Raw genomic sequence first — 56,219 nt, forward strand, 5'->3', positions numbered from 1 at the left:
CCCCTCTTTCAATGTGGAGATGGCGATGGCGTGGCAGATGCCGGGGATGGACTCCCCCTGGAAGGATGCGGTGGGGGAGTGGAGGGCGCCGGTGGGACAGAAGAGAATGCGCTTCCACCTGCCCTGTTCCAGCTGGTTGATCAGGTATCCGGTGAGAACGCTGGCACAGCAGCCGCAGCCCGAGCCGCCGCAGTGGACGTCCTGCTTCTTGGGGTCAAAAATCAGCTTGCCGCAGTCCAGGTGGTTGGAGAAGGACATCCCGTCCCGGTGCAGCAGCTCCAGCAATAGCTCACTGCCCAACATGCCAAGGTCTCCAGTGATGATCTGGTCGTAGTCGCTTGGGGTGCGGCCGGTGTCGCGTAGGTGGGTGGTAATGGTGTCCCAGGCGGCGGGAGCCATGGCAGCACCCATGTTGTTGGCGTCCTTAACCCCCTTGTCCACGATTTTGCCCACGGTCACATGGGTGATATAGGGGCCGGGGCCTTTGGTGGAAAGAATGGCAGCGCCGGAGCCTGTCACCGTCCACTGGGCGGTGGGGGTGCGCTGCCCGCCATATTCCAAAGGGGTGCGGTACTGCCGTTCCGCCGAACAGAAGTGGGAGGAGGCCACCACCCCTGCCAGCGAGCCGAAGCCGCCGTCTAGCACCATGGAGGCCAGAGCCAGCCCTTCCCCCATGGTGGAGCAGGCCCCGTATAGACCAAAAAAGGGAATGTTCTGTTCCCGGGCGGCGTAGGAGGAGCCAATGCACTGGTTGAGCAGGTCCCCGGCAAAGAGCCAGTCCAGGTTGGCGGTGGCCAGCCCGGCCTTGTTCAGGGCCTGGGCCAGAGCCCGCTTCTGCATAGCCGACTCTGACTTCTCCCAGGTGGATTCCCCAAAGGTGTCGTCATCGGCGATGTAGTCGAAGGTGGAGGCCAGAGGGCCTTCTCCCTCTTTTTTTCCTACCACATTGGACCGCCCCACAAAGGAAGGCGGATTGCTCAAGGCGACCGTCTGAGCGCCCAATTTTTTGCCACTCATCTCCTGTACCTCCTACCAAAACTTTTTTGTAGTTTGGTCTGCGACGGGGAAAAATATGTTGTCTAGGTGGTAAATTTCTTTTCATTGCGGCTGGTCAAATGAAATAGTTTTTAGTATAATGAGGGGACAATAACGCCGTGAAGAAGGAGAAATTTGCCATGCCTCAATTTGATCCGGAGCAGTATGCCTATCCCTCCCACCGAAATGTGGTCTATGGCCGGCGGGCCATGGCCTGTACCTCGGTGCCGCTGGGTGCCCAGATCGGTCTGGACGTGATGAAGGCGGGGGGAAATGCCGTGGATGCGGCGGTGGCCATGGCAGGAGCCATGCCGCTGCTGGAGCCCACCGGAAACGGCCTGGGCTCAGATTGCTTTGCCCTGGTGTGGATCGAGAAGGAGAAAAAGCTCTACGGCCTCAATGCCAGTGGTACGGCGCCCATGGCGCTCAGCGCCCAAAAGGTGCGGGAGCTTGGCTTTCAGGAGATGCCCAAGTCTGGCTGGCTGCCCACCATGGTGCCCGGAGCCCCGGCGGGCTGGGCGGAACTGAACCGGCGGTTTGGAACTAAGCCTCTGTCGGAACTCTTTGCCCCGGCCATCCATTACGCCCGGGAGGGCTGCCCGGTGGCGGTGAACCTGGCCCCCCAGTGGCGGAAGGACTCCGCCCGGATCGCTGCGGCCCGGGAGAAAAATCCGGCCCCCCATGACTACTGGTGGAAGAGCTTTATGAAGCCGGACGGCACGCCCTATGGGGCAGGGGATCTGTTCTGCTGGGAGGAGTACGCCCAGACCATAGAGGAACTGGCGGAAACCAACTGCGAGAGCTATTACCGCGGCAATCTGATGGAGAAGATCGTGGCATTCAGCCGGGAGACGGGCGGCTACTTTGCCCCGGAGGATTTTCAGAATTATAAGCCCATGTGGGTGGAGCCCATCACGGCGGACTACAAGGGCTACACGGTGTGCGAAATCCCCCCCAACGGCCACGGCATTACGGTGCTGATGGCCCTGAACATTCTCAAGGGCCTGCCTTTGTCGGAGGAGAAGGAGAGCGCGGACACCTACCATAAAATCCTGGAGTCCATTAAGCTGGCCTTTGCCGACACCAAGACATATGTGGCTGATCCCCGCTACATGAAGACCCGGGTGGAGGACATGCTTTCCGAGGAGTATGCCGCCCGGCGGCGGAGCCTGATTACTGACCGGGCTCTGATGCCCCAGGCGGGAGATCCTTCCTGCGGCGGGACCATTTATCTGTGCACCGCTGACCCGGAGGGCAACATGGTCTCCTTTATCCAGAGCAACTACACCACCTTTGGGGCGGGGGTAGCCATTCCGGGCACTGGAATCTCCCTACAGAACCGGGGAGCCAATTTCTCCCTGGACGAGAACAGCGATAATTGTCTGGCCGGAGGGAAACGGTCTTACCACACCATCATCCCCGGCTTTTTGATGAAGGATGGGGAGGCGGTGGGTCCCTTCGGAGTGATGGGCGCCTTCATGCAGCCCCAGGGCCATGTGCTGGTGGTAGTGAACACCGTGGATTACCATATGAATCCCCAGCAGGCGTTGGATGCCCCCCGGATGCAGTGGGTGGGCGGCAAGCACATTCAGCTGGAGCGGGAGGTGCCCGCCCATGTGGCCCGGGAGTTGGCGGAGATGGGCCATGAGGTGGAAATCCTCAATACCAACATCAGCATGGGTCGGGGCCAGATTATCTGGCGGACGGACAACGGCCTGCTGGTGGGGGGCACCGAGCCCCGGTGTGACGGCACAGTGGCCGCCTGGTAACAGATGGGAAAGGAAGCGGACGGTATGTCTCAAGAAGAAAAGAGAAGTCCGGCCCACTGCGTTTGCGTGGACTGCGAAGAGGGATGGCCCTATGAAAAGACCCTTCAAAGGGTCATCCAGACCGCACTGGAGGCAGAGAAAGTGGACGTACCCTGTGTGGTGGAGGTGTGTATCACCGACGACGAGGGCATCCACCAGACCAATCTGGAGATGCGGGGGGTGGACCGCCCCACCGACGTGTTGTCCTTTCCTATGTTTGAGCTTCAGCCGGGGGAGAAGCCCCGGGCGGAGTGGGCTGACCCGGATTCGGACCAGGTTTGGCTGGGAGATATGATGATCTCCCTGGAGCGGGCCCAGGCCCAGGCGGAGGAGTACGGCCACAGCCTGGAACGAGAGCTTTGTTACCTGGCCGTCCACTCGGTGCTCCATCTGTTGGGGTATGACCACTTGGACGAGGGCCCCATGAAGCGGCAGATGCGCCAGCGGGAGGAGGCCATATTGGGCCAGCTGGGCATCACCCGGGATCAGGGGGAGTAGGAGGAAGGACCGTGGGAAAAATCTTTTGGGGACTTCTGTTTTTGTTTTTGGACATTCGCCTGCAGGGGGTGTTGATCACACCGGATTTTGTAGGCTATATTCTGATTTATTTTGGAGTGCGGGAGCTGCGCCAGCTGGAGACAGGAAAAGCGGTGTGTCTACTATGTTTGGCAGGGCTGGCCGTATCGGGAATCAGCTGGCTGACGGTGTGGAGTGCGTCTCAGGAGCTGTACATGGCAGTGGATCTGCTGTCTCTTGGGGTGCAGCTGTGGACAACCTATGAATTGGTGGTTATGGTGGAGGAGCTGGAGCGGCAGCGGGAGGCCATACTTGGTTCAGACTGCCTGTGCCGGCGCTGGAAGGTGATGGCGGTTGGACTGGTGTCCTCTCTCCTCCTATCCCGCCTCCATGAGTGGCTGGCTGTGGCTGCCTTGGTGGTAGGAGTGGCTGCCGCGATCGTCTATGTAACAGCGTTTTACCGCAGCAAACAGCTGTTTAAACAGGCAGAAGGTGTATAAGCTGTGTGCGGTTGGGAATAAACGGGAAATTGCTCAATTCCGAAAAATCGAGAGAAAGTTGAGGATCATAATACGATGTCAGAAATCAAACGATGTGGAATCATTACCATCTGTGGGCGGCCCAATGTGGGCAAGTCTACCCTCACCAACGCCCTGGTGGGAGAGAAGGTGGCCATCGTCACCAACAAGCCTCAGACCACCCGAAACCGGATCTGTGGCATTCGGAACCGGGGGGAGAGCCAATTTGTCTTTGTGGACACCCCGGGGCTGCATAAAGCACGCACGCGCTTGGGCGACTACATGGTCAATGTGGTCAAGGAGAGCGTGGCGGATGTGGACGGTATCATGCTGGTGGTGGAGCCCATCCCTCACATCGGAGCCCCGGAGGAACAGCTGATCGGGCGCATCAAGAGCCTGGGGTGTCCCTCCGTTCTGGTCATCAATAAAGTGGACACCTTGGAGCACAAGGAGGAGCTTCTCCAGGTGATTCAGACCTACGGCCAGGCCCATGACTTCAGCGCTGTGGTGCCTATCTCCGCCAAAACGGGTGAAGGGGTGGAGGAGCTGCTGCATGTGTTGGAGGGCTTTTTGCCGGAAGGCCCCCAGCTTTTCCCGGAGGATATGACTTCCGACCAGCCCGAACGGCAGATGATGGCAGAAATTTTGAGAGAGAAGCTGCTGCTGTGCCTGGATAAGGAAATCCCCCACGGGACAGCGGTGGAAATTACCCGCTTTGCCGAGCGGGAGGACGAGGTAGTGGAGGTGGAAGCTACCATCTACTGTGAAAAAAACAGCCACAAGGGTATTATCATCGGCAAAGGGGGCGCCATGCTGAAAAAGGTGTCCACCCTGGCCCGTCAGGATATGGAGCGGTTTATGGGCACCAAAATTTACCTGCAAACCTGGGTCAAAGTAAAAGAGAACTGGCGGGATAATCCAGCGGCCATCCAGAATTTCGGCTATAAGGGAGAATAATTTACCGGACATAGTTTCGACCAAAGATGCCAGTCTAACAGCAGAGAAGGAGGCTGGCATATGGAAGAATCGGGATTGTGGCGGCTATTTTTTGCCACGGGATTGCCCCAGGTCTATCTGGCCCTGCGTGGGCTGGAGGAGGAACGGGAACAGCTGGCCCAGCAGCCAGCCATGACCGCCTTTGGGGCGGACAGGGAACCAAAGTGCACTGTTTGAGGCCCCGGGCCGAATTTCCGCGGGATAAGCCCAGTTGGGTTTATCCCGCGTATGTTGTACATATGGGAGAGCGATTTTATGCACACCACCACAAAGGCACTGATTCTCCGGGGGGTAGATTATAAAGAGACCGACCGGATTCTCACCCTATTGACCCAGGAGCAGGGAAAGCTGACCGCTTCGGCCCGGGGCTGCCGAAAGCGGGGGAGCCCCCTGGCTGCCGGCTGTCAGCTGCTGTGCTGGTCGGAGCTGGTCCTTTACGACTACCAGGGCCGCTGGTCGGTGAAGGAGGCCTCGATCCTCCGGGAATTTCGGGGTGTGAGTGCCGATGTAGAGAAGCTGGCCCTGGCCTGCTATTTCGCAGAGGTGGCGGAGGTGCTGGCGGTGGAGGGAGAGCCCTGCGGGGAGCTGTTGTCCCTCACCTTGAACAGTCTCCACGCGCTGGACAAACTGAATAAGCCCCTGGCCCTGATCAAGGCGGCCTTTGAGCTCAAAGCCATGTGTCTGGCAGGCTATGAGCCTCTGCTGGACGGCTGTGCCGTTTGCGGGGTGGAACAGCCGGAGAACCCTGGCTTCCATATCCGGGAAGGAGTACTCCACTGTGCCCGCTGCCGGGATGAGGTGGGGGAGGGAATCTCCATGCCTTTGAGCGGGGAAGCCCTGGAGGGGGCGCGGCATATCGTCTATGGGGACCCAAAACGGCTGTTTTCCTTCCGGGCGGAGGGAGAGAGCCTGGAGCAGTTGGGAAATGTGGCGGAGGCCTATCTCCATGCCCAGGTGGAGCGGGGCTTTCACACGCTGGATTTCTATAAGCAGTTTCAGATTGGGAGATAAAGATATAAAAAAGCCCGCTGTGGAGCTCCACAGCGGGCTTTTTTGCAATCGTAAGATTACTGCTGGGCCTCGACCTGGCCAAAGGTGTGGCCGTTGTAGGTCAGGCAATTTTTGCACATCCGGTGAGGCAGCCGGAACGCCCCGCACTTGGGGCAGGTCACGATACCGGGAGTCTCCAGCTTCCAAACGGAGCTGCGCCGCTTATCGCGCCGGGCCTTGGACACTTTTCTCTTAGGAACCGCCATGGGTGACACCTCCTTCGGTTTGCGTGCCGATCAAGGCACTTCGACTACTCACTCAGTTTCTTTATCCAACAGCTGCGCAAGGACTGCCAGTCTTGGATCGACGTCAGGTTTGCACCCGCAGGGACCGTCATTGAGGTTGGCCCCGCACTTGGCACACAGCCCTTTGCAGTCGTCTGAGCAAAGATTTTTGGTATCCATCGCAAGGACAAAGGCTTCCCGCACCACCTGGTCCAAGTCCAGTTCGGTGCCGTCCAGCAAAAGAATCTCGTCGTTTTCCTCGTCCTCCAGCTCCTGAGCCACCAGACTGTTTAGCTCAACCACCTTTTCCCGGGAAAATTCTTTCCCACAGCGGTCACAGGCTAGGTCCAGTAGGGAGCGGGCCGTCCCTTCCAATACCAGAGCGCCGGCGTGGTTGGTCACGCTGCCCTCGGCCAGAACAGGGCGGGATATGGGCTTGCGCCCATAGAACTCCAGATCGGACAGATCCAGCTGCAATTGGAAGGACTTCTGTGCGTCCGGGACGTGAATGATTTCGCGTAAATCCAGGCGCATGACGTTCCTCCCCGGGGATATCCCCTATACTTGCATAATGGTACGGAGAATATTATAAAGAAAAGGGAACAGCTTGTCAAACCTTTTTTTCTCATTGACAAATATAAATTTTTGTGGTGGAATCTTCTCAGTGTCCCACATGTTGTATAAAAAGGAAGGGCGAGCCATGAAGGAATTTACGATTGGGAAAAATGATGCCGGGCAGCGCCTGGACCGCTGGCTGGCTAAGGCTCTGCCCCTGCTGCCGGCCCCCCTGGCCCAGAAGTACATCCGCCTAAAGCGTGTCAAGGTGAACGGAAAGGGCTCCAAGCGGGATATGCGGCTCAACGAAGGGGATGTGTTGCAGCTGTACATCAACGACGAGTTTTTTGATAAACCTACTCCGGAGAACGCTTTCCTCTCCCTATATCAGCCCAAGCTGAATATCCTCTACGAGGACGAACATATTCTGCTGCTGGACAAGCGGCCCGGTCTGGTGGTCCACCCGGACGAAAATGAGCGGGTGAATACTCTGCTCACCCACATCCAGGCCTATCTGTACCAGAAGAAGGAGTGGTCTCCCTACTGGGAAAACTCCTTTGCCCCTGCCCTGTGCAACCGCATTGACCGGAACACGGGAGGGATCGTCATTGCGGCCAAGACAGCGGAAGGGCTGCGGGTTATGAACCAGAAAATCAAGGACCGGGAGCTGAACAAGTATTATTTGTGCGTGGTGAAGGGGAAGCTGCAGCCGCGGGAGGGGGAGTTGAAGGGCTACCTGTTTAAGGATGAGGTAAAAAAGCAGGTCTATGTCCGCTCCCGCCCCGAGCCGGGAGCTAAGACCGCCGTCACCGTTTACAAGACCCTGGCGGTGAAAAACGGCCTGTCCCTGGTGGAATGTGACCTGATCACCGGCCGGACCCACCAGATCCGGGCCCAGTTTGCCGCCGCCGGGCACCCCCTGGTGGGGGACGGAAAGTATGGCAGCGAGCGGGAAAACAGGAGATACGGCCGCCACGGCCAGGCCCTATACTCCTATAAGCTCACCTTCTGCTTTACCACCGATGCCGGGCCACTGGAGGGGCTGAACGGCCGTACCTTTCAGGTGGAGAATGTAGACTTTGTGGAGGAGTATTTCCCCGGCTACCGTTGGAAACGGGATGAGGAGGAGCAGAAATGAGACAACGAAAGCCCTGGTATGTGTGGCTGTCTGTATTTGGCTTTTTATATGTGATGTTTCGTCTGCAGCGGCTGCTGATTCAGGAGGATGAGTCCTGGCGGGAGGGGATGAGGCAGTGTGGTTCCTTCTGGCTGCGTTGTCTCTACCTCTTTGCGGGACAGGTACTGCTGCCGGCCGCTCTGCTCATGGGGGTGTGGCAGCAGATAGGCTGGCCCACAACCCAAACCAGAGACCTGGGCTTGGCAGTGGTCTGGCTGCTGGTTTACCTGGCCGGGGTCATTGCGGCCTGGCGGATGGAGAGCTGGCGGCTGGAAATTGAGGAGTAATAAGACGCGGCCCTTGCCGCGTCTTATTTTTGCCTAAAAATTATTGACAAACAATAATTTAGCTGATACACTGACCTTGGAATTATTGAATTACGATAATTTGGAGGGCGCTATGAGACGAAAGGAATTGGTATTGGTAGCGCTGTGCGCGGTGTTGGGCGGTCTGCTGGCGGTAGTGGGCCAGGGGATAGACGGAGGAACGCAGATGGACCGCTGGTCAGCTCCTATGCTGGCGTTGGGACAGGGCCTGCGGACTCTGGCTCTGGCGGGAGGCTGGGGCAGCGCGGCGGTCTGGGCGGTGACAGCGGTTGTGTGCCTGCTGCCGCTGGGGGTGTTGATCTTCTGGCGGCGGAAACGGAGCGCTTGGCATCTGGAAGATGCGCTGGCTGGCCTGGCGGTTCCGGTACTGTTTAGTCTGCTGTACTATGGGATCAATCCCACCCTACTGCCTGGACCGATGGGTCAGATCTACCCGGTGGCAGCGGTGGGTTGCCTGCTGTCCATGCTGGTGGCGGCCCTGGTGCTGAAGCTGCTGCGGGGCATGGAGGAGTGTCCCTGGGAACGGCTGGCGGGAGCGTGTCGGCCGCTTTTGGTGGGAGGAGCCGCTTTTGTGGCCTTCTCCGGAGTGTACAGCTACCTGGCAGACGCGCTGGCCCAAGGCCAAGAGGTGATGGAGCAAAATACAGCTGACCCGGAGGGAGCCTGGTTCACCGCGGCGGTGCTGGTGGTACTGGCCCTGCTGGAGTTGACCCCCTATCTCATGGGGGCCATGGCCCTGCTGTGGGGGGCGGAGCTGTCCCGTGTTATGGGGGAGGGCTTTGTGGAAGAGACGGTGGTTTTGAGTGAGCGCACCGCGTTGGGGTGTAAGTTCATGGTGCAGGCGTCAGTCCTGATGCTCCTGATCTCCAACCTGACCCAGTTGGCTCTGCTGGGACAGTTGCGGAGCACTCATTTTTCCGTGTACATCCCTCTGTTTCCTCTGCTGCTGGCCGCAGGGCTGTTTTTGTTGTGCCGCCTGGTGCGGCGGGGCCGGGAGCTGCAGGTGGACAGCGACTCCATTATATAATAAGGAAAAGGGGGGAGGAGCGGTGGCCATTCAGGTCCATCTCAGCCAGGTGCTGAAGGAGCGGGGGATGACCTCGAAAGAGCTGTGCGCCAAGGTGGGGATCACCGAGGCCAATCTCTCCATCCTCCGCTCCGGCAAGGCCAGCGGCGTGCGCTTTCATACCATCAACCGAATTTGCTACTACTTAAACTGTGACGTGGGGGATATCCTCCACTTCGACGGAAGACTGGAGGACAGCCATGAAGAAGGAGAAGCGTAACCGGGAAATCTGGGTGCTGACAGGCCTGCTGGTTGTGGTGGGGCTGTTTTGGGCCCTGGATCTCACAGGCGGACGTCTGGTCCGGCCGGAGCGGCAGGGCCAGGAGGACCGTTGGGTGGGCTTCCATGTGGTTTATGAGCCCATGCCCCCCTCCATGGATGAAGTGGAGGCCAACCCGGAGGCCTATCCGGAGGAGGACCGCACCCACTGGGTGGAGTACGGAACCCAGGACCTGGCTGTGGAGGGCTTTGGAACGCTGGCCATCCCCCGGGAGATTCTGATTGGAGAGTATCGGGAGGCGACGGGGGAGTATACCTTCCCCGGCCTAGAGGGGTATAATGCCTTTCTGGCGCTCCGGACCATGGAAGACGGCAGCCAGGTGTGGGGCGGCAGCTACAATCTGGCTGACGCCCGCGTGAAGGTAGGAGGGACGGAGCAGTCTCTCAGCGGTACCATCTATTGCGGTCCCCCGGTAGGTGCCGGGGAGGACTGGGCGGAGAGGGTGCCGGATTACGTCTGGAGGGCCTACAATGTGTTCCAGATGGCAGACGGCACCATCTACCTGGACGGTTCGGGGAACAGCTATGGCGGTGCGATAGGAGGGATGAGCTTTTCCTCCAACGCAACGGAGACCACTACGGTCAACGGCGAGAGCGAGACCACCTCATTAACGGTGGAGGTGAAGGTGGAGAATGTGGCCCGGTTAAAGTCTGTGGCGGTAAAGGTGTTTGATGAGGCCGACCAGGTTATGCAGCAACAGGAGTTTATCCCGGAGGAGGCGGAGGACGCCCATGTGTCCGTGCCGGCGGAGTGCGCCTGGATGCTGGTGGAGGAGCAGTATGAGGACGGTACAGCCAAGCGCACCGTATACAGTCCAAATGACTGGGAATACCAGGAGGAAATTGCCCACACTCTGGTGCTGTTGGACCAGCGCGGGATGGGACAGACCATTTCTCTATTCCTGGCTTTGGAGGGAAAAGCAGCCAATATAATGTAAGAAATGGAAGGCCCCGGGGCAAAATTGTCCCGGGGCTTTGGCATGGTGGAGAATCTTGTAAAAAACAGTGAAAATTTCAGGGAAACCAATTGACAATTGGGGGATGAACGGATATAGTGTATCTCGCTATCCGTGAAAGCCCGGCCCCCCGGACGTCTTTGTATGCCGACGCCGACCCGGGCGAATAAATCGAGGGAGCTGACAAGACAGCAATAAAAAGAAATGGGGGGAGGACATATGTCCAAGGAGTTGATTCGCCTGGCGGACTGTACCATGGCGTTCGACGACGAGGTCGTACTCGACAAGATCAATCTGTATATCAATGATAAGGAATTCCTCACACTGCTCGGACCCAGTGGATGCGGCAAGACCACGACCCTTCGGATTATCGGTGGTTTTCAGACGCCCACCTCTGGGGACGTCTATTTCGACGGTGTGAGGATTAATGCTGTTCCGCCCCATAAGCGGGCCATCAACACTGTGTTCCAGAAATACGCTCTGTTTCCCCACTTAAATGTGTATGAAAACATCGCCTTTGGTCTGCGGATTCCCAAGATAGATGAGAAGGGGAAAAAGATCAAGCTGTCGGAGCAGGAGATCGACCAGCGGGTGATGGAGATGCTCCAGGTGGTAAACCTGAAGGGCTTTGAAAAGCGGCGGGTCACCTCTTTGTCCGGCGGACAGCAGCAGCGGGTGGCCATTGCCCGGGCTCTGGTGAACCGCCCCAAGGTTCTGCTGCTGGACGAGCCCTTGGGCGCGCTGGATTTGAAGCTGCGTAAGGACATGCAAAACGAACTCAAGCGCATCCAGCAGGCCATGGGGATCACCTTCATCTACGTGACCCACGACCAGGAGGAAGCCCTGGCTATGTCGGACACCGTGGTGGTCATGGACTCTGGACGCATTCAGCAGATCGGCACTCCGGAGGACATCTACAACGAGCCGAAAAACGCCTTTGTGGCCGACTTCATCGGCGAGTCCAACATCATCGACGGTATCATGCGGGAGGATGGCGTGGTGGAGATCTTCAACCGCCGCTTCCAGTGCTTGGACAAGGGCTTTGCCAAGGATGAGCCGGTGGATGTGGTCATCCGGCCGGAAGACGTGGACATTGTCCCGGAGGATCAGGGCCAGTTGAAGGGCACGGTCACCAACGTGACCTTCAAAGGAATGCAGTACGATATTATCGTAGATTTTTATGGCTTTAAGTGGCTCATTCAGACCACCGATCTGTCCCCGGTGGGCAGCCACATCGGCATAAAAATTGATCCCGATGGATTCCATGTTATGAAAAAGAGTGAGTACTCCGGGATGTTTGGCGACTATTCCTCTTACTCGGAGGAGTATGAGGAGATCAGCGACGTGGATTACGAGCCCGAGGAGGAAGGGAAGGAGGGCGGAAATGAGGAATAAGCTCTCCTGGTTTGCCGTCCCCTATGTGGTTTGGATGGCTCTATTTACCGTGGCCCCGGTGGTGATGGTAGTTATCTACGCCTTTACCACCAGCACCGGCGGCTTTACTCTGGACAATTTTGCACGTATGGGAGATTTTGCGGTGGTGTTTGCCCGCTCGTTCCAAATGGCACTCATTGCCACCCTGATCTGTCTGCTCATCGGCTACCCCCTCTCCTATTTCATGGCGAAAGAGGGGCCCTCCTTTCAAAAGGTGGCCACGGTGCTCATTATGCTGCCCATGTGGATGAACTTCCTGCTGCGCACCTACGCATGGGTGTCTATTTTGGAGAATAACGGCCTGTTGAACCGGCTGTTTGCGGCGATCGGTATCATCGATTTGGGCAACCTTATAAATGGTGGCCTCAACAGCCTGTGTGCCTGGCTCAACAGCGGCGTGTTGGACTGGCTGAACGGGATGCTGGGAACAGAGTTTGTGCTGAACACCGCCCGGGCTACCGACATGACCTACTTCCGCATGCTCTATACCCAGGGGGCGGTGGTGTTGGGCATGGTCTATAACTATCTGCCCTTCATGGTCCTGCCCATCTACTCGGTGATTGTGAAGCTGGACAACTCCCTGTTGGAGGCGGCCCGAGATTTGGGCGCCAGTTCTTCCCGGGTGTTCCGAAAGGTGATCTTTCCCCTGTCTCTGCCCGGAGTGCTCTCCGGGGTGACCATGGTATTTGTCCCCTCGGTGTCCACCTTCGCCATCTCAAAAATGCTGGGTGGCGGAACGAAGCTGCTGTTGGGTGACCTCATTGAGCTACAGTTCTTGGGTGGAGCTTATAACCCCTACCTGGGCAGCGCCATCTCGCTGGTGATGATGGTCATTGTGGTTGTGTGTATGTATGTGATGAATCGCTTCGGTGAGGGCGAGGAACAGGCGGTGATGCTATGAATCTGGGAAGCCGCCCCGGCGTGCTGGGCCGGGTATTTACCGCCCTGGTGTTCCTCTTTCTGTATCTACCCATTTTCCTGCTCATCATTTTCTCCTTCAATGCGGGGAGCAGCAGTGCAGTGTGGCAGGGTTTTTCCCTGCGCTGGTATGAGGAGCTGTTTCAAGACCGGCTGATTATAAACGGCGTGTATACCACTCTGGTGGTCTCACTCTTGGCCACCGCCATTGCCACTGTGGCTGGTACCTTTGCTGCCATCGGGTTTTATAACATGCGCCGGCGCTGGCGGGAGCCCCTTCTGGTGGTAAACAACATTCCCATGATCAACGCCGACATCGTCACCGGCGTGTCCCTGTGCCTGTTCTTTGTGGCCTCCTTTGGGGCCTGGAACGGGTTTGTCACCTGGATGGAGAATACCTACCGCCTTACCGCCCCACGGCTGGAGCTGGGGTTTGTTACCCTGCTCATTGCCCACGTCAGCTTTAATATCCCCTATGTGGTACTGGCTATCATGCCCAAGCTGCGCCAGATGGATAAAAACCTTATTGATGCGGCTCAGGACCTGGGCTGCACCTGGATGCAGGCCTTCTGGAAAGTGGTAGTGCCTGAGATTAAGCCGGGCATCGTCAACGGAATGCTGATCGCCTTTACCATGAGTGTGGACGACTTTGTCATCTCCTATTTTACGGCCGGACCCAAGACCTCTACCTTGGCCATGGTCATCTACTCCATGACCAAAAAGAGAGTCAATCCCAAGATCAATGCGGTGTCCACCCTCCTGTTTGGGGCGGTACTCCTGCTGCTGATCATCGTCAACGTCCGCCAGGTCCGCCAGGAGAAAGCGGCCAAGCGAAAGTGAGTTTGCAGATCAAATTGTACCCACCGCCTGTAGGCGTGGAGATAAGAAAACACATTGAGATATGGGAGGAATGTTCCTTTGAAGAAGATGATTGCCTTGGCCCTGGCTTGTGCTCTGTCGGCCACTTTGCTGGCGGGCTGCGCTATGGACGATCCCCAGAGTTCGGGAGCCAGCGAAAGCACCAGCGGCGTTGGTTCCGGCAAGCGGGAGGTCAATATCTGTAGCTGGGGCGAGTATATCGACACCAGTCTCATTGCCCAGTTTGAGGAGGAGACCGGCATCAAGGTCAACTACCAGACCACCGACAGCAACGAGACCCTATATAACCTGCTGGAGACCACCGGCTGGAGCGGCTTTGATGTGGTTGTCCCCTCGGACTACATGATTTCCCAGCTCATCGAAGAGGGCCGTCTGGCCGAGCTCAACTATGACAACATTCCCAACTTCGCGAAAATCGACGACCGGTTCAAGAATCTATCCTATGACCCGGAGAACAAGTACACCGTCCCCTACACCTGGGGCACCCTGGGTATCATCTATAACACCCAGCGGGTCACCGAGCCGGTGACCTGGGACCTGATGTTTGACCCCGACCACGCCGGGGATGTGCTGATGATCCGCAACTCCCGGGACGCCTTCGGCATCGCGCTGATGAGCCTGGGCTATTCGGTAAACACCACCAACGAGGAGGAAATCCGCCAGGCCTATGAGCGGGTGGCTCAGGCCAACAAGGATGGGGTCTACCAGGCCTTTGTCATGGATGAGGTGTTCCAGCTCATGGAGAGCGGCAGCGCCGCTGCCTCCACCTACTACGCCGGAGATTACCTGTCCATGCTGGAGGCCAACCCGGATCTGGCCTATGCGGTTCCCGAGAGCGGTTCCAACTGGTTTGTGGACGCCATGTGTGTGTTGAAGGATGCCAAGAACAAGGATGAGGCGGAGGAGTGGATTAACTTCCTGTGCTCCACCGAAGCCTCTCTGGCCAACATGGACTATATCTGGTATGCCTCTCCCAACAAGGAGGCTCTGGAGAAATATCCCGAATATTATGAGGAGACCTATGGCGAGCCGCTGGACGAGGAGCTCTATGAGATCATGGCGGCTCCCCAGGGGGTGCTGGACCGGTGTGAGGCCTACCTAGTTCTCCCTGCTGAGACCCGTACGCTGTACAATGATCTTTGGACTCAACTGGGGGTAGCGGGCTAAACGCCTCGCCCAACAAACGAAAATTAGAAACCGCCTGCTGCAATTTGCGGCAGGCGGTTTTTGTCTATAAAAAATAACACCTCCCAAATCAGCCCTTTGAGGGCGGCGAGGGAGACTATTATCTGGGGTAAAAAACGGCTAAGAATAGGGAAAATGTGTCAGAATTACCCTGGGAGATAGGGGGGATTTTGTTAAACTAACCAAAAAGGGGGCCTAATGATGGGAACGTGGAGGATTAAACTGGCAGTTGGAGCACTTTCTGCACTGACCATGGGTGCTCTTGCGGTGGCTTCTGGGGTGGCCGATCTGGCGGAGGCCTTTCCCCAGGTGCCGGTCACGTTGGTTCAGATGCTGATTACCGCCCCCATTTTGGTTCAGACGCCAGTGACATTGTTTGGCAGCTTGTTTTGCCGATGGGCCTCGAAGAAGCAACTGCTTCTTTTGGCCTGCATCTTTTTTGTGATAGGTGGTCTGACGCCCTTTTTTGTCCATTCCTTCCCAGTTATTCTGGCAATGCGGTGCTTGTATGGGGCAGGCGTGGGTCTGGTTATCCCATTGACGGCCAGCCTGACCGCAGAATATTTCCAGGGGGAGGAACGGGCAGCCGTCATGGGGCTCAACTCCGCGGTAGGTATGCTGGGTGGAGCCTTCTACACCTATGTGGGCGGACAGCTGTCTGTAGTAGGGTGGCAATATTGTTTCCTGGCCTATTTAATCGGCCTACCGGTGTTTGTCCTTACCCTGCTCTTCTTGCCCTCAGGGGGAAAAGCCCCCCGTTCAATTTCCCAGCAACGGGAAAAGGCGGGGAGGCTTCCGGGAAGTGTGTTTGTGGTAGCTGTCACCTCGCTGGTTTATGCTTTACTTTGCTTATACCAACCATATCTCTCTCTTTGTAGCAAATACTGGCATGGGAACGGCTGCACAGTCAGGCCTTTCCTACTCCATTGTCAATATCTGTGGATTTTTCGGTGGCCTATTGTTTGAGGTACTGAGCAAATGGGGCAAGGAGTGGATGCTGGGAATCAGCGTGGCAGTGACCACAGGAGGATTTTTCCTGATCGGAATATCAGAGAATCTGCCCATGCTGTATTTTGGCAGTGTGTGGATTGGCGTGGGCTTGTCCTGGTTTTTGCCTCAGACCCAGTTGATGATTGGAGGAGCGGTGTCCAGAGAGCAGAGCACCTATGCATACGGAGTGAACGGAGCTATTTCTAACGCGGGACAGTTCTTATCCGCCCTGATTTTAGGGGAGCTGGCAGTGGGAATGGGGATCTCAGACGAGAGGGGCATGATCTTGATGGCCAGTTGGGGTTATGTATTGCTCACGATATTCTGTATTGGGCTTACCCTACTGTGGAACAGGCGGCGCAGATAATTATTTATGTTGGTGGAGGGAACGGTATTTGGCAGGAGACATTCCCTCCTGTTCATGGAAGAGTTTGCTGAGTACCTTTCCGGAGGGAAGTCCCACCCTTGCGGCAATCCGCTCAATGGACTCATTACTGGAAATCAAGTGCTGCTTGGCATATTCCATGCGGATGATGCTGACGGTACGGGCAAAGGAACTGCCAAAGAGCTCTTGAAACAGCCGGTTGAGGTGGCGTGGAGTCACGTTGAGTGCCTTGGCGACCATATCAATATTTAAATCCTCGGTGTAGTTGGCATGGATGTATTTGGTGGCGGTCAGGGCGATATTTTTATATCCCAGAGGGGTCCGAATCTGGGAGGAAGCAGGTGCAACCTCCCGCAGGAGATTAGAAAACAGTTCACAATATAAAGCGGAGGTCTGACACAGCCAGCCCAGTTGATGATTTAAAGGCTCGTGGTGAATGCGGTGCAGGAGAGGACGCTGAGACTGATGGCAGTGTCCGCGTCGGTATTTCTCCTTGTCTATGTGGGCCATAGCCTCCATAATCTCCCCATATTCCAGCTCTGCCTCCAAGGGAGCGGGGCCATTTTTCACCACAATGTCAAAAATAATGGTGAAATAGGTGGCTGGTTGGTCCGGGGTATAGATAATTCGGTGGAGGCGGTTTTTCCCCAAAATCACAAAGTCCTGAGGTCCCAGTGTCTCTATCTTTCCCTCACATTCAAATTGGAAGGTTCCCTCCACGCCGTAAAAAATCTCATACAGGGCGTGGCGGTGTAAAAAGACGGGAATGGATTGGTTCATCAGCTCTGTATAAGGGAGTTATGCCGGATGGTACCCAGCGGCATAGATGGAAGGGAGAAAAGCTGGGGGCATTTTTTCCCCAGTCCTCCTTTGCCACTCGAGCCGTGGTCAAGGCGCGCAATGCGGTAAAAATTAACCCGGCGATCGATTTGGGGTTAGCTGCTCCTTTTGGGTGCGGGGTGCAGACAGGAGCAGGTATTGTATTAAACAGCCTACGTCCGGAATTTGGCACATCGATTGGCGTATTCGGCTGTGGAACCGTGGGGATGAGCGCCATTATGGCAGCCCGGATTGCGGGATGCCGCAACATCGTCGCGGTGGGAGGCAATGCGCGCAGCTTGGAGTTGGCCCTGGAGCTGGGGGCGACCCATGCGGTCAACCGCCGGGAGACGGCAGATCTGATCCAGACGCTACGGGACATTACTGGCTGCGGGCTGGATTATGCGGTGGACACCAGTGGGGTGACCGGTATGATCGAAGTGGCACTGGATAGTCTAAATTACATGGGCACACTAGTTATGGCAGGAGCAGGCTCGACGCTGATGCTAGGCAATAATCTGGGGGCCAAAACCGTAAAGGGGGTTAGCGAAGGAAACTCTATTCCTAAGGACTTCATTCCTAAGCTGTTAGGCTATTATCAAGCGGGCAGGTTCCCGGTGGATCGGCTGATTGAGTATTTTGATTTTGAGGACATCAACGCAGCCTTTGCTGCCTCCCACCATGGAAGGGTGATCAAAGCGGTACTGCGTATGCCGGAAAAATAACAGGAAAACAGGGAGGACCGTCAGGTCCTCCCTGTTTTGTTCCAAAGGACAAAATGTGTCAGCGGAACCGGTTGATTGCCTGACAGACCTGACTTCGGTTAGACAAATTTTTTAACACAACACTGGAGTGGGCGTCGCCCCCGTCTAAGAAAACAACCCGCCCCTGGATGATCTGCTGCAGTTTACGGTGAGGCAGATCAAAGGACTTACCGGCAGCCATGCCAAAGGTGCGTCGGTCGGTAACCAGAACACAGGAGTTTTGCGTGGAGTAAAGAGCCTGGGCGGCATATCCCAATGACTTTGAACTTCCCTTCAACATCTCCCGCTACTGCTATTTCAATGAGATCACGGTGACTGGCGTCATGGTAGCGCCCTATGCCTATCCCAGAGCGGTACAGCTGTTGCCCCACTTGAACCTAAAGCCGCTGACTCAGAAGGTCTTTGAGCTGGATGACGGTGTGGAGGCATTTGCAGCCCAGCTGACCGGAAAGTACCCCAAGATTTTGATTCGCTGCAATCCTGACATTGAGTAAAGCATTTTGTCCCGTGTGAATGGGACTTGAAACAAACAAGCGGCCGACCCATCTTTGACAAGAGGGGCGGCCAAATGAAAAAGGAGGCACAACTTAGATGGCAGACAAGCAAGAGGTACAGCGCCTGACCGATTTGGCCTATGAGATGCGCAAAAAGCTCATTAACCTGTGCGGCGTGTATGAGGGATCGGTACACATCGGCGGCGATCTGTCCATGACCGATCTGCTGATCGGCCTGTTCCACCACGGCATGAACGTGGACCCCAACAACATCGCTAACCCCAAGCGGGACCGTTTTATCCTCAGTAAGGGCCACGGGGCGGTGTGTATGTACATCGCCATGGCCATGCGGGGCTTCTTCGACTATGATGAGATCGTCCGTACATATGGTAAGCTGGACAGCGCCTACGGCATGCACCCCTGTAAGGTGCAGCTACCCGGCGTAGAGTGCTCCTCCGGTTCCCTGGGTCAGGGCCTGGCCATGGCGGTTGGCATGGCCATTTCCGCCAAGGTCCACAAGGAGAGCCATCGGGTGTTCTGTATGCTGGGCGACGGCGAGACCTGTGAGGGCTCGGTTTGGGAGGCAGCCATGTCTGCCAGCTCCTATAAGCTGGGCAACCTGGTCGCTGTCATTGACCGCAACAAGCAGATGATGTGCAGCTATACCGAGGAACTGATGAATATGGAGCCCTATGCCGACAAGTGGAAGGCATTTGGCTGGAACGTGGTGGAAATTGACGGCCACGATATGAACGCCATTGTGGACGTCCTGGATAATCTGCCCCCCACGTCCTCCATGAGGCCCACCGCTATCGTTGCCCATACCACCAAGGGCAAGGGCGTGGACTTTATGGAGAAGGTAATCGGCTGGCATGCCGGCAGCCTCAACCAGGAGGACTTCCAGCAGGCGCTGAAGGATCTGGCAAAGAATTACGGTAAGGAGGCATAACGATGGCTGGTTCGTTTAACTTTGGGGAATGGATCTCCGCCCGCAGTGTGATCGGAGATACCCTGCATGAGATCGGCGCGACCAATGAGAAGCTGTTTGTGTGTACGCCTGATGTGGGCATGAATCTGAAGCAATTCCGTCAGTCCTATCCGGAGCGGTACATTGACGTTGGCATCGCGGAGCAGAACTGTGTGGGCGTGGCCGCCGGTCTGGCCCTGGCGGGCAATATCCCGGTGATCATGGGCATGCTGCCCTTCCTGTCCATGCGGGCCTGCGAGCAGGTACGCACCGAGGTGTGCTATCAGAACCTTCCGGTTCGGATTATTGGTACTGGCGGCGGCCTGACCTCCGGCGGCGGTTCCACCCACAACGCCATGGAGGACATCGCCATTGTCAAGTCCATGGTCAATATGACTGTAATCTCCATCTGTGACCCCAACATGATCCGCGATATTCTCCATCTGTCCATGGACTATCCCGGCCCCATGTACATCCGCCTGGCCCAAGGCAAGAAGGACCGGCAGCTGTATGAGCCCGGAACGATCAAGTTCTCCATCGGCGGCAGCGTCACTGCCCGGGACGGCAAGGATGTCACCATTATCGCCCATGGCGAGATGGTGGGCGAGGCCCTAGATGCAGCGGAAGAGCTGGCCAAAGAGGGAATTGACGTTCGAGTGATCGACATGTACACCATCAAGCCTTTCGACGAAGCGGCCGTTCGGAAGGCGGTGGAGGAAACTGGCAACCTGGTGGTCTGGGAGGATCACCTGATGAGCGGCGGTTTGGCCAGTTCCCTGTCTGATTTCTTCGTGGATAACAAAATTCAGCCCAAGTCCTTTAAGCGCTTCGGCATTCCTCAGGTATATGCGGGCTTCGGTAGCGGCGAGGAGCTGCGGAAGAAGTACGGATATCACCAGGATGATGTGATGGCTTACATCCGCAATCTGATGGGCAAGTAAAAAAGCTAGTTTCATCCTTCCTGTCGTACCTGCCGCGGGCGCCGGCTGTCTCCGGCGCCCGCAGAGGTGCTAAGGATATTGATTTAAAGGAGCGAATGATCATACCCTAAATTTAATTTTGAGATGGAAAGGGGATTTTCGATGAGCACCAAACCCGTTACGGTGGATGAGTATACAAAACTGAATGTTCCCCGTAAAATTGGCTATGCCTGCGGCGACTTTGCCTGTAATATGAGCTGGTCTCTGGTCAGTTCTTACCTGGTCCTCTTCCTGACAGATATCGCCCTGATCAATGCAGCTACGGTAAGCTTGCTGATTTTTATTTCAAAGTTCTGGGATGCTATTAACGACCCGGTGGTAGGCTCTCTGGCGGACCACACTAAGAGCAAATGGGGCCGGTATCGTCCCTGGGTCATGTTCTCCTTTGCCCCCATGCTGATCTTTAACGTACTGACCTTTACCACTAATCCGGAGTGGTCGGAGACGGCCCGTACCTGGTGGGGACTAGGCATGTACTTCATTCTGGTGCTGCTGTACACCATGGTTAACGTGACTTACTCTGCTATGCCTGCGACTATGACCCGTGACACCGAAACCCGCAGCTCCCTGTCCAGCTACCGGATGACCGGTGCCTTCCTGGCCATGACTGTGCTGAGCTTTGCCACGTTGCGTATTGTGGAAGCCACTGGCGGTGGTGCGGCTGGCTATGGAAATTACCGACGGGTTAGGCTTTGACTATGTGTTTGAGATGTCCGGATCGCCCAAGGCGGCCGAGACTCCCTTGAAGATTCTGGCCCGGTGCGGCAACGCGGTGTACTTCGCGGTGTTCCCGCCCAAGTTTGAGATGCCCTTGAACCTCCATGAGCTGTACATGAAGGAAGGCCGGATCCAGACGGTCTTTACCAATACGGCCATTATGCCCCGTGCCATTCGCCAGATCAAGCGGATGCAGACCGATAAGATCATTGGGAAGATCATGCCGCTAAGCCAGGCGGTGGAGAGCTTTGAGGTGTTTAAGACCTCCAAGTATCCCAAGATCCTGCTGGACTGCAACAAGCCAGAATAAGCATTCTCTCGACGCACCTGCTTAGCAGGTGCGTCAATTTTTTGCCAGGATTCATATATTATTCATAAAAAGTTTGCTCTTTGGTGAAAAATGCCTGGAAAGATTGTGGTAAAGTATAAGCGGATCGAGGATCTGAGGTTTCCCTCGCAAAAGAAACGGTATATTTACCGTTTGAATGGTTCGCCTTTCTGCCTTCCCAGGAGGACGTACCCTTTGCACCTGACGCAGAAGGCGTCACCACTGCCAGCCACCGGAGGCGCCCCGGGGATGGCAGACCAAAGACAATCCGCTGTAGGCGGTGTAAATATAAATCAAACAAATACGTTTCCTTGTACAACAGAAGAGGACCCTGACCGGCTTACTGGTCAAGGTCCTCTTCTGGTTTTTTGTGATGTTAAGGCTGCCGAAAATTTTCCAAGCGGCTGTCGTTGGTCCAGCCGGGAGTGAGCTGAAGGGAGAGCCCGGGCTCCTCCTCTTTGGGCGGACCATTAAGTGCCAGGCGGTAGTAGTCGTAGTCCAGAATAACCGCCGAGTAGGCCACCCGGTTTTGCACCTCAGCTACCAGAGAGGCCACGGCGTCTAAATCAGGCTCTTGGCCGTCCCATCGGGTAAACTCATCGGTGGTGGAATTGTAGTAACCGTCCCGGCTGATAAAACTGTAGTTGGAAAAGATCACCAGACCTGGTTTAGAGGAGAGAATATCCTCTCCCATCAGCAGACGGGAGTCATACTCCAGACCAAACAGGTTGGACAAGGTGGGCATTACATCCAGGCTGGAGCAATACTTGCTGACGTGGACCGGTTCCTCCATATCGGCGCTCCAGAGAATTAAGGTGTTCTCATAAATTTCAAACACGGGGTCTACTTCGTGGCCCAACAGCTCACTGTATTCCTCATCCGTCAAGCCGTAGGGGTAGTGGTCGGCGGAGAGAACGATAACGGTGTCCTCTAATTTGCCTGCCTGCTCCAGCTGGTCCATCAAGCTCTCTAACGCCAGCTCCAGCTCCATTTGGCAGGCCAGGTAGCATTTGACCGTATCGCTGTAGGGCAGGTCCTTTACCTCGTCCCAGTGCCGGCGGGACATGGCGTTTTCTTCCAGGGTATAATTCAAGTGCCCGCTTACCGTCAGGCAGTAGACCATGAACGGATCTTCATCCACAAACATGGGGACAATCTCTTCCATCATTTCCAGGTCGGAAGGGGGGAAGCTGTCCGCAGATTCCATTTCCAGTCCCTGGCCCAGAGCCACATACTCATAGCCCATATTGGGATGGGAGAGGTTGCGGTCATAGTAATCATAGAGGTAATCGTGAAAGGCCATGGTCCGGTAGCCCTGCTTTTGGAACTGATTGCCAAGGGCAAAGGGCATGTAGTTCTCAGAGGACTGGGAGTAGCTCCAGACTCCGGACTTTGGAATGAGGCTGGTGGTAGTTACGTACTCGCCGTCAGAGGTGGATACGCCCCAGAGAGGGGTATAAAAATGGTCAAACACAAAGCCCTCATGGGAGAGCTGCCACAGGGTAGGAGTGCGCTCGGGGTCCATGGCCAGGGTGGAAAAGCCCTCCGCCACAATCCAGACCAGATTTTTTCCTTCAAAGTAGCCAGTCCACTCATTTTTAGGAGAGGGCTGGCGCTTAGAAAACCACTGGTGTGCCTCTAGAAGGGTTTCATCCTCCTCCTGCTCCATCAAGGAGTCAAAGTCAATGTCCATAATGTGGTAGTCCTCGGAGGAGGGAGGGGACATGACGGGGGTGGAAATACCGGGCCTGGCATCGGCGGGACGGGACCATTTAATGAGACGGCGCTGGGAGGGGTCATCCGGGTCAATTCCAAAAATTACACGGCGGATTTCCAGCTGGGTTTGGGTCAGCATACCGAAATATTGGGCTTCCAACTCAGGGGTAGCCGTCTGAGTGTAGATATAGCGCAGAGAGAGTACACCGCCCCCACAGAGCATGACGATTCCCATGGTAATCAGCTGAACGAAAATGGCCAGGGCGGCCCAATGAAGGCGGAGTCTTGGAGGCAGGGGTTCAGGGAGGAGAAGCCGGTTACTCAGAAGTATAGAGGCGATCACCGGCAGAAGCATCATAAGAACGGGAAACCAGTTGACAACGATTTCTGAAGTGGCCATATCTCCAAAGGCACCGGCCACCATTGCCATTTTGGTCAAAGAGAAAATGGTCAAAAAGGTTTTAAAAAGGTGGTAGTAGATGGCTTGTGCGCCCAACCAAAGGGAGATAAGGGCGGCACATAAGGGGAGAAGAAACCGGCCAAGACGATGGGGAACTCCTCCACACAGCAAACCGAGCAGCGCAGCCACCGGAATGGTGAACAGTGCAGTAAACAGGGCTCCGGTAGGGGAAACAGATTGAAAGCAATAGAGCTTGAGGAAGAGCTCCTCATAATAAATGATGGTAAAGAAAAAAAGGGACGGGACAGCCAGTCGTTTCCAACGTGCCCAGAGGGGGCCGAAGCCCGCAAAACGGGGCTGGGGTCCGCAATCCTTCATAAACGAGCCTCCTAACGAGGAATCCAGGGGTGTATTTCGTGCGCTATTATTGTAACGGATAGAAAGAGTGGTGTCAATGTAGAGGCGGGTAAGAAAACGGCCCATAAAGGGGAAAGGATTGAGAGAAATAGGAAAAATAGATGAAAATAACGGGGAAAGACCGTAGTATTTTGCTATATAGCTGGGATATTTCCCTTGCAAAGGAGAAAAGAATCTGCTATGATAACCCTGATATTAATAGTTTGTTCATAATTCTGCCCCCTGCGGATGGTAACGGTTCCAATTGAAAGCGTGAAACAGAAGGCAGCCAGGTTTCATGTGGGCTGCTTTTTCTTGTGCCTCGGGGAGCAGAAGGAAAGCGAGGAAGCTCCTTTGTCTCAACTGCGGCAGGCGTTGGTGGAGCACTTAAAGAAGGTGTATTCCGCCTATTATGATATTGAGTCCATAGAGGATGATTCCGGTCTACAGGCTTTGTGTGCCTACCATATGCGGGATAGCCAGTATGTATTGGTAAAGCGGGCGGAGCTCTGGGCAGCCGAGAACCATGAATATCTCTATTTGTGGTCGCTGGAGCAATTAAACGGCCCGGCGCTGGAGAAGATCTATGGGCGGGTACTGGAGGATGGAGAGCCTCGCATTAAGCCCCACGCCCAACACATGTATACCTATTTGACGGCGGTTGTTTTGTATGACCGGGCCGATCCTGGAACCCTGGCCCAGCTGAAAAAGCTGAAGAAGCGCAGGGAATATAAGCTATCGCTCCATGGATGGATGGAGTTTCGAATAGCCGCCGTGGATGTATCCACAGGCGAGATCACCGTTAACCGCAGCGGGAAAACGATCCAAAAGGACCTGAAGCGGTTGACGGAGCGAGTCATTGCTCGCGATGATAAAGGAGAGGAGAAAACTCAATGAATGCAATGCTAGTTGTGATCGTTGGCATTATCATTCTGATCGTAGGATATATTTTCTACGGCGGATGGCTTGCCAAGCAGTGGGGTGTGGATGACTCCAAAGTTACCCCCGCCCATGAACTGGAGGACGGCATGGACTACGTTCCCGCCAAGGCTCCTGTTCTGATGGGCCACCACTTTTCCTCCATCGCCGGCGCCGGCCCCATCAACGGTCCCATCCAGGCCGCTGTCTTTGGCTGGGTGCCCGTGGTGCTGTGGGTACTGGTGGGCGGCATCTTCTTTGGTGCAGTCCATGACTACGGTGCTCTGTTCGCCTCCATCCGCCACAAGGGTCAGTCCCTGGGCGAGGTGGTTGCCCTGAACATCGGCGACCGGGCCAAGAAGCTGTTTTTGGTGTTCTCTTACCTGACTCTGGTTCTGGTGGTGGCCGCCTTTGCCTCCATCGTGGCCAGCACCTTCCAGGCCACCTATGTGGACGGAGTTCTGGATGAGGCGGCTTCCGCCACCAATGCCTCCGTGGCCATGATCTCTCTGCTGTTCATCGTCATGGCGATTCTGTTTGGCTTCTTTGTTTACCGCAAGGGCGCTCCCCTGTCCGTGGCCACCATCGTGGGCGTCATCGGCATCGTGATCTGCCTGGCCATCGGTCTGAAGTGGCACCCCATCTATCTGAGCAACACCGCCTGGATGTGGGTCATCGGCCTGTACATCCTCATCGCCTCCGTGGCTCCCGTGTGGATTCTGCTCCAGCCCCGTGACTACCTCAGCTCCTTCCTGCTGTACGCCATGATGATCATCGCTGCGGTGGGCGTCATCGGCGCCGGCCTCACCGGTGCGGACGCCGCCCACATGGATATGCCCGCCTTCACCGGCTGGTATGACACCCTGGCCCCCACCGGCAGCTCCCTGGGCTATGTGTTCCCCGCTCTGTTCGTCACCATCGCCTGCGGTGCCATCTCCGGCTTCCACTCTCTGGTGGGTTCCGGCACTACCGCCAAGCAGCTGGACCACGAGCGTGATGCCAAGCCCATCGCTTACGGCGGCATGCTCATCGAGTGTGCCCTGGCTCTGATCTCTCTGAGCGCCGTGTCCTTCATCTGGACCGAGTATGCCAACAAGGAGATCGTCACTCCCACCCAGGTCTTTGCCACCGGCATCTCCCGCATGGTGGCCTCCATCCCCGGCCTGGAGGGCGCTCAGAGCACCATCGCCTCTCTGCTGGTGCTCACCGTGTCCGTGTTCTGCCTGACCTCTCTGGATACCGCCACCCGTCTGGCCCGGTATATGTTCCAGGAGTTCTGGCTCAAGCCCGGCGAGACCTACAAGGACGCCACCGGCGCCAAGGCCGTGCTGTGCAACCCCGTGGTGGCCACTGCCATCACCGTGGTGCTGGGCGTTGGCCTGGGCATGACCGGCTACTCCAAGATTTGGCCTCTGTTCGGCGCTGCCAACCAGCTGCTGGCCGCTCTGGCTCTGCTGACTGTGTGTGCCTGGCTGGGCAACATCGGCCGCAACAATAAGATGTTCTACATCCCCATGCTCTTCATGCTGATTGTCACTCTGACCTCTCTGGTTCAGACCGTTTCCAGCAAGGTGAGCGTCATTGCCAAGGCTGGCGGTATGCCTCTGGATGCCGCTGGTGCTTTTGACTGGGGCCCCTATGCCCAGGCTATTCTGGGTGCTCTGCTCTTCGTGCTGGCTCTGGTGCTGGCTGTGGAGGGCTGCAAGACCATCTTCGGCGGCAAGAAGCCCGCTGCCAAGTAATCCAATTGATTCTGGCCTCAAACGGGTCCGGCGTTTGCCGGGCCCGTTTTTTATGCAGTTGTAGCGGAGCTAATTTTATGCTATGATGAATTTGGCTACAATAGATGGAAACTGATGCAGCCCGGTGGGAAGCAGAGGAGGAGAATCAGAGTGCATCAATCCTCGCGGCGGTTTGTTCCGGCGCTGTTTTTGATCCTGGAGACAGGGCTTTACCTGGCCTTTCTGGTCTGGGACCTGAGGGTAGGGGGAGCGGGCTCCAATGGTATAAAATATCTTGGAATTTTGTTGTGCCTTGTGTTTGCTTTGTGGGCCGGAGCCCAGCCGGGAGGAGAGCACCTGACTGGCTTAGCCCTCGCCGTTACCGCAGTATCCGATGTATTCTTGCTGTTGCTGGACCGGAATTATCTGTTCGGTGTAGGGCTGTTCTGTTTGGTGCAGCTATGTTATGGTATTCGCATCTTCCACGCCAACGGTGGGAAGAGTTGGTGGGGACTGCGTCTGGGGTTGAGCGGAGTGGCCTTGGTGAGCTTGCGGGTGTTAGGGCTGTTGAACCGCCTTAACGGACTTGCTTTGGTGTATTTTTCTAACTTTCTATGTAATGTTTTGTCCAGCCTGGGCTGTCGGGGCGTGAGAGCCAGGCAGCTGAGCTTTGGACTGAGTTTATTTCTATGCTGTGATCTTTGTGTAGGTATCTTCCAAAATCCCGCACTAGTCCCGTCCGCTTTGGCAGAGTTTGCGAGAATCGGAATGTGGCTGTTTTATTTGCCAGGACAGGTACTCATTGCGCTGTCTGCCCTGCCCGAACCCACTGGAGGTGTGTTTCCATGAGAACAAGTAAGCCCCTGGCGGTGGTGTTGTCTATCCTCACCGCCTTGACCGTGCTGTCAGGAGCCGTGGCAGTGCCCCTGCTGTGCCGCCCCTTCTATTACGCCCATATCCAGGCTCTGGACCTGCCCGGCCTAACCGGATTGACCGTGGAGCAGATCCGTCAGGCCTTTGATCAGGTGATGGACTACTGTCTGGGCCTGCGCCCCGATTTTGCAGCTGGGGTTCTGTGGTTTTCCCAGTCGGGGGCCAGCCACTTTGCCGATGTCCGAACACTCTTTATTTTGGACCTGTGTGTGCTGGGCCTGAGTTTATTGGGGCTGGCGATTCTGTTTGTCTATAGCCGGAAAAAGCAGGTGCGCCCCTGGTGTTTCCGGGGACATGGTCCGGGCTTTTGGGGCGCCTGTGGGCTGGGAACTGTTTTCTTGGTGATCGGTGGCTTGGCGGCTACCGATTTTGACCGGGCCTTTGTGGTGTTTCACGCTCTGTTTTTCCCGGGAAAAACCAACTGGGTCTTTGACTGGCGGGAGGATCCCATCATTTTGCTCCTGCCTCAGGAATTTTTTCGGAACTGCGCCCTGCTGATTTTTGTCCTGCTGCTGGTGTGGTGCGTGATTTTGGTGGCAGCGGATCTGTGGGCCTGCCGGCAGAGAAAAAAGCGGCTGGAGGCCTGTCCGCCCTGCCTGCGCGCTCAGGTGTGAGAATAGGTCCTGTTGGGAGAAAGGAGTATGTGTCATGAAGCGTGGAACAAAAGCGCTCTCCGCCCTGCTTGCCGCCGCCCTGGTATTTGGTTTTGCACCCCCTGCCCGCGCGGCTGGGGAAGTGACCGGCTATGCTCTGTATACGGATATTGTGGCCCAGGTGGACGGGCACTCCATCCCCTCCTATAATGTGGGGGGGCGTACTGCCGTGCTGGTGAAGGATTTGGCCCAATATGGACTTTATGTCTACTGGAATGAGGATGCCCGTACCGCTTATGTCTGGCCGGGTGCTGTGGCCCCTGGCGGACAGCAGGAAATCCGAACAGACTATGAGCCAGCGGCTCCGGAGGGAAAGGTGGGAGACCCAGCCTATCCCATTTATGCTTCTGACACCAAGGTGGTGGTGGCCGGAGAGGAGAAGGAGTCCTTCAACATAGGGGGACATACTCTGGTCTATCTCTCGGATCTGGAGGCCTTTGGCACCCTGACCTGGAACAACGAAAGCAGGTTAGCAGGGCTGACCCTGGAAGACCCAGTGGAGCTAGCCCTGGAGCGGAAGGAGACGGAGTTGAAGGAGGCGGGGCTGTCCTATACCTTTACCCGCTACCCCGGCCCAAAGGGAACTTTGGCCGTTTACAGCCAGGGAGGCACCCCCCACGGCAGCAGCTGTATGATGCTCTATGTCCATGAAACAGGAAAGCAGACCCAGCTGGATGAGCTGTTTCCGGTGTGTGGATTTGGAGCTCAGTATTATTTGACCCCCAGGGACATTCAGTTTGATTCCGCAGGAGAGAGCCTCACCTTCCTCACTCCGGTGAAGGAGGAGGTCAATGGAGAGACGGTGGAGTGGGGCGATACCCGCTGCACATTTAATACCCTAAACGGAACCATGACCTCCATGGTCCCTGTGGGCAAGCCTCTGGAGCAGTGGGAGTTGACCGCTTATATCCCTGATACTGCTACCCAGTCCCAGGACGGCAGCCTGTATGTAGCGGTGACCAAAGGGGAAGGAGAGGCAGCCGCTTCTTTTTCTGAGGCATCTGTTCCTTATGAGAAAATCCGCCTCCAGGTGAGCCAGAGTGGAGTGACAGTGGTCCACGAGACGGGCGGAATTGAGCCAGAGGGGGCAGGAGAGACTGCCTATGACCGGGCGGAGCAGGCGCTCATGGCCTTGGGACTGCCCCGTATTACCCAGGACGGATTTCAAAAGGTAAATACCCAGGAGCAGAAGGAGGCAGCCGGGCACTGGTTTCAGGTCACCAAAAACGGCCAGCCGGTGACCGGTGTGCTGTGGTGGGGCCAGGGGAACGGCCATGTGGATTTGAACTTTGACTTTGATGGGGCCCAGACTCTGACCGACGGCGACCTGCTAGAAATCCGCATGGGGGAGCTGGACGACTGAAAATGGTAAAATACCGTTAGACAAATCCCCACGATAGTGGTAGAATAGAGGCGCTTCCTGTGTGGGGAGCGCCTCTTATTTTGTTTGGAGGCCCCCAAACGGGGTAAACTGAACTATGCCAACGGCTGTTTTGGGCCGGAGCTATATGACGGAGGAGTTCCATGTTAGAATTACAGCATATCAGCTATGACGTGGAGCAGGATGGAGACAACAAGGGGATCCTGCATGACATCAATTTGACCATCAGTGAGCGGTTTGTGGCCATCACCGGCCCAAACGGTGGTGGAAAATCCACTCTGGCCAAGATTATCGCCGGTATTTTGACTCCCACCCAGGGAAGAATTTTGCTGGATGGAGAGGATATCACGGACCTGGGTATCACGGAGCGGGCCCATAAGGGGATCAGCTTTGCCTTTCAGCAGCCGGTCCGCTTCAAGGGGCTGACGGTAAAGGACCTCATTACCCTGGCCAGCGGAAAAAGCATTGGAGTGCCCGAGGCCTGCAATTACCTTTCTGAAGTGGGCCTGTGCGCCAAGGACTATATTGACCGGGAGGTGGACGCCTCCCTGTCCGGCGGTGAGCTCAAGCGCATTGAGATCGCTATGATCATGGCCCGGAGCACAAAGCTGTCCGTCTTTGACGAGCCCGAGGCGGGGATCGACCTGTGGTCCTTCTCCAACCTGATCCAGGTCTTTGAGCACCTGCACGAAAAGATCAACGGCTCCATCCTCATCATCTCCCACCAGGAGCGGATTTTGAACATCGCGGACCGAATTGTAGTTCTGGCGGATGGCCGAGTACAGCAGGACGGAGCCCGTAAGGATATCCTGCCCAGCCTTTTGGGCGGGTCGCCTACGGTGTGCAGCGCTCTGACTGATAAGGTGCGGTAAATTTGAAATAAGGGGCGGATGGGAATCCGACCCATTGCCCAAGGAGGAATACAGCGACCATGGACGCCATACAAAAGAGCCTGCTGGAGCAGGTAGCGGAGCTTCATGAGGTCCCGGAGGGGGCCTATAATATCCGGGCCAACGGCAAGTCCGCTGCTCGGAATACCACAGCGAACATCGATATTGTTAGCAAGACGGACAAGGACGGCATCGACATCATCATTAAGCCGGGCACCAAGAATCAGTCGGTGCATATCCCCGTGGTCCTCAGTGAGAGCGGCCTGACGGAGACGGTATACAACGACTTTTTCATCGGAGAGGACTGTGATGTGACCATCGTGGCCGGCTGCGGCATCCACAATTGCGGGGTACAGGATTCCGAGCACTCGGGCGTCCACACCTTCTATGTGGGGAAAAACGCCAAGGTGCGCTATGTGGAGCGTCACTATGGCGAGGGAGACGGCCAGGGGGAAAATATTATGAACCCTACCACCGTGGTGGAGATGGCCGAGGGAAGCTACATGGAGATGGAGACCACCCAAATTAAGGGGGTGGATTCCACCGTCCGTACCACCCGTGCCAAGCTGGGCCCCGCCTCCACCCTGATTATCAAGGAGAAGGTGATGACCCACGGCAAGCAGCTAGCCAAGTCCGACTTTACGGTGGACCTGGACGGGGAGGACTGCCACACCAATGTGATCTCTCGCAGCGTGGCCCGTGGGGATTCCAAGCAGGTATTTTTGGCCCGGATCAATGGCAATGCCAAGTGCTACGGCCACTCTGAGTGTGATGCTATTATTATGGACAACGGGGTGGTCTCCGCCATTCCGGAGGTCACTGCCAACTGCCTGGACGCCAGCCTGGTCCATGAGGCCGCCATCGGTAAGATCGCCGGGGAGCAGCTGATCAAGCTGATGACCCTGGGCCTGACCGAGAAAGAGGCGGAGGAGCAGATTGTCAACGGCTTTTTGAAGTAACAACCGGGAGGGGGCGTATGGAGATACGCCCCCTTTTTGTCCGAAGGGGCCTGCGGGCCGGAAAGGGGCGGGGAAAAATGAGACGGCTGGCCACCATGGCTCAGATGAAGGAGATGGACCGTATCGCCATCCAGGAGCGGGGGATCCCCTCTCTGGAGCTGATGGAGCGGGCCGCCCAGGCGGTGGCCAAGGTGGCGGCGGATCTGGCAGGAGTTGGAAAGACGACAGGAGAAAAAGCGGGCAAAGTGTCCGGCACAGGGCTTATCTTTGCCTCTTCCAGCGGAACGTTCACCAAAGAGGAAGAGCGGGAGCTGGAGGAGCTGCAAAATATCTTGGAATCCAAACAGACCGCCTCCGCTCCCCGGGTGGGGGTGTTCTGCGGTCCGGGCAACAATGGCGGAGACGGAGTGGCCGCTGCCCGCATCCTGCTGGAACAGGGCTGCCAGGTCCGGGCTTTTTTGGTGGGTGACCGGGCCAAGATGACCCCGGATGAGCGGGCCATGGAGGAAAAGCTCGTTGCCGCGGGGGGAAATCTGGAGCCCTTCGATCCCTCCCATCAGCCCACTATGGTCTGGCTGTCCACCTGTGACTGCCTGGTAGACGCCCTGTTTGGTGTGGGGCTGAAGCGCCCGCTGGAGGGTGATTTTTTGGCGGTGGTGGAGTGGCTCAACCGCCAGCACGCCCCGGTGGTAGCCTGTGATATCCCATCCGGACTGCATGGGGATACCGGTGCGATTCTGGGCCAGGCGGTGCGGGCGGCAGTCACCGTCACCTTCAGCTATCCTAAGCCCGGCCTCTACCTGGGGGAGGGGAGAACCCGGTCCGGCCGGGTAAAGGTGGCCAGGATCGGTATTCCCCATGAGGTGTCAGAGCAGGTGTTTGCCGCCTCCGGTTCTCCGGTAGGGGTGATGGAGCGGGGGATCTATGTACTGCCCGCCCGTCCTCGGGCTGCACACAAAGGGGACTTTGGAAAGCTCTTTCTGCTGTGTGGCAGCCAGGGGTATACAGGAGCCCCCGTGCTGGCTGCCCAGGCGGCGGTGCGCACCGGGGCTGGACTGGTATTTTTAGGGGTGCCCCCGGAGATCTACCCCATTGTGGCGGTAAAGTGTGACGAGGCCATGCCCTTTCCTTTGCCCGACTCCTACGAGGAAATTATAAAGAAGGCCCGCAGCTGTGATGTGGCTCTGATCGGCCCCGGACTAGGGCGGAAGCCAGAGACCGAGCAGCTGGTGCTGCGCCTGCTGGCCGACCTGGAGATCCCTGTGGTGCTGGACGCCGATGGCATAAATGCCTGTGCCGGGCATATAGATAGTCTGGACAAACGTTCCGCACTGACGGTGCTCACCCCCCACGACGGGGAGTTCCAGCGCCTGACGGGCTGTGAGCTGCCCATCCAGGACCGGCTGACGGCAGCCCGGAATTTTGCCCGGGACCATGGCTGTGTCCTGGTACTGAAGGGCCACGCCACGGTCACAGCGGCCCCTGACGGGACGGCCTGGGTGAATGCCACGGGCAATCCTGGAATGGCCAAGGGAGGCTCTGGGGACGTGTTGGCTGGAATGGTCGCTTCGCTGCTGGGGCAAAAGCACCTGCAAACCGGTTATCCAGCGGAGTGGGTGGCCCGGGCGGTGTGCTACCACAGCATGGCGGGGGACCGCTGCGCCCGGGAGCTGGGGGAGTATGCCATGACTCCCTGTGACCTCATTGAGGCCCTGCCCCGCCTGCTGCGGGAACAGGAAGAGAACGGAAAGTGGTAAAATAAGGGAGGACATATCGTGCGCAAGGTACTGCTTTGCGTACCAATGATGACCCTTCTGCTGACGGCCTGCACGGCAGGCCCAGCAAAGGTGAGCCCGGCGGAGGAACTGGCCCTGGCCATTCGGGGAGAGTACCTGGAGTCCACCGCATGGACGGCCCAGGTGGAGATCACGGCGGACTATGGACAGCGGGTTTACCAGTATGAACTTACCGCGTCCAGCGATGGAGACGAGACGGTCCTGACCCTAACTGCCCCGGAGACCGTAGAGGGGATTACCGCCCGATTGACACAGAAAGACGGGGTGTTGGAATACGACGGCCTGTCGGTGGAGACAGGACCGCTGGATGAGGATGGCCTCACTCCGGTGTCCGCTCTCCCGGTGCTGATGGAGACCGCTCGGAGTGGGTATGTGATAGCCTGTTCTTTGGAGGAAGAGACTTTACGGGTGGATTGCGGTGACCCGGAAGGGACGCCGGGAGAGGGGCGGGAGGTATCTTTGTGGTTTGATGCCGGCACCCACGCCCTGGTCCGGGGCGAGATCCGGTCGGACGGTTTTCGGGTGATTGCCTGCGACTATTTGAGCTTTACAAAGGAGTAAGGAGGAGTTCCGGGATGGAGCTGACACATATGAGAACCTGGGCGGAGATCGATTTGGACGCCCTGGAGCACAATTACCACACCCTGCGCGCGATGGCTCCTGCGGGCTGCCGTTTTTTGGGGCTGGTGAAGGCCAATGCCTACGGCCACGGAGGGGTTCCCGTGGGGAAAAAGCTGGAGGAGCTGGGAGCGGATATGCTGGCAGTGGCCTGTGTATCGGAGGCGGAGGAGCTGCGCCAGGGCGGAATTACCCGGCCCATTTTGTGTTTGGGGCAGACGCCTGTGGAACTCGCCCCCCTGCTGGTGGATTTGGATGTGACCCAGACTGTGGAGGACCTGGAGACAGGTAAGGCCCTCTCCCAGGCGGCGCAGGCAGCGGGCAAGACGCTGAAAATCCACGTGAAGCTGGATACGGGCATGAGCCGCCTGGGCTTTTTGTGGCGAGCAGGAGGGGACAACAGCCGCCTGTTGGAGGATATTGCCGCCCTGTGTGCTCTGCCCGGGCTGGAGGCGGAGGGGCTGTTTACCCACTTTGCCGATGCCGACGGCAGTGAAGCCTATACTATGGACCAGCTCACCCGGTTTTTGGACGCAAAAAAGGCTCTGGAGGAGCGGGGGATTGGATTTACAATTTACCATTGCGGGGCAAGCACCGCTGTGTTACACTATCCCTGTACCCATATGAATATGATCCGTCCCGGTATTGCCCTGTATGGCTACTACCCTGCCCCCGAGCTGGCGGGGTTGGATGGCCCTGGACTGGAGCCGGTGATGGAGGTAAAAAGCCGCATTGCGGCCGTACGGAAGGTCCCGGCCGGCACCTGTGTCAGCTATGGCCGGACCGCTGTGCTGAAACGGGATTCCCGTCTGGCGGTGGTGCCCATCGGCTACGGAGACGGCTATCCACGACAGCTGTCCAACCGGGCGTTTATGGAAATCCATGGAACCCTGTGCCCGGTGGTGGGCCGAATCTGTATGGATATGTGCATGGTGGATGTCACCGACCTGCCTGAGGTGAAGGCGGGAGACGTGGCCGTGGTATACAACGGGGCCCTGCTGGAGCAGGACGCGGAGATGGTGGGAACCATTGTGTACGAATTGCTCTGTGATGTGGCCCCGCGAATTCCCCGGGTCTACGTGCAGGGCCAGGGGAAAAAGAAGCTGTGAAACATCCAAAAACGGATGGACAGGCGTTTGCAACGGTTGTCCGCCTCCTGGACCGCCGCTTTTCCTCAGGCATAGAATGGCTTGGAGCGGAGGGCGGGTGTCCTCGGGCACAAGGAGCGGCGGGCACGCCGTGAAATTCAGGTATAATTCCCGCCGCTGCGTGGGAGAATCATAGTACAGCGTTACATATGACCTCAGAAAAGGCCGGTAACGCGTGCTATCCTTCCAGCGGAGTGTGAACGTATGTGGAAAACAGTGTGAAGCGAGGCGACATCTTCTACGCCGATTTAAGTCCGGTGGTAGGCAGTGAGCAGGGGGGCGTCCGGCCAGTGCTCATCGTGCAAAATGACACGGGCAATCGCCACAGTCCCACCGTGATTGCCGCGGCCATCACCTCTCAGACAGAGAAAGCCCGGCTGCCCACCCACATTTCCATTTCCCCCGTCAGCTGTGGGCTGCCCAAGGAGTCGGTAATCCTGTTGGAGCAGGTGCGTACTCTGGATAAGCGGCGGCTGCGGGAAAAAATGGGCCGGCTGGACGATGGGGTGATGCGTCAAGTGGACACCGCCATTGCCGTCAGCTTTGGCCTGCATCCGGAGACCATGGTGTAGAGATGAACGGGAGCTGCCCCCTACGGGCGGCTCTCCTACATAAGAACAAGAGGGCCAGGCCCGCAAGAGACAAAGGAGAATCGCTATGAAGAGACAACCCAAGTGGATCGCTCTGACCACGGCTATTACGATGGCTGTGTTGTGCGGCGGGGCGGCTCTGGCCGCCAGCGGGGATAAGAACGATCCCCTGGTGACGACAAGTTATCTGGAACAGACGGTGATTCCGGATGTGGTCAGCCAGGTGGAGACAAAGATGACTGCCCGTCAGGAGGAACTGTCCAAAGACTTGGCCAATCAGATTGCCCAGTACAAGCAGGATGTGGCTGGCGGTTCAGGCTCTGGCAGCAGCGCGTCCTATACATTGGTCACCCTCACCAGCGGCCAGACCATGGCGCTGGATGTGGGCTGTGAGGTCATGCTGCGAATCGGCACCGCCACAGTAAAAGCGGCCACCAGTCCGGCTTTGGTGGATATTTCCACAGGCGGGACCATTGAAAATGGGGCCTCTCTGACCAAAAACCATCTGTATATGTCCACGATAGCCGATCGGACGATCACTCCCACGGCAGCCACGGTGAAGCTGTTGGTGCGGGGCGGCTATTCAGTGAAATAAGGAAAAAAGCCGGCGGACTGTATCACAGTCCGCCGACTTTTTTTATCGTTTCATTCCAAAGCCCAGTCCAGCGCCGCATAGACCTCCCACAATATGAGTCAGGTGTGACACGTTATCCTGGGTTGTTATTCCATCTATGACCTCGCCACCCAGGTAGAGAATCACTACCAGGATGAGAGTCAGGGGGATGAAGCCCTCCCGCATACCGGCCAGAGAGGAGAGCACGATCAGCATAAATACGATCCCGCTGGCGCCCAGCAGTGCGGTCCCCGGGACGAAAAGAACCTGGACCAGCCCGGAGACCAGAGCGGTGACAAGGATGCACAGCAGCAGACGGCGGGAGCCGTACTTCTCCTCCAAGGGCGGCCCGATGACCAGGAAAAGCATCATGTTTCCCAGGTAGTGGGCATAGCCCGCGTGGCCCAGTACATGGCCCACCAGACGCACATAGGTCAGCGGGTCGGAGAGCGGGCTGCGGTAAACGCTGAACAAATGCCAGGTGGTCCAGCCCCCGGATACCCAGCCCAGGATCAGGGCGCCCAGAGAGGCCAGGGCAAAGGTGAGAACCACCGGGGAATTGTATTGAATACGCAAGGCCGGTTAGTGGTTCAATACCCGGACACGGATGACGCCATCAATGGACCGCAGCTCATCGGCCACCTGGTCAGTGATGCGGGTATTGACATCAACCAGAGTGTAGGCGTAGTCCTTCTTGGACTTGTTGGTCATGTTTTCCACGTTGATACCGTCGTCGGAGAGGGTGGACATGATCTGGGTGAGCATGGCGGGGACATTTTTGTGGATGATACACAGCCGGGCGGTGCCGCTCCAATCCTGAGAGACATTGGGGAGGTTCACGGAGTTTTTAATGTTGCCGTTGACCAGGTAATCCTGAAGCTGACGCACCGCCATAACAGCGCAGTTCTCCTCGCTCTCCGGGGTAGAGGCGCCCAGGTGGGGCAGGGCGATTACGTTTTTCACCGTGGCAATCCGATTGTTGGGGAAGTCGGTGACATACTTGGCAACCCGGCCCGATTCCAAAGCCTCGATCATGTCATCCTCGTTGACCAGGCCGCCCCGGGCCAAATTGAGTACCCGGACCTGTCCCTTCATCTTGGAGATGGCCTCGGCGTTAATAAAGTCCTTGGTGGAGCTGTTGTAGGGAATGTGGATGGTGACATAGTCGGAAACTCGGTAGAGCTCGTTGATATCCTTCACCACATGGACATGGCGGTCCAGACGCAGAGCGGCGTCCACCGAGAGGAAGGGGTCATAGCCGTATACATCCATGCCCAGATCCAGAGCAATGTTGCACACCAGAGCACCGATGGCACCCAGTCCGATGACACCCAGGGTCTTTTTGTAGATTTCCGGGCCCACAAAGGCGGACTTGCCCTTTTCCACTGCCTCGACCACATCCACCTTGGGGGTGTGGGCCTGCTCCTGCACCCAGTCTGCGCCGCCCAGTAGGTCACGGGAGGCAATCAGCATGGCGGCCACAACCAGTTCCTTTACGGCGTTGGCATTGGCTCCAGGGGTATTGAAGACGACGATACCGTGCTCGGAGCAGCGGTCGATGGGGATGTTGTTGGTGCCGGCGCCCGCCCGGGCAATGGCACGCAGGGCGTCGGGGAAGGGGTAGTCGTGCATGGGAGCGGAACGGACCAGAATGCCGTCCTCGTTCTCCAAGTCATCGCCCACCTGAAAACGGCTTTTATCCAAATGATCCAGACCGGTGCTGGAAATCTTATTCATTGTTTTGATACGATACATGTCTAATCCCTCTTTTCCAGAAAAGGGGCAAAGGCGGAAACAACCGGTTCCGCCTTTGGCCTATTTCAGTAATCGTAGCTTAGTTATTTTGGTCGAAGGCCTTAATGAAGTCGCACAGCTTTTCCACGCCTTCCACGGGCATGGCGTTGTAGATGCTGGCCCGCATTCCACCCACCTTGCGGTGGCCCTTCAGATTGACGAAGCCGGCCTGGGTGGCCTCCTGGACGAATTTAGCGTCCAGCTCTTCGCTGCCGGTGCGGAAGGTGACGTTCATTCCCGAGCGGGAGCCCTTCTCGGCGGCGCAGTGGAACAGGCGGGAGTTGTCCAGGGTATCGTAGAGCATGCCGGAGCGCAGCTGCTTCAGCTTCTCCATGCCGGCCAGACCGCCCTGCTCCTCCACCCAGTCCAGAGTCAGGCCCAGCATGTAGATACACCAGCAGGGCGGGGTGTTGTACATGGAGTCTTTCTCGATCATGGTCTTGTAACTCATAATGAGGGGGGTGTAGGGCAGCTCATGGCCGGCCAGCTCCTCCTTGATGATGACCACGGTCAGGCCCGCAGGGGCCATGTTCTTCTGGGCTCCGGCGTAGATGAGGCCAAACTTGGACACATCTACGGGCATGGACAGAATGTCGGAGGACATGTCGCACACCAGAGGGACGCTGCCCGTCTGAGGGACATAGCCCCATTCGGTGCCGTAAATGGTGTTGTTGGCGCAGTAGTAGAAGTAGCTGGCCTCCGGGTCCAGATCCAGCTGATCCTGGGTGGGGATGTAGGTATGATTTTTGTCCTCTGAGGAGGCGGCCACATGGACCTGGCCGTATTTTTGGGCCTCCTTGCAGGCAATGCTGGAGAAATTACCGGTGACGGCGTAGTCCGCTTTTCCGGTTTTTCCGATGAGGTTGAGGGGAATCATGGAAAACTGGCCGGAGGCCCCGGTCTGGAGAAACAGGATCTTGTAGCCCTCGGGCACATTCATGATCCGGCGCAGCTTAGACTGGGTCTCCTCAAAAATTTGGAGAAAGACCTTTGAGCGGTGACTCATCTCCATCACTGACATGCCGGAGCCCCGGTAGTTGGTGATTTCTGACCCGGCGCGCTCCAGTGCAGACAGAGGGAGCATAGACGGGCCGGCGGAGAAGTTGTAAACACGCTGGTCGCTCATTTGGGAGAACCCCTTTCAAAATAAAAATTGCCCCGCTCCGAAGGAAGGGACCGGGGCAATTTTTTATTATAGTGAAGAAAAAAGAGGGTGTCAATGGCCGGAGAGGGAAAAGAAACAGATTTTGCCATTTAAAATCGGTCAAAGAGCCTGAATGGAGAAGGAAAGCTGGAAGGATTGTGTCTGGCCATCCTTGGGGAATAGAAGATCGTCAGCTCGGATGTAGCCCTGCGCTTCCAAATCATAGGTTACCTGCCAGCCATCCACTTCCCAGGTGTAATGGCCGTTTTCAGCCTGGTTCAGCTCCCGGAGCACCTGTGTGGCGGGGGAGGAGGAGAGAAAGGAGCGGTGGCCCAGCAGGGCGTGGAGCAGGTAATTTATTTTTAGAAGGGGAATGGCTGGAATAGAGTCCTCGTCCTGGGTGTTTAGGGAGAAGGATATCCCGGTGACCAGGCCATCCTGGGATTGAATGGAGATGGGGACCGGATCTCCACCGAAAACGTTGAAAACGAAGGCGTTGGGATCGGTCTGGACCCAGGAACCGTCTGCCTGCAGACGGTAGGCGGGGGACTCGGGGGCGGCGTCAAAGAAGGAGAGGTGGTTATAGTTGTCGGCCAGCTGTTGGGGGGTGAGGGGACCGTGGTACCGGGGACCGGCAGCAAAGAGTTCAACCGCCATAGTCAGTCCAATGAAAGCCAGGTAGGTGCCCACCAGCCCGGCCACCCGCAGGGCGTGTCCCTTCTGCTCCCAGAAGGGGACCTTGCCGTTGGTGCCGTCGCTCCAGGCCTCATCCTCCAGGGCCCAGGGCTGCTCCACCCTGTGGCGGCAGCGCAGATAGGACAGGATGTTGGTAATTCCGCCAACCAGGGGCAGACGGAATCCCTCACCCTTGACCATCACGCCGAGAGTGCGCTGGCAGGCGTCGGGCAGGGAAAAGAAGCTGCCGTCCGACCGGGTCAGGCGCAGGCCCATGATCCATTTGCCTGGCGTGGAGCCCAGGAAGTGGAGACACAAGGTCTCCATGGCAAGCTCCAACCCCATGGCGGCAAAGGTATGAAAGCAGTTTTCCAATCCAGTGCGGCTGAGAATATTGGCTCGGAACATGAGGGCAAGGGCGGCGTTCCACAGAAAAAAGCACAGTCCAAAATCCACAGTCCGGGCCCAGAACCGCCGCCAGGGACAGGAAAAGCGCAGGTCGGAGACCTCCTCGGGGGGGCAAATGTCGGGAGAGAGGGGATAGCGGCCAGGGTCCAGCCCCATCCAGTCCACCCGGTCGGCCTGGAGCTGACGGCACAGGCGGATAGCCTGCTCCGTATCGCTCTGGTGCTTCATCAGCTCGGTCAGCCGCCGTTCCAGCAGGTAGTCCAGGGACAGCTCCCCAGTCTGGAGGGCGCGAATCTCCTCCAGGGAGCAGTCCAGCTGCCGCAGCAGCTTGATCTTCTCCAGCACAGCCAGGTCATCCTGGGAATAATCCCGGTAACCGTTATCTCCCCGGCTGGGATGGATCAGCCCCTGTGCCTCGTAAAAGCGGACATTGGCCCGGGGCAGTCCAGTGATGGTTTCAATTTCCTTAATGGTCATAGAGAGGGCCCCTTTCCGGATGGTATCTGGTTTCTTTACAGACATTGTAAGGGGTAAAGTCTCTTTACAGTCAAGAGGAATGGGAAACTTTTGTATTTTTATTATAGATTTCTTACGTCCTTTATGCAAGAAAAACCGCCTGGCAGGGCCAGACGGCAACCAATCGGATATCAATTCAGGATTATCTTAACGCCCACTGAACCATGAGTAGCAGTCCAAAGCCTGGAACACCCAATATGCCCAAAACCAGGGCGTTGACCAGATTGACGCCCAAAGTGACTCCGGTAAAGGAGCCGATCTGGGCGAACAGTGCCAGAGCGGCCAGTCCAACGGAAGAGCGCAGGATCAAACGGATGAGTTGAGCCAGGGGGCGGTGGAGGAGGAGCAGGGCGGCGCACAGGAGCAGGCAGGCCAATCCCCAGGCGGTGTAATCGGGCAGAGGCGTCATGGCGCGCCCTCCAGCTCCTTTACCCGGCGGAGCAGATAGTTGTAGCGGGCCTGTAGGGCGTTGATCTCAAACACGTAGGATTCAATGAGATCGCTGTCATTGGCGCTGTTGAAGCTGCCGTAGGCCTGGTTGATCAGGGTGCGGGTGTGGGCCAGGGAGGACATCAGTTCCCGGCGTTCCGCATCCCTGGGGCCGTCCGGACGCCGGAAAAAGAGGGTGCGGGCCGGTTCCGGCATAGGAATCACTCCTTTCACATGTAGCTTGGATGGTACCATTGTATGGATAGTCTGGACAAATATGCCACAGTTTAAACGGGAAAAAGAAAAATGGACTGCCCGGCTTTCCGGACAGTCCATTCAAGTAAAAAATAATTTGAGACAGAGGTTAGGACACTACCATGGTTTGGCAGAAGGTGCGCAGCACAACTGCCAGTTCGGCCCGGCTGATGCCGTTGCCCGGGCGGAGGGTGCTGTCACTGTAGCCGCTGAGCAGGCCGTTGGCTACCGCCCAACCCAGACCCTCCCGGGCCCAGGAGGAGGCGTTGACGCCGTCGGAAAAACCGATCAGAGATTGGGTACGGCTGGTGTCCAAACCGGCGTAGTTGGCGTACTGATAGAGCACCAGCGCCAGCTGTTCCCGGGTGAGGGGATTGTCTGGCAAGAAGCCGGCTCCGGAACCGCCCATCAGACCCTCCTGGGCACACCAGGCGACAGCCTGATAATACCAAGAGGAGGGGGCCACGTCAGAGAATCCCGGATCCTCTCCCTCTTGGCAGCCGCCCAAACGCCACAGGATCTGGGCCAGTTGAGCACGGGTCACGGTTCCGTTGGGGGAGAAGGTGTCCGCTCCGGTACCGAAGAAAAAGCCCTCTTCCAGGGCATACTCCACTGCATCGTAATACCAGGAACCGAAGGGGACATCGGAGGGAATGATCACAGAATCAAAAATCCGCAGGTAGTAGCTCAGCACATATTCCTCCTGGTCAGAGGAAGAAGGGTAGTGCAACGAGACCAGGTAAAGGACAGATTCCACTCCCGGCAGAGTTCCTCCCGCCTCGGGCAAGGTCTGGCCGCTGCCCTGGGTGTTGCGGGCCTTGAGCACTTCCTGCCCCCGGGCCAGTAGGGTGTCGGGAGAGAGAATGTAGGTCTGGCCGTTGGTCAGGGGATAAGTGGTTCCTTGCCAGGGGGAGAGCTGGCCGTCAGGGGTCATCACATCACATATGGAGTGGGTCTCTCCGTCCAGCATCTCGTAGACCCCGTCTTTGTTCAGATCAGTGAGGTAGTCGACCTCAACCCATACACCGTTGGCCTTTGGTTGAATGAAAAAGGAGGTGTCGCCCGCGACCCGGTTGATGTTGCAGCTGTAGCGAACGGCATCGTCCTTTTGGAAGGCTCCGGAGCTGTCAGTGCGGTAGAGCTCCACATGGAGTTCTATCTCCGGGGCATCAGAGGTCTCCGCGTCGATTAAAAATGAGGCAAAGCTCTCCGCCAGAGGGTCAGCCGCCTGGGCGGGAAGGACCAAAGAAACGGATAGGATGGCGGCCAGAGACAGGCACAGCCATCGGTTTAACTTTCCCATGAAAAGGCTCCTTTCAGTGAAAAATGAAACGATACGGTTGCTATTATACCCAAAAAATTGGGAAATAGCAAGTGCGGGTATAAAATGAGGGAAAATCGAAATGTAAACAAAATGAAAAAATGGTTGACAAATCTATAAGAGGTTTGTATACTGATAACGAAATACGGTTTACGATTACTGGCCACAGTATGGAGAACGCGTGAAAAGAAGAAGGGAGTTTGCCCCCATGGAAGCAAAGACGAAATATCAGGTATATCCTCTGGCGATGACGGCAGTAATGGCCGCAGTGACCTGTGTGCTGGGACCAATGTCAATTTCCGTAGGAGTCATTCCGGTCTCCTTTACCAATTTGGCCATATACCTCTCATTGTATATACTGGGCTGGAAGCGGGGCTCTATTAGCTACCTGGTTTATATGCTGATTGGCATGGTAGGCATGCCGGTATTTTCCGGCTATGCAGGAGGATTTGGAAAGCTGTTTGGACCTACAGGAGGGTATATTTTAGGCTTTTTACCCATGGCCATTATTGCTGGGTGGGTCATTGACCATAGCCGGAAGCCTTTGGTACAGCTGGCGGGGATGATTTTAGGAACCGCAGTATGCTACGCCTTTGGAACGGCTTGGTTCTGCGTCCAGGCGGGTTATACGGTGGGAGCAGCGTTGAGTTTGTGCGTATTTCCCTTTATCCCGGTGGATATAGCGAAAATGGTCATTGCTATGGGGTTGGGGACGGTCCTGCGCAGCCGTTTGGAGAAGGCGGGACTTCTAGCACGGTAAGGGAATAAAGAAAGGAAGGGGCTGTCTGAGAAAGACGGCCCCTTGTTTTGTGAGAGAAGTTATCGTATAATTGGAAAGGCAAAATTTTTTGGAATGATGCAATAAAACCTTCCTTTGGTGCATTACCAAAATGACAGGAGAAATGGACCATGCTGATCCTATTGGGAACCCAGACAATGGAACATGATCGGGCGGAAGAAAACCGGGAACTGGAGCGGATGCTTCTGGAAGTGGCTGCTGGAGAGCTGGAGGCCCTGGCACAGCTGTATGAACGCACTCGAACGGCAGTTTACGGCTTAGCACTCTCTTATGTGAAAAATGCCCACGATGCCCAGGATGTGACCCAGGATACCTTTGTCCGGGTTTGGGACAGCGCGCACCAGTATCGGCCCCAGGGGTCACCGATGGGCTGGCTGCTGACGGTGTGTCGGAATCTGGCGCTGATGAAGCTCAGACAAGGGGCCCGTCACGCAGATCTGGAAGAGGAAGAGTGGAATGCCATCCCGGCCCAGCAGGAGGGGCTGTCCGTGGAGGAACGGGAGCTGCTCCAGACAGCGCTGGGCCAGTTGGAGGAACAGGAGCGGCGGATTGTGATTCTGCATGCAGTCACTGGGCTGAAGCACCGGGAGATTTCCGCTTTGTTGGAGCTTCCACTTGCTACGGTGCTTTCAAAGTACCATAGAGCGCTGAAAAAGATGCGAGTATTTCTGAAAGGAGATGACACCCAATGACCGATCAGGAACTGGAACGACGGTTGGAACAGGCGCTGTCCCGCTGTGCCCCTGATGATCTGGAAGGGGTGCTCTCCCGTTGTCAGGCTAGGGCGGATCATGTGGTTCCCATTGCTGCTTACCGGCGGCCCAAGAGGATCCGAAACTGGATTGCAGCTTGTCTGGCCTTGGTGCTGGTGGGGGGCGGCGGAGGCATGTTTTATCAGCAGGCCTATGCGGTGACCTCTGTGGTGTCTCTGGATGTCAACCCCAGTATTGAACTGAAGGTAAACCGGCAGGAGAAGGTGCTGTCCTGTGCAGCACTAAACGAGGAAGCGGCGGCGATCCTCTCAGAGATGGGAGGAGGAGCGGATCTGAAGGGCACAAAGCTGGATGTGGCGGTAAATGCGATCGTAGGGGCTCTGGTGCGCCATGGATATTTGAGCAGCATCTCATCGGCCATTCTGATTTCCGTGGAGGACAACGATCAAAATCGGGCAGCCAAGTTGCAACAGGAGTTGACAGCCACTGTAGATGCGGTCCTTCAGGATCAGTCTGCTGGCGCGTCTGTGCTCAGTCAAACACTGCCTCAGGACGCCAGCTTAGAAGAGCTGGCGAAGGAGTATAATATTTCCACCGGAAAGGCCTCCTTGGTCAAGCAGGCGATTTCGCTGAATAGTTCTTTGGATTTTGAAGCGCTGGCGCAGTTGTCCGTAGAGGAACTGACCGATCTGGTGGAGACAGGAGCGCCGGGAATGCCCATCGGACTGTCTGCAGCGCAGCAAGCAGCAGAGGAGTACGCCGGTGTTTGGGGAAAAGAATCAGTAAGTGCCGAAGTGGACCCGGAACTGGATGAGCGGATTGCCCATTATGAGGTGGAATTGTACCACCCAACTTTAGGAGAATTTGAGTATATGGTAGACGCCTATACCGGAGAGATACTCATTGGACAAGCGAACATTTTGCAGAGCTCTCTCACAGAAAGCGGAGGAGGGAACACGTCTTCTTCTGGAAACAGTTCGTCAGGAAATCCGTCATCTCCCTCTACTTCGGGAAGCACACAGATAGGATCTGCCGGAGATATTGGCAGCGACAAAGCTAAGGCAGCTGCCTTCCAGCATGCGGGGGTGTCGGCATCTGAGGTCACACAGCTTAAGCTGGAGCGGGACGAGGATGATGGCCGCATTGAGTATGAGATAGAGTTTTGGGTGGGTGGTACGGAGTATGACTGCGTGGTAGATGCAGCCAGCGGATCGATACTCAAAATGGAACGGGAAGACCACGGCATACCGGAGCAAACAGGAGACATCGGCAGTGAAGAAGCAAAGACGGTGGCGCTCAACCATGCGGGAGTTTCGGAATCCGAGACCACAAAAATGAAGGTAGAGCTGGATGAGGATGATGGACGGTTACAGTATGAGGTGGAGTTTAAAGCAGGCGGGATGGAGTATGAATATACCATTGATGCCTCATCAGGAGCCGTGCTGGAGCACGAGTCTGATTGGGACGATTAAGGAATAACAAAAAAGCATCCCGGCGTAAAGCCGGGATGCTTTTTTATCGTCAGGAGTCGCTTTGTGCAGGAGTGGGGAATTGATCGTCCACCAATCGGGAGCTGGACAGGTTGACCTTCCGGTAATATAGCAGGGTCAAAGTGCTGCAAACCAGCCAGCCGGCAGGGTAACCCATAGCGATGGGGAGAACAGAGTTGGAAATAAAGTTGGCCATTACAAACAGGTAACATTGGCGGAACAGAACAAAGGAGAAGAGCATCAGGATCATAGGTGTGCGGCTGTTGCCAGCGCCCCGGAGCGCGGCAGAATAGACCTGGTTGATGCAGCACAACACATAAAATGGAGAAAGGAACCGGAGGAACAGGGTGCCGGACTGGATAACAGCGGGCTTCTGGTTAAAGAAGGACACCAAATAGGGAGCGGTGGGAATAACAATTGACGAGACAGCAATGGTAATAGTAATCGCCATAATACATGCCGTGCGGGTTCCTTTTTTGGCGCGATCTACCTGATTGATTCCCAAGTTTTGCCCCACAAAGGTTGTGGCAGCCAGAGCCAGAGATTGCATAGGTAGAACCATGAGCTGGTCAATTTTTGTATAGGCAGTCCAGCCGGACATGTAGTCGGCACCGAAGAAGTTGATGTAGGACTGAACAAAGACATTAGAAAATGCGGTAACTGCCAGTTGAAGGGCAGCGGGGATTCCTACACGAATGATTTTTCCCAGAATTGTCAATTGGACCTTCAAGTAGCGTAGCTGCAAACGAATCCAATTTTTTTCTTGGGAGAGGGTGAACAAGACCAAAGCGGCGGACATTCCCTGGGAAATAATAGTGGCGTAGGCCACGCCCTCTACGCCCATATGGAAGACCAGTACAAAGACCAAGTCTAAGATAATGTTTAGCACTGCGGAGACAACCAGAAAATAGAAGGGGCGTTTGGAATCACCTACGGCCCGTAAAATTCCGGAGCCCATATTATAAAGCATAAGCCCCATCATGCCTCCAAAGTAGATGGTCAGGTAGGAGGAGGAATCAGGAAATACCTCGGAGGGAGTGTTCATGAAGTGGAGCATAGTGGGGGTGATGGCGATGCCAAAGAGCGATAGCACGACACCCAGGACCAGAGTCATTACAATGGAGGTATGGACTGCGTCACGCACTTTGTCCGGCTGCTTGGCACCGTAATATTGGGAGATGACCACACCAGCACCGCTGGCCAGACCGGTAAAAAAGCCAATCAGGGTGTTGATAATGGGGCTGACCGTGCCCACAGCGGAAAAGGCTTCATTGCTGACATAATTGCCCACAACCCAGGTGTCTACCGTATTATAGAGCTGTTGAAATATATTCCCCGCTAACAGGGGTAGGGCAAACGCGATGAGGTGGTGGACCACATTGCCTTGGGTCATATCCACCTCATGGCCCTTGCCTGATGGGGGGGCAGATGGTTTGTGTTGAAGAATAGGCACGTTGTTTCTCTCTCTTTCCGGGCCACGTTTTCCCCGGAAGGGGAAAAAGAGGGCCGTACAGGAGGATCTGCACGGTCATGTGGTCAAATTTCTTTTATTCATTATAACAATCCAGAAAATAAAAGGCAATAGCATAAGCATGACAAGAAATAAAATTACATTTTGGACAAATGTCCTTAAAAATTGTCAGGCATCCAGGGAATCTGCCGCAAATCCATTGGGGCTGCGGTAGATTTTCTGGATGCCTGATGAAATAGATCATGTCTCCTCGTCAGGATCTGGACGAATATCCTGAGAAATACGGGGTGGTTCTTCAGAAGAGGTGGCCCCTTGCTGTGAGGTGGCAGCGCTGGAGGAGGGGGAATCTGGCTCGTCCTGGGCGGAGGAATCCGCTTGGGAGGTGCTGCTGTCAGAGGAGGAGTTGCCTGAGGATGCAGGAGTATCAGTGATTTGGGAGGAATCAGGGTTAGAAGAGATGGGCTCCTCGGGCTGGACGTTCTGAGCCGCATCGGAGGGGGCCTCGCCCTTCAAAACAGCCTGAACCACCCAACGGGTGGCATGTCCGTTGCCCGTGCAAGTGGACAAGGTGAGGATCCGGTCGTATATGGTGGGAGTGATTCCGGTGTCAATGACCGACTGAGAGAGGCAGTAGTCAATGAAACTCTGTTTGGAGGCATCGCTGGAGAAGCCCAGGCGGTAGGTGTCGCCCTCTACACTGACTTCGTAAGCGGCAAAGATCTCATAGCGGTGGCTGCCGTTGTCATCCGTGATGTACACATAGGGGTGGCTGGCCCAAAAGCTCTGCTTCTCAAAGCTCTTGAGAATGCCGAACATAGAGCTGTTATTCATTCGGTGTCCGTAGATAATGGTGTTAAAATCACTCAAGTCGCTGCTGTTTTGACACTCCATAAAGATGGCACCCACTGAATTGCGGGTTTTGCGCCAGGTGCGATTGAGGTAATATTCATTGTCCTCTCCCTGGACGAGAGGATAAGAAATTTTAGTGTCTGGAATAAGAATCCAACCTAAGATGTCGTCATTTACCTCCCGAAGGGCAGTAAAATCCATGTTTCGGAGGGCATCAGCATAGGGGTCCACGTAGACGGGCTCGGGGGTGCTGGAAGTGTCGGAACCGGAAGAAGAGGAAACGTCCACCTGGGGGAGGGTTGGAGCAGGGAGGGAGGAGAGGTCTGGCAAATCCACAAGGGCCTCGGCCTCTGCGTAGGTCTTATCTCCCTGGTCATATTGGAAAATCTGGTAGCCCACTCTTGCGGCGCATCCCAGGCAGATGACAGCCAGCAGCACCAAAAGAATTTTACGCACGGTCGGGTTCATGGAGGGACCCCTTTCTGATTATTTGTGTCTATTATAGCGGTTGAAGGGAGAAATAACAAGGGCCCGGACCAATGTCCGGGCCCTTGAGAGCGTTGCATTGAGGAGACGATTAGATCGCTTCGTCCTCTTTGCGTTTCTTGCCGGTGAGGGTCAGCCACACCAGGCCGATGCCGGAGACGGCCGCAGCCATGACCCAAACCATCAGGTTATCACCAGTGGCAGGGACGTCAGCCTTGGGCACATCCTCGTCAGGTAGTTCAGACAGAGGTACATCCTCGTCACCCAAATCCGTCACATCGCCGGGATCACTGGGGTCGGTGGGATCAGTGTCGGGCTTGTCGGTGGTAGGAGTTTCCTCGTCGTCCAGATTAGTGAACTCGTAGTACACGGTGAACACATAGGGATCGGAGCGGGTAGTGCCGTCCAGGTTAGCACTGTACTCAGAGTCGCCTACCAGATAGAAGTCATAGCCGTCGTGACGGACAGTATCGTTGGCCGTGAAGGAGTGGGTATTGCTGCCCTTGGTCTTCACAGAACCAGTGACTTCGTCGCTGTAGATCTCGTTGCCGTCTGCGTCGTAACCGGTGTACACGTAGTCGATGCGGTAATAATAGTTATCACCGCTGGGATCGGGATCGGAATCAGGATCGGGGTCAGGTTTTACCTCTTCGGTGCGCTCATACCACATGACCAGCTTGTAAGTGCCGGGGGTCTTGATTTCCAAGGAAATCACGTTACCGCTATTGTCTGCATCAAAGGTAAAGGTGTTGTCATCGTAATCCAGGGTTGCGGGAGGCGTAATGGTAGCGGTGCTGCCCCCGGCAATAGGAGTGGACTGCTGGTAAATAAATTCGCCTTCCACCTTGTCGGCAGAGCCATCAGAGTAGTGGGTGACGTAGTTGACCACTACATAGTAGGAATACTTGTCAGAGTCCTTGTAGGTATTGGTAATGTTGTAATTATCTTCCGCCTTACCGCCGGAAACGGTGAAGTAGTGGTCGCCGTGCTTGACGGTGCCGGTGGCATCCACGCCCCACTCCTTAACCTCATAGCGGATTTCGTGGCCATCGCCCTCATTGGCTAGGGCATACTTGGGCAGATTCTCGAAGGTGTAGCTCCACTTGCCGTTAGAATCGGGGGTCACCTTAATGGGGTTGGTGACACCAGGGATCAAGACGGGAGCGCCGTTTTCAGTGTAGAGATCCACATAGATAGAATCGGGAGTCTTGCCCTCAGCGTTAACCCACAGCTTCTCACCGGAGATGGAGATGTACTCCTGCTCCACGGTGTTGGTGAAGACATAGGAGCTGCCCAGCTTCTGACCATTAGCGGTGTAGTTGGTGCCGCCGATGGTAATGTCCTGATCACCGGTGCCGGCAGAAACAGCGGTGTTGTTGTCGCCCAGCTCCTTTACCTCGTAGGTGTAGGCGTTGCCGTTGGCGTCATACTTGGGCTGCTCAGAGAAGAGACCGGACCAGACGGTTTCATTGCTCATGACAGCAACCATATTCTCACCGGAGATGGTCTCGATCAGAGAGCCGTTCTGGTACAGGCCAAAGGCTACATCGGCGGTAGCGGGACCGATCCAGACCTTGTTGACAGAGTACTGCACTGAGGCAGAACCGCCGTCAGAGGTGCGGGTGTTGGTGATGTCACTGCCGGTGTAGTTGACCTTGTAGGTGTAGTCGCCATAGGTGATGCTGCCATCGTTGACCACGGGAGTATCGCCATCCATCTCCTTCACGGTGTAGGTGATGGTGGTGTTGCCTACTTCGGTCCAGTTAGAATAAACGGGCAGATTCTCAAAGGAGTACAGCCACTTGCCTTCAGCATTGGGGGAAACGGGTTTGGTTGCCACGAGGGTGTCGTTGGCATAGAGACCCACGGTGATGCTGGCGGGCCGGTTGGCGGTGCTGTTGCCGTCGTTCCAGATCTTCTGGCCGGAGACCTTGGTGAACTGCTGGTTGAAGGCGTTGGCAAAGGCAACGGTGTAGTCGCCGGTGGGGTTCTGGTTGGCATCCAGGACAGGGGTTAGGGTTCCGCCGGAGACGTTATAGCCGTTCACAGTAACTTCGGAGACGGTGTAAGCGATCGCGGCTCCCTGGCTGTCGTACTTGGGCAGCGAGTTCTGGGAAGCGGCCCAGCCGTTTTCCTCATTCAGGGTCAAGGGGTAGGTCTTGCCATCGCCGGAGATGGTCACGCTGACGCTTGCGGGCTTGTTAGCCTGAGCGGCAAAACCGGTCCAGGTGATGCCAGTGCTCGTGTTCCAAGTCTTGGAGACATCGATGGCGAAGTACTTTTGAACCAGCTTATTGGTGAGGGTGAAGGCAAAGTCATAGCCGTCCACGGAGGTGGCAGCCACCTCGCCGGTCTGGTAAGCGGTCAGGTCGCCGCTCTCGCTCACGTCGCTGACAGTGTAGGAAATGGCCTTGCCGCTGTCATCGAAGCGGGGCAGAGTGAACTCAGCCACCCAAGCAGCAATTTCACCGTTTTGGTCGGGAGTGCCGTCCAGTGTCACGGTCTCGCCGGCCACGGTCACGTCGATGGAGGCGGGACGAGTCTTGTCGCCGTTGGCGCCGTCCATCCAGACCTTCTCCACCCGGACCTTCACGGTGTCGCTGGAATTATCCAGAGAGTTGGTGACGGTGAGGGTGTTCTGGTCATACTCCACGGAGTACACCACATCCTTGCCGTCCAGCTTCATTTTGCTGCTGTCCACACCCTTCTCGGAGACGGTGTAAATGATCTCCTTGCCGGTAGTGGTGTTGTACTTGGGAACGGGTTCGAGAGTCTGCTTAGTGACGGAGTCGGTCTCATAGAACTCGTTTTTGGCAAAGGGGATCTCATAGCTCTGGCCGTTGCCGGAGAGGATGAGGACGATCTCGTCGGGGCGGGTGTCGGAGGAGTTGCTGTCGTCCTCCCAGACCTTGGTGACCTCAACGTACTCGCATTCGTTGATATCAGAGATGGTATTGGTGAAATTGTTGCCGTCCTGAGTGGGGGTATAGCCGGAGACGGCCTCCTCCTGAACGGTATAGGTCAGTACACTTTTATCCATGGAGTAACCGGCAGCTTTCAGGGCAGCCAGCACACCAGTGGTGTCCCGGGCGTCTTCCACGGCGAACTTGGGCAGGCCGGTCCAGGAGTAACCCCAGCCGTTAGCGCTGGTGACGGTCTTGGAGGCCACCTTAACGGTACCCACCATCAGGTTGACAGTGATGCTGTCAGGACGAGTGCTGTTCTCATCGTCGCCGTCCACCCAGGTCTTCTGGCCGCTCAGGGACTCGGTGTACTGCTGGACGGGGGTGTTGGTGATGGTGTAAGAGTTCTGGTCTGTGGCGACGGTAAAGGTAGTGCCGTCCAGCACAATGGTGCCGGAGGTTACCCACTTGGAACCGTCCTTCTCGGCGATGGTATAGGTAATGGGCTCATCACCGGAGTAGGTGTCCACAGTGACCTTCTGGCTCCAGCCGTTGCTGCTGTTCAGCTTGATCTCCTGCTTGAGGGTATGGTTGGCGAACAGGCCCACAGTCACTTCAGTGCGGTACCGTTCATCCAGTCCACCCCAATCCTTGATGATGGTGAGTTCCTTGGTGTCAGTGATCTGGTTGGTCAGAGTAACGGCAAGGTTGTTGCCGTCAGGAGTGACCGTGCCGCCGCTGGTCAGCTTGTAGCTGGTGCTGGGAACTTCAGAGACAGTATAGGAGATGGGTTTTCCGGTCTCCTGGTCCACAGTGGGCAGGTCCTTGATCGTGGCGGTCCATTCTGTCGCTTTTAAGTCGCCGGTAATGGTATGAGTGTTCTCATAGACAACATCAGTGGTGCCATCATTCAGAGTGATGGTACCCTTAACTACCAGAGCGATGCTGGTGACATTGGCACCCTGAGAGCTGGGCAGCCAGGTCTTGGTGACCTTCAGATCCTTGCTCTGGGGATCCAGCTTGTTGAGGAAAAGGTCGCCGTCAAAAATATATCCATTCTCGTTGTCGGCGGTAATCTTGCCGTCCGGATTGGCAACATTGGCATTCCCCCAAGAGACATTGACGGTGTACTCCTTGTCAGAGACCAGATAGTTATCATCGGCAGTGTCGGTCTCCTTCAGAACATAGGTGTGGCCGGAGGGGACGTTGCTGAGGATGACCATTCCGGTACCGTAGGAAGAGGAAATGCTCCGACTGCTCTGAACGCCGCAGGAGCAGTCAGAGGCGTGGGTCAGCGTGAAGGTAGCGTTGATATTCTTGTCGTGGTCTTCAAAAGCCGCCTTCTCAAAGGACAGGGAGCCGAACAGGGCGTGGACCTGGGGTACATTGAAATAGGCCTCCCGGACCTCAGTGTCCAGTTCCCCTTCGCTGTTATGCAGGGCATAGACCAGCTTGGTCGCTCCGTTGGTCAGGTAGTCAGACCCAACGGAACAGGCGAGAGAATCGAGCTTTACCCGGTAAGTAATGCTGTAAGTGTAGTAAGTGTGATCTTGCCATTGGAAGTAGATTCCGTTCTATGAGTGAAGGTGTTGTCCTTCAAGAGATTCCAGTTGATGGTACTCGTCTTCTGGTCATAGCCCAAATAGGCGGTTCCAAATTCGCTGCAAGTGACAGAATCGGGAATCATGACGCCGGAAATGGGGTCGGTCACGCGCCAAGCCTCGGTGGCAACTTCGATCCGCTTGACGATGTTTTCAAACTGGATCTTCAGCTCCGAACTGTTGGATGCGGAGAAATATTGATCCACAGCCGGATTGTAGTAGCCATACTCATAAAGGTTGTTATTCTTTGCGGTATCTTTATCCCACAAGACTTTACGGGCGGTGGTACGCTCGTAATCTGGATAATCTGACAAATTTTCTGTTCCAAATCCGATAGTATAGAGGGTCATGCCACTGTGGACGCTCTTCAGATTCGTTGCCTCGGCCTGAGTGCGGGAAACCACAGAATCACTGGAGATGCCATTATGATTACTATAGGATCTGTTTGCGGCACCGTCAGACATAAAAATAGTATATTTGCCGTTGTCTGCATAGGAGGTGGGGTCGGAAATGAGCAAGTCGTTCCACTGGGAGATGGCGCCCCGGAAACCGGCCTGGCAGTTGGTGGCGCCACAGTTGGTGGATGGATCGTTTAAATAATCATACCGCAGGCTGTGCTGGTCCCCTTGGCCGGTATACCGATAGCCTGCGTAATCTTCGCACACCACCGCATAGGATTCATAGGTGCTTTTGGCGTAGATTCCGCTGGTGGTCCAGTCACACAGCACGGCCCAGTTCGGACCGGAGTAATACGAACCAAAAGGATAAACTGGGTTGCTGCCGCCATATATCACGATGGAAACCTGGTTTTTGGTGTTGCCGGCAGGGAGCAGGGAGTCGATAAATGCGCTGGCAGCTTCCTTCAACGCGGTCCAACGCGTGTCGCTAAGGCTCCAGCCGCGTTGCTCAGGCGATTTTCCGTCAGTGGTGTCATCCATGCTGGTGGATACATCGAAGACCAGTACCACATTGGCGCCGCCCACCTCTGTGAACTCTTCCAGAGTTTCAGAAGTGGTGACCTCCAAAGTGATATCGAAAGTGTTTTCCTCGTTGGGGACACCGGCGATACGCTTGGTCAGGGTCACTCCGTCACTGGTCGTTTTGGTGGGAGTTGTGACCTCTGTACCGGTCTGTAAACCGGTTTCGTCGTCAAAGGTGGCGTAGAGAAATTCTCCGCTGTTGGTTTGCTTGATTTGTTCATTGCTGTTGTGGCTGCCGCTTCCGGCGAAGGCCCCGATCTGTACCAGGCTCAGGGTCATGACCATGGCCAGGAAGAGGGAGAGCCCTCTGCGTCCCCGTTCTTTCAGGGACATGGGTTTGCGAGAGAGTCGTTTGTGTGCCATCATTTCGTTCTCCTTTCAACATTTGAACATTGGGAAGATCGAAATACTGGCGGCCGGGCTGGCATGGCGAGCATTCGCTTTAGCCCCCTGGCTTTGCGTCCCGGCGTTTCCGCCGGTTTGCCGTTTCAGATATTTCTGACGTGTGCGGCCCAGCCGCGTGGGGAGGAATGTGGAAGGCCTTGGGTCTGACAGACCCAAGTAAAAAGCAGCTAGCTGCTTCTTATGGCGGATTCCTGACCGGACAGAGCACTGTCCATGAGGAAAATGAGCTCCAAAACACTGCGGAAACTCTGTTCCCGTCCGGCCTCCAGCCAAGTAATTGAGCCTTGCCAGCTGGAGTTCTGACGGAAGATGATCCGCAGTGCAAAGGTTGCCAACGCGCCTTCCTGCTGCTTAAGGGTAGGGGAAATGACTGCATTTGTGGGGGGAGGAGGAGCAAAAGCCCGGACTGCGGTAAAGGATTGGGGCAGATTCATGGTATCAAGAGTTTGCTCCATTTTGAGAAGAAATTGGGTTAAGCTCTGAAACACGGCGCCATCTTTCAGATATGGGTTGTAAAACCGCCCGGATAACACGCCCTGCTCATAGCTGTCAATGCAGACGATGGTGGTGCGATACTCGTTGCCGCATATCCTGTTTTGCATGCGGGAAATCCCCTCCTTTCCTGATGGTATGCTAGTAGTATATCATGCGGCGGTTACAAGAGTGGTTACATTTGAAGCAAGATGATTCAAAAGTGAAAAAAATATTAGCTAAATTTACAACTTTAAAATTGTTTGAATTTAACAAAAAGAAACAGCCGCCCAAAGGGCGGCTGTTATCAAAGAAGTTTACGGCGCAGTTGATCTGCATTGCTGGCGTAACTCAGGGCCGTTTCCGCTGAAATCTGTTTTTGACGATAGAGATTCAAAATGGACTGGTCCATGGAAATCATACCTTCTGCGCTGCCTGCGGCGATGGCGTTGTCAACCTGGTGGCTTTTGCTGTCCCGAATTAGACTTCGGATCGCGCTGTTCATGTGCATGATCTCATAGGCGGGGACCATGCCTCCGTTTTGGTCGGGCAAAAGCTGTTGGGAGACCACCGTATGGAGCACAGTGCTCAGTTGGATTCGGATTTGGCCTTGCTGGGCAGGGGGGAAGGTGTCAATGATTCGGTCAATGGTATTGACGGTTCCCTTGGTGTGGAGCGTGGCAATGACCAGGTGGCCGGTTTCTGCGGCGGTCATGGCGGTGCGGATGGTTTCGTGGTCACGCATCTCGCCCAGCAAAATGACGTCCGGAGCCTGGCGCAGGCAGGAGCGGAGGGCGGATAAATAGTCATGGGTGTCGATGGCAATTTCCCGCTGGCTGATAATGCTCTGTTGGTCCCGGTGCAGAAATTCGATGGGGTCCTCCAAGGTAATGATGTGACAGTTCCGGGTGCGGTTGATGCGGTCAATGATGCAGGCCTGGGTGGTGGATTTTCCGCTTCCGGCAGTGCCGGTAACCAGGATCATGCCGTGGGTGACGTTGGCCAGCTCCATGACCTGAGGAGGAATGTGGAGAGACTGCCAATCCGGGATTTCAAATGCCACTACGCGGACGACAGCGGCCAGAGAGCCACGCTGGCGGTAGGCGTTGACACGAAAGCGAGCCAGACCGGACACAGCGAAGGAGAAATCATCGTCGCCGGAGCTTAAATAGTTATCCATAGGCCGGTTGGCCAGCTGGTAAATGGAAGAAATCAGCTCCTGGGTCTGGGGAGGGAAGACTTTTTCTTCGGAAATAGGACGAATCCGTCCATCCTGCTTCTCGCTTACCGGGCCGCCAGCTACAATAAATAGGTCGGAAGCGTGGTCGGATACGGCCCGCTGCAACAGTTCAATTAGTTCTGCCATACTGTGGCCTCCTTTGTTTTTGTGGTGTGGATAGAGGTCATTCCC

General features: G+C 56.1%; 58 protein-coding genes and 1 riboswitch (2 of these 59 cut by a window edge). Of the genes, 38 read left to right on the plus strand and 20 right to left on the minus strand.

The features are described from left to right. On the minus strand, window positions 1-1,017 hold the 5' portion of the coding sequence (gene spoVAD / locus B5E43_RS01565; RefSeq protein WP_087393007.1) for a stage V sporulation protein AD. Its footprint begins 3 nt before the window's first position; 1,017 of the gene's 1,020 nt are visible here — the first part of the coding sequence; it begins with the start codon at window positions 1,015-1,017; its stop codon lies beyond the left edge, outside the window. 158 nt (window positions 1,018-1,175) lie between these two features. Here spoVAD and B5E43_RS01570 point away from each other — a divergent pair, with 158 nt between their 5' ends. The 6 genes from B5E43_RS01570 to recO all read left to right on the plus strand — a co-directional run bounded on the left by B5E43_RS01570 (window position 1,176) and on the right by recO (window position 5,884). Beyond that, entirely contained in the window at window positions 1,176-2,804 is a 1,629-nt protein-coding gene (locus B5E43_RS01570; RefSeq protein ID WP_087393008.1) for a gamma-glutamyltransferase family protein, read from the plus strand. A gap of 24 nt (window positions 2,805-2,828) precedes the next feature. Further along, window positions 2,829-3,341 carry an rRNA maturation RNase YbeY gene (gene ybeY / locus B5E43_RS01575; protein WP_087393009.1) on the plus strand — a complete coding sequence of 171 codons (513 nt, stop codon included), beginning with the start codon at window positions 2,829-2,831 and terminating at the stop codon, window positions 3,339-3,341. A gap of 11 nt (window positions 3,342-3,352) precedes the next feature. Then, window positions 3,353-3,859: a hypothetical protein gene (locus B5E43_RS01580; RefSeq protein ID WP_087393010.1), complete on the plus strand. Its 507-nt coding sequence runs from the start codon at window positions 3,353-3,355 to the stop codon at window positions 3,857-3,859. A 75-nt stretch (window positions 3,860-3,934) separates the two neighbouring features. After that, window positions 3,935-4,834: a GTPase Era gene (gene era / locus B5E43_RS01585; protein ID WP_087393011.1), complete on the plus strand. Its 900-nt coding sequence runs from the start codon at window positions 3,935-3,937 to the stop codon at window positions 4,832-4,834. Window positions 4,835-4,894: 60 nt separating this feature from the next. Then, the gene (locus tag B5E43_RS15005) at window positions 4,895-5,050 is read left to right on the plus strand and encodes a hypothetical protein (RefSeq protein ID WP_158098929.1); all 156 of its coding nucleotides are present in this window, start codon (window positions 4,895-4,897) and stop codon (window positions 5,048-5,050) included. A gap of 78 nt (window positions 5,051-5,128) precedes the next feature. Next, window positions 5,129-5,884: a DNA repair protein RecO gene (recO, locus tag B5E43_RS01590; protein WP_087393012.1), complete on the plus strand. Its 756-nt coding sequence runs from the start codon at window positions 5,129-5,131 to the stop codon at window positions 5,882-5,884. A 56-nt stretch (window positions 5,885-5,940) separates the two neighbouring features. On the opposite strand, the gene rpmF is transcribed toward recO, so the two are convergent. Further along, window positions 5,941-6,129, minus strand: a complete 189-nt coding sequence (gene rpmF / locus B5E43_RS01595; protein WP_087393013.1) for a 50S ribosomal protein L32 — start codon at window positions 6,127-6,129, stop codon at window positions 5,941-5,943. 48 nt (window positions 6,130-6,177) lie between these two features. Further along, window positions 6,178-6,681 (minus strand): DUF177 domain-containing protein, encoded by a 504-nt coding sequence (locus tag B5E43_RS01600; RefSeq protein WP_087393014.1) that lies wholly within the window; start codon window positions 6,679-6,681, stop codon window positions 6,178-6,180. A gap of 166 nt (window positions 6,682-6,847) precedes the next feature. On the opposite strand from B5E43_RS01600, the gene B5E43_RS01605 reads away from it, so the two are divergent. The 11 genes from B5E43_RS01605 (at window position 6,848) to B5E43_RS01655 (ending at window position 16,279) form a co-directional block, all read left to right on the plus strand. Continuing rightward, window positions 6,848-7,840: an RluA family pseudouridine synthase gene (locus B5E43_RS01605; RefSeq protein WP_087393015.1), complete on the plus strand. Its 993-nt coding sequence runs from the start codon at window positions 6,848-6,850 to the stop codon at window positions 7,838-7,840. Continuing rightward, entirely contained in the window at window positions 7,837-8,166 is a 330-nt protein-coding gene (locus B5E43_RS01610) for a hypothetical protein (protein WP_087393016.1), read from the plus strand. The genes B5E43_RS01605 and B5E43_RS01610 overlap by 4 nt, the downstream gene beginning before the upstream one ends. Window positions 8,167-8,278: 112 nt before the next feature. Beyond that, window positions 8,279-9,232 (plus strand): hypothetical protein, encoded by a 954-nt coding sequence (locus tag B5E43_RS01615; RefSeq protein ID WP_087393017.1) that lies wholly within the window; start codon window positions 8,279-8,281, stop codon window positions 9,230-9,232. Between the two features lie 22 nt (window positions 9,233-9,254). Then, window positions 9,255-9,491, plus strand: a complete 237-nt coding sequence (locus tag B5E43_RS01620) for a helix-turn-helix transcriptional regulator (RefSeq protein WP_087393018.1) — start codon at window positions 9,255-9,257, stop codon at window positions 9,489-9,491. Beyond that, complete coding sequence (locus B5E43_RS01625; RefSeq protein ID WP_087393019.1) at window positions 9,472-10,488, plus strand: hypothetical protein; 1,017 nt, start codon at window positions 9,472-9,474, stop codon at window positions 10,486-10,488. The genes B5E43_RS01620 and B5E43_RS01625 overlap by 20 nt, the downstream gene beginning before the upstream one ends. 237 nt (window positions 10,489-10,725) lie before the next feature. Next, the gene (locus B5E43_RS01630; protein ID WP_087393020.1) at window positions 10,726-11,901 is read left to right on the plus strand and encodes an ABC transporter ATP-binding protein; all 1,176 of its coding nucleotides are present in this window, start codon (window positions 10,726-10,728) and stop codon (window positions 11,899-11,901) included. Then, window positions 11,891-12,841, plus strand: a complete 951-nt coding sequence (locus B5E43_RS01635) for an ABC transporter permease (RefSeq protein WP_087393021.1) — start codon at window positions 11,891-11,893, stop codon at window positions 12,839-12,841. The genes B5E43_RS01630 and B5E43_RS01635 overlap by 11 nt, the downstream gene beginning before the upstream one ends. Then, entirely contained in the window at window positions 12,838-13,698 is an 861-nt protein-coding gene (locus tag B5E43_RS01640) for an ABC transporter permease (RefSeq protein WP_087393022.1), read from the plus strand. Before B5E43_RS01635 ends, B5E43_RS01640 begins: the two co-directional genes overlap by 4 nt. 87 nt (window positions 13,699-13,785) lie before the next feature. Continuing rightward, a complete protein-coding gene (locus tag B5E43_RS01645; protein WP_242964672.1) occupies window positions 13,786-14,904 on the plus strand; it encodes a spermidine/putrescine ABC transporter substrate-binding protein in 1,119 nt (372 codons plus the stop codon). Window positions 14,905-15,123: 219 nt separating this feature from the next. Further along, window positions 15,124-15,888: an MFS transporter gene (locus B5E43_RS01650; protein ID WP_158098930.1), complete on the plus strand. Its 765-nt coding sequence runs from the start codon at window positions 15,124-15,126 to the stop codon at window positions 15,886-15,888. Beyond that, the gene (locus tag B5E43_RS01655) at window positions 15,812-16,279 is read left to right on the plus strand and encodes an MFS transporter (RefSeq protein WP_343214258.1); all 468 of its coding nucleotides are present in this window, start codon (window positions 15,812-15,814) and stop codon (window positions 16,277-16,279) included. Before B5E43_RS01650 ends, B5E43_RS01655 begins: the two co-directional genes overlap by 77 nt. On the opposite strand, the gene B5E43_RS01660 is transcribed toward B5E43_RS01655, so the two are convergent. Beyond that, window positions 16,280-17,077 carry an AraC family transcriptional regulator gene (locus tag B5E43_RS01660; protein ID WP_087393026.1) on the minus strand — a complete coding sequence of 266 codons (798 nt, stop codon included), beginning with the start codon at window positions 17,075-17,077 and terminating at the stop codon, window positions 16,280-16,282. A 20-nt stretch (window positions 17,078-17,097) separates the two neighbouring features. Between B5E43_RS01660 and B5E43_RS01665 the strand changes: the two genes are divergently transcribed. Continuing rightward, the gene (locus B5E43_RS01665; protein ID WP_087393027.1) at window positions 17,098-17,841 is read left to right on the plus strand and encodes a zinc-binding dehydrogenase; all 744 of its coding nucleotides are present in this window, start codon (window positions 17,098-17,100) and stop codon (window positions 17,839-17,841) included. Between the two features lie 58 nt (window positions 17,842-17,899). Here the strand turns inward: B5E43_RS01665 and B5E43_RS01670 are convergent, their stop codons facing one another. Further along, complete coding sequence (locus B5E43_RS01670; RefSeq protein ID WP_087393028.1) at window positions 17,900-18,136, minus strand: hypothetical protein; 237 nt, start codon at window positions 18,134-18,136, stop codon at window positions 17,900-17,902. A 67-nt stretch (window positions 18,137-18,203) separates the two neighbouring features. On the opposite strand from B5E43_RS01670, the gene B5E43_RS15010 reads away from it, so the two are divergent. The 5 genes from B5E43_RS15010 (at window position 18,204) to B5E43_RS01690 (ending at window position 21,348) form a co-directional block, all read left to right on the plus strand. Further along, the gene (locus B5E43_RS15010) at window positions 18,204-18,374 is read left to right on the plus strand and encodes a hypothetical protein (protein ID WP_158098931.1); all 171 of its coding nucleotides are present in this window, start codon (window positions 18,204-18,206) and stop codon (window positions 18,372-18,374) included. 97 nt (window positions 18,375-18,471) lie between these two features. Continuing rightward, window positions 18,472-19,323, plus strand: a complete 852-nt coding sequence (locus tag B5E43_RS01675; RefSeq protein WP_087393029.1) for a transketolase — start codon at window positions 18,472-18,474, stop codon at window positions 19,321-19,323. Between the two features lie 2 nt (window positions 19,324-19,325). Next, window positions 19,326-20,282, plus strand: a complete 957-nt coding sequence (locus B5E43_RS01680) for a transketolase C-terminal domain-containing protein (protein WP_087393030.1) — start codon at window positions 19,326-19,328, stop codon at window positions 20,280-20,282. Between the two features lie 141 nt (window positions 20,283-20,423). Next, entirely contained in the window at window positions 20,424-21,017 is a 594-nt protein-coding gene (locus B5E43_RS01685) for an MFS transporter (protein WP_158098932.1), read from the plus strand. Then, complete coding sequence (locus B5E43_RS01690; RefSeq protein WP_143382918.1) at window positions 20,989-21,348, plus strand: zinc-binding dehydrogenase; 360 nt, start codon at window positions 20,989-20,991, stop codon at window positions 21,346-21,348. The genes B5E43_RS01685 and B5E43_RS01690 overlap by 29 nt, the downstream gene beginning before the upstream one ends. A 394-nt stretch (window positions 21,349-21,742) precedes the next feature. On the opposite strand, the gene B5E43_RS01695 is transcribed toward B5E43_RS01690, so the two are convergent. Next, window positions 21,743-23,860, minus strand: coding sequence for an alkaline phosphatase family protein (locus B5E43_RS01695; protein WP_158098933.1), 2,118 nt, complete (start codon window positions 23,858-23,860; stop codon window positions 21,743-21,745). Between the two features lie 372 nt (window positions 23,861-24,232). Between B5E43_RS01695 and B5E43_RS01700 the strand changes: the two genes are divergently transcribed. The 12 genes from B5E43_RS01700 to B5E43_RS01755 all read left to right on the plus strand — a co-directional run bounded on the left by B5E43_RS01700 (window position 24,233) and on the right by B5E43_RS01755 (window position 36,080). After that, window positions 24,233-24,775: a hypothetical protein gene (locus B5E43_RS01700; protein ID WP_143382920.1), complete on the plus strand. Its 543-nt coding sequence runs from the start codon at window positions 24,233-24,235 to the stop codon at window positions 24,773-24,775. Next, window positions 24,772-26,538 carry a carbon starvation CstA family protein gene (locus B5E43_RS01705; protein WP_087393035.1) on the plus strand — a complete coding sequence of 589 codons (1,767 nt, stop codon included), beginning with the start codon at window positions 24,772-24,774 and terminating at the stop codon, window positions 26,536-26,538. Before B5E43_RS01700 ends, B5E43_RS01705 begins: the two co-directional genes overlap by 4 nt. Window positions 26,539-26,688: 150 nt before the next feature. Continuing rightward, a complete protein-coding gene (locus tag B5E43_RS01710; protein ID WP_158098934.1) occupies window positions 26,689-27,366 on the plus strand; it encodes a lysoplasmalogenase family protein in 678 nt (225 codons plus the stop codon). Beyond that, a complete protein-coding gene (locus B5E43_RS01715; RefSeq protein ID WP_087393037.1) occupies window positions 27,363-28,064 on the plus strand; it encodes a TIGR01906 family membrane protein in 702 nt (233 codons plus the stop codon). The genes B5E43_RS01710 and B5E43_RS01715 overlap by 4 nt, the downstream gene beginning before the upstream one ends. Before the next feature lie 34 nt (window positions 28,065-28,098). After that, entirely contained in the window at window positions 28,099-29,466 is a 1,368-nt protein-coding gene (locus B5E43_RS01720) for a hypothetical protein (RefSeq protein ID WP_087393038.1), read from the plus strand. A gap of 161 nt (window positions 29,467-29,627) precedes the next feature. Next, on the plus strand, window positions 29,628-30,356 hold the full coding sequence (locus B5E43_RS01725) for an ATP-binding cassette domain-containing protein (RefSeq protein ID WP_087393039.1): 729 nt from the start codon (window positions 29,628-29,630) through the stop codon (window positions 30,354-30,356). A 59-nt stretch (window positions 30,357-30,415) separates the two neighbouring features. Next, window positions 30,416-31,333 (plus strand): SufD family Fe-S cluster assembly protein, encoded by a 918-nt coding sequence (locus B5E43_RS01730; RefSeq protein WP_087393040.1) that lies wholly within the window; start codon window positions 30,416-30,418, stop codon window positions 31,331-31,333. 17 nt (window positions 31,334-31,350) lie between these two features. Beyond that, window positions 31,351-33,090, plus strand: a complete 1,740-nt coding sequence (locus B5E43_RS01735) for an NAD(P)H-hydrate dehydratase (protein WP_242964663.1) — start codon at window positions 31,351-31,353, stop codon at window positions 33,088-33,090. 18 nt (window positions 33,091-33,108) lie between these two features. Beyond that, window positions 33,109-33,690, plus strand: coding sequence for a hypothetical protein (locus B5E43_RS01740; protein ID WP_242964664.1), 582 nt, complete (start codon window positions 33,109-33,111; stop codon window positions 33,688-33,690). Between the two features lie 14 nt (window positions 33,691-33,704). Then, window positions 33,705-34,856 carry an alanine racemase gene (gene alr / locus B5E43_RS01745; protein WP_087393042.1) on the plus strand — a complete coding sequence of 384 codons (1,152 nt, stop codon included), beginning with the start codon at window positions 33,705-33,707 and terminating at the stop codon, window positions 34,854-34,856. A 245-nt stretch (window positions 34,857-35,101) separates the two neighbouring features. Continuing rightward, entirely contained in the window at window positions 35,102-35,467 is a 366-nt protein-coding gene (locus tag B5E43_RS01750) for a type II toxin-antitoxin system PemK/MazF family toxin (protein ID WP_087393043.1), read from the plus strand. Window positions 35,468-35,552: 85 nt separating this feature from the next. Beyond that, complete coding sequence (locus B5E43_RS01755) at window positions 35,553-36,080, plus strand: hypothetical protein (RefSeq protein WP_087393044.1); 528 nt, start codon at window positions 35,553-35,555, stop codon at window positions 36,078-36,080. Window positions 36,081-36,122: 42 nt separating this feature from the next. Here the strand turns inward: B5E43_RS01755 and B5E43_RS01760 are convergent, their stop codons facing one another. The 7 genes from B5E43_RS01760 to B5E43_RS01790 form a co-directional block, all read right to left on the minus strand. Further along, complete coding sequence (locus B5E43_RS01760) at window positions 36,123-36,674, minus strand: rhomboid family intramembrane serine protease (protein ID WP_087393045.1); 552 nt, start codon at window positions 36,672-36,674, stop codon at window positions 36,123-36,125. Between the two features lie 6 nt (window positions 36,675-36,680). Further along, a complete protein-coding gene (locus B5E43_RS01765; protein ID WP_087393046.1) occupies window positions 36,681-37,853 on the minus strand; it encodes a phosphoglycerate dehydrogenase in 1,173 nt (390 codons plus the stop codon). A gap of 79 nt (window positions 37,854-37,932) precedes the next feature. Beyond that, the gene (gene serC, locus B5E43_RS01770) at window positions 37,933-39,018 is read right to left on the minus strand and encodes a 3-phosphoserine/phosphohydroxythreonine transaminase (protein WP_087393047.1); all 1,086 of its coding nucleotides are present in this window, start codon (window positions 39,016-39,018) and stop codon (window positions 37,933-37,935) included. Window positions 39,019-39,156: 138 nt separating this feature from the next. After that, entirely contained in the window at window positions 39,157-40,596 is a 1,440-nt protein-coding gene (locus B5E43_RS01775; protein ID WP_158098935.1) for a MerR family transcriptional regulator, read from the minus strand. Between the two features lie 181 nt (window positions 40,597-40,777). Further along, the gene (locus B5E43_RS01780; protein WP_087393049.1) at window positions 40,778-41,044 is read right to left on the minus strand and encodes a pro-sigmaK processing inhibitor BofA family protein; all 267 of its coding nucleotides are present in this window, start codon (window positions 41,042-41,044) and stop codon (window positions 40,778-40,780) included. Beyond that, entirely contained in the window at window positions 41,041-41,280 is a 240-nt protein-coding gene (locus tag B5E43_RS01785) for a YaaL family protein (protein WP_087393050.1), read from the minus strand. Before B5E43_RS01785 ends, B5E43_RS01780 begins: the two co-directional genes overlap by 4 nt. Window positions 41,281-41,428: 148 nt before the next feature. Beyond that, window positions 41,429-42,622: an S-layer homology domain-containing protein gene (locus B5E43_RS01790; RefSeq protein ID WP_087393051.1), complete on the minus strand. Its 1,194-nt coding sequence runs from the start codon at window positions 42,620-42,622 to the stop codon at window positions 41,429-41,431. Between the two features lie 226 nt (window positions 42,623-42,848). On the opposite strand from B5E43_RS01790, the gene B5E43_RS01795 reads away from it, so the two are divergent. The 3 genes from B5E43_RS01795 (at window position 42,849) to B5E43_RS01805 (ending at window position 45,624) form a co-directional block, all read left to right on the plus strand. After that, window positions 42,849-43,400: a biotin transporter BioY gene (locus B5E43_RS01795; RefSeq protein ID WP_087393052.1), complete on the plus strand. Its 552-nt coding sequence runs from the start codon at window positions 42,849-42,851 to the stop codon at window positions 43,398-43,400. 149 nt (window positions 43,401-43,549) lie between these two features. Continuing rightward, a complete protein-coding gene (locus B5E43_RS01800; protein WP_242964665.1) occupies window positions 43,550-44,131 on the plus strand; it encodes an RNA polymerase sigma factor in 582 nt (193 codons plus the stop codon). Then, window positions 44,128-45,624: a PepSY domain-containing protein gene (locus tag B5E43_RS01805; RefSeq protein ID WP_087393053.1), complete on the plus strand. Its 1,497-nt coding sequence runs from the start codon at window positions 44,128-44,130 to the stop codon at window positions 45,622-45,624. The genes B5E43_RS01800 and B5E43_RS01805 overlap by 4 nt, the downstream gene beginning before the upstream one ends. Window positions 45,625-45,673: 49 nt before the next feature. On the opposite strand, the gene B5E43_RS01810 is transcribed toward B5E43_RS01805, so the two are convergent. The 7 genes from B5E43_RS01810 to B5E43_RS01840 all read right to left on the minus strand — a co-directional run. Further along, a complete protein-coding gene (locus B5E43_RS01810) occupies window positions 45,674-47,095 on the minus strand; it encodes an MATE family efflux transporter (protein ID WP_242964666.1) in 1,422 nt (473 codons plus the stop codon). Between the two features lie 258 nt (window positions 47,096-47,353). Next, on the minus strand, window positions 47,354-48,430 hold the full coding sequence (gene srtB / locus B5E43_RS01815) for a class B sortase (RefSeq protein ID WP_087393055.1): 1,077 nt from the start codon (window positions 48,428-48,430) through the stop codon (window positions 47,354-47,356). 109 nt (window positions 48,431-48,539) lie between these two features. Beyond that, on the minus strand, window positions 48,540-52,574 hold the full coding sequence (locus B5E43_RS01820) for a Cna B-type domain-containing protein (RefSeq protein WP_087393056.1): 4,035 nt from the start codon (window positions 52,572-52,574) through the stop codon (window positions 48,540-48,542). A gap of 287 nt (window positions 52,575-52,861) precedes the next feature. Beyond that, window positions 52,862-54,295 carry a vWA domain-containing protein gene (locus B5E43_RS01825; RefSeq protein WP_087393057.1) on the minus strand — a complete coding sequence of 478 codons (1,434 nt, stop codon included), beginning with the start codon at window positions 54,293-54,295 and terminating at the stop codon, window positions 52,862-52,864. Window positions 54,296-54,340: 45 nt separating this feature from the next. Further along, a riboswitch (cyclic di-GMP riboswitch) is annotated at window positions 54,341-54,427 on the minus strand. Between the two features lie 77 nt (window positions 54,428-54,504). Then, complete coding sequence (locus B5E43_RS01830) at window positions 54,505-54,939, minus strand: hypothetical protein (RefSeq protein WP_087393058.1); 435 nt, start codon at window positions 54,937-54,939, stop codon at window positions 54,505-54,507. 176 nt (window positions 54,940-55,115) lie between these two features. Beyond that, entirely contained in the window at window positions 55,116-56,174 is a 1,059-nt protein-coding gene (locus tag B5E43_RS01835; RefSeq protein WP_087393059.1) for a PilT/PilU family type 4a pilus ATPase, read from the minus strand. Between the two features lie 37 nt (window positions 56,175-56,211). Further along, window positions 56,212-56,219, minus strand: the 3' portion of a protein-coding gene (locus B5E43_RS01840) for a hypothetical protein (protein WP_087393061.1). It continues 391 nt past the right edge of the window; only the last 8 of its 399 coding nucleotides appear in the window; its start codon lies beyond the right edge, outside the window — the gene reads right to left on this strand; its stop codon occupies window positions 56,212-56,214.

The sequence above is a fragment of the Flavonifractor sp. An100 genome (assembly GCF_002161175.1).
GTDB lineage: Bacteria > Bacillota > Clostridia > Oscillospirales > Oscillospiraceae > Lawsonibacter.

Coding starts and splice junctions, on each gene's coding strand:
- B5E43_RS01675 (WP_087393029.1), top strand. CDS start 18,472: ATGGCAGACAAGCAAGAGGTACAGCGCCTGACCGATTTGGCCTATGAG.
- B5E43_RS01605 (WP_087393015.1), top strand. CDS start 6,848: ATGAAGGAATTTACGATTGGGAAAAATGATGCCGGGCAGCGCCTGGAC.
- B5E43_RS01680 (WP_087393030.1), top strand. CDS start 19,326: ATGGCTGGTTCGTTTAACTTTGGGGAATGGATCTCCGCCCGCAGTGTG.
- B5E43_RS01685 (WP_158098932.1), top strand. CDS start 20,424: ATGAGCACCAAACCCGTTACGGTGGATGAGTATACAAAACTGAATGTT.
- B5E43_RS01735 (WP_242964663.1), top strand. CDS start 31,351: ATGGAGATACGCCCCCTTTTTGTCCGAAGGGGCCTGCGGGCCGGAAAG.
- B5E43_RS01805 (WP_087393053.1), top strand. CDS start 44,128: ATGACCGATCAGGAACTGGAACGACGGTTGGAACAGGCGCTGTCCCGC.
- B5E43_RS01830 (WP_087393058.1), bottom strand. CDS start 54,939: ATGCAAAACAGGATATGCGGCAACGAGTATCGCACCACCATCGTCTGC.
- recO (WP_087393012.1), top strand. CDS start 5,129: ATGCACACCACCACAAAGGCACTGATTCTCCGGGGGGTAGATTATAAA.
- B5E43_RS01610 (WP_087393016.1), top strand. CDS start 7,837: ATGAGACAACGAAAGCCCTGGTATGTGTGGCTGTCTGTATTTGGCTTT.
- B5E43_RS01720 (WP_087393038.1), top strand. CDS start 28,099: ATGAAGCGTGGAACAAAAGCGCTCTCCGCCCTGCTTGCCGCCGCCCTG.
- alr (WP_087393042.1), top strand. CDS start 33,705: ATGGAGCTGACACATATGAGAACCTGGGCGGAGATCGATTTGGACGCC.
- B5E43_RS01765 (WP_087393046.1), bottom strand. CDS start 37,853: ATGTATCGTATCAAAACAATGAATAAGATTTCCAGCACCGGTCTGGAT.
- B5E43_RS01640 (WP_087393022.1), top strand. CDS start 12,838: ATGAATCTGGGAAGCCGCCCCGGCGTGCTGGGCCGGGTATTTACCGCC.
- B5E43_RS01790 (WP_087393051.1), bottom strand. CDS start 42,622: ATGGGAAAGTTAAACCGATGGCTGTGCCTGTCTCTGGCCGCCATCCTA.
- B5E43_RS01725 (WP_087393039.1), top strand. CDS start 29,628: ATGTTAGAATTACAGCATATCAGCTATGACGTGGAGCAGGATGGAGAC.
- ybeY (WP_087393009.1), top strand. CDS start 2,829: ATGTCTCAAGAAGAAAAGAGAAGTCCGGCCCACTGCGTTTGCGTGGAC.
- B5E43_RS01785 (WP_087393050.1), bottom strand. CDS start 41,280: ATGCCGGAACCGGCCCGCACCCTCTTTTTCCGGCGTCCGGACGGCCCC.
- B5E43_RS01660 (WP_087393026.1), bottom strand. CDS start 17,077: ATGAACCAATCCATTCCCGTCTTTTTACACCGCCACGCCCTGTATGAG.
- B5E43_RS01730 (WP_087393040.1), top strand. CDS start 30,416: ATGGACGCCATACAAAAGAGCCTGCTGGAGCAGGTAGCGGAGCTTCAT.
- B5E43_RS01655 (WP_343214258.1), top strand. CDS start 15,812: ATGGGAACGGCTGCACAGTCAGGCCTTTCCTACTCCATTGTCAATATC.
- B5E43_RS01630 (WP_087393020.1), top strand. CDS start 10,726: ATGTCCAAGGAGTTGATTCGCCTGGCGGACTGTACCATGGCGTTCGAC.
- B5E43_RS01695 (WP_158098933.1), bottom strand. CDS start 23,860: ATGAAGGATTGCGGACCCCAGCCCCGTTTTGCGGGCTTCGGCCCCCTC.
- B5E43_RS01570 (WP_087393008.1), top strand. CDS start 1,176: ATGCCTCAATTTGATCCGGAGCAGTATGCCTATCCCTCCCACCGAAAT.
- B5E43_RS01625 (WP_087393019.1), top strand. CDS start 9,472: ATGAAGAAGGAGAAGCGTAACCGGGAAATCTGGGTGCTGACAGGCCTG.
- serC (WP_087393047.1), bottom strand. CDS start 39,018: ATGAGCGACCAGCGTGTTTACAACTTCTCCGCCGGCCCGTCTATGCTC.
- rpmF (WP_087393013.1), bottom strand. CDS start 6,129: ATGGCGGTTCCTAAGAGAAAAGTGTCCAAGGCCCGGCGCGATAAGCGG.
- B5E43_RS15010 (WP_158098931.1), top strand. CDS start 18,204: ATGGTAGCGCCCTATGCCTATCCCAGAGCGGTACAGCTGTTGCCCCAC.
- B5E43_RS01635 (WP_087393021.1), top strand. CDS start 11,891: ATGAGGAATAAGCTCTCCTGGTTTGCCGTCCCCTATGTGGTTTGGATG.
- B5E43_RS01690 (WP_143382918.1), top strand. CDS start 20,989: ATGGAAATTACCGACGGGTTAGGCTTTGACTATGTGTTTGAGATGTCC.
- B5E43_RS01600 (WP_087393014.1), bottom strand. CDS start 6,681: ATGCGCCTGGATTTACGCGAAATCATTCACGTCCCGGACGCACAGAAG.
- B5E43_RS01755 (WP_087393044.1), top strand. CDS start 35,553: ATGAAGAGACAACCCAAGTGGATCGCTCTGACCACGGCTATTACGATG.
- B5E43_RS01835 (WP_087393059.1), bottom strand. CDS start 56,174: ATGGCAGAACTAATTGAACTGTTGCAGCGGGCCGTATCCGACCACGCT.
- B5E43_RS01820 (WP_087393056.1), bottom strand. CDS start 52,574: ATGGTCATCCTCAGCAACGTCCCCTCCGGCCACACCTATGTTCTGAAG.
- B5E43_RS01705 (WP_087393035.1), top strand. CDS start 24,772: ATGAATGCAATGCTAGTTGTGATCGTTGGCATTATCATTCTGATCGTA.
- B5E43_RS01645 (WP_242964672.1), top strand. CDS start 13,786: ATGATTGCCTTGGCCCTGGCTTGTGCTCTGTCGGCCACTTTGCTGGCG.
- B5E43_RS15005 (WP_158098929.1), top strand. CDS start 4,895: ATGGAAGAATCGGGATTGTGGCGGCTATTTTTTGCCACGGGATTGCCC.
- B5E43_RS01825 (WP_087393057.1), bottom strand. CDS start 54,295: ATGGCACACAAACGACTCTCTCGCAAACCCATGTCCCTGAAAGAACGG.
- B5E43_RS01775 (WP_158098935.1), bottom strand. CDS start 40,596: ATGACCATTAAGGAAATTGAAACCATCACTGGACTGCCCCGGGCCAAT.
- B5E43_RS01795 (WP_087393052.1), top strand. CDS start 42,849: ATGGAAGCAAAGACGAAATATCAGGTATATCCTCTGGCGATGACGGCA.
- B5E43_RS01780 (WP_087393049.1), bottom strand. CDS start 41,044: ATGACGCCTCTGCCCGATTACACCGCCTGGGGATTGGCCTGCCTGCTC.
- B5E43_RS01800 (WP_242964665.1), top strand. CDS start 43,550: ATGCTGATCCTATTGGGAACCCAGACAATGGAACATGATCGGGCGGAA.
- B5E43_RS01650 (WP_158098930.1), top strand. CDS start 15,124: ATGGGAACGTGGAGGATTAAACTGGCAGTTGGAGCACTTTCTGCACTG.
- era (WP_087393011.1), top strand. CDS start 3,935: ATGTCAGAAATCAAACGATGTGGAATCATTACCATCTGTGGGCGGCCC.
- B5E43_RS01665 (WP_087393027.1), top strand. CDS start 17,098: ATGCCGGATGGTACCCAGCGGCATAGATGGAAGGGAGAAAAGCTGGGG.
- B5E43_RS01715 (WP_087393037.1), top strand. CDS start 27,363: ATGAGAACAAGTAAGCCCCTGGCGGTGGTGTTGTCTATCCTCACCGCC.
- B5E43_RS01615 (WP_087393017.1), top strand. CDS start 8,279: ATGAGACGAAAGGAATTGGTATTGGTAGCGCTGTGCGCGGTGTTGGGC.
- srtB (WP_087393055.1), bottom strand. CDS start 48,430: ATGAACCCGACCGTGCGTAAAATTCTTTTGGTGCTGCTGGCTGTCATC.